The organism is Arthrobacter sp. 4R501 (assembly GCF_002929755.1).
GTDB lineage: Bacteria > Actinomycetota > Actinomycetes > Actinomycetales > Micrococcaceae > Arthrobacter.
In genome coordinates this window covers 114249-170194 of sequence record NZ_PJIW01000005.1, presented here as the reverse complement: position 1 = coordinate 170194, position 55946 = coordinate 114249, and the positions used below count along the sequence as shown (strand labels likewise).

At 66.2% G+C, this 55946-nt stretch carries 54 protein-coding genes and 1 pseudogene (1 of these 55 only partly in view); 16 read left to right on the top strand and 39 right to left on the bottom strand.

The window, feature by feature from the left end:
* On the bottom strand, nucleotides 1-786 hold the 5' portion of the coding sequence (locus CXR02_RS06360) for a hypothetical protein (RefSeq protein WP_258060833.1). Its footprint begins 30 nt before the window's first position; only the first 786 of its 816 coding nucleotides appear in the window; the start codon lies at nucleotides 784-786; the stop codon falls past the left edge of the window.
* A 94-nt stretch (nucleotides 787-880) separates the two neighbouring features.
* On the opposite strand from CXR02_RS06360, the gene CXR02_RS06355 reads away from it, so the two are divergent.
* Genes CXR02_RS06355 through CXR02_RS06345 form a run of 3 tightly spaced genes read left to right on the top strand, consistent with a single transcriptional unit; the run spans nucleotide 881 to nucleotide 2951 of the window.
* Complete coding sequence (locus CXR02_RS06355; RefSeq protein WP_104061212.1) at nucleotides 881-1543, top strand: DUF1684 domain-containing protein; 663 nt, start codon at nucleotides 881-883, stop codon at nucleotides 1541-1543.
* A gap of 48 nt (nucleotides 1544-1591) precedes the next feature.
* Nucleotides 1592-2440 carry a fumarylacetoacetate hydrolase family protein gene (locus CXR02_RS06350; protein ID WP_104061211.1) on the top strand — a complete coding sequence of 283 codons (849 nt, stop codon included), beginning with the start codon at nucleotides 1592-1594 and terminating at the stop codon, nucleotides 2438-2440.
* A gap of 19 nt (nucleotides 2441-2459) precedes the next feature.
* On the top strand, nucleotides 2460-2951 hold the full coding sequence (locus CXR02_RS06345) for a GtrA family protein (RefSeq protein WP_104061210.1): 492 nt from the start codon (nucleotides 2460-2462) through the stop codon (nucleotides 2949-2951).
* An 89-nt stretch (nucleotides 2952-3040) separates the two neighbouring features.
* Here CXR02_RS06345 and CXR02_RS06340 read toward each other — a convergent pair whose 3' ends face one another.
* From CXR02_RS06340 to CXR02_RS22810, 6 genes and pseudogenes are all read right to left on the bottom strand, one after another.
* Nucleotides 3041-4198, bottom strand: coding sequence for a cysteine desulfurase family protein (locus CXR02_RS06340; RefSeq protein WP_104061209.1), 1158 nt, complete (start codon nucleotides 4196-4198; stop codon nucleotides 3041-3043).
* A 7-nt stretch (nucleotides 4199-4205) separates the two neighbouring features.
* Nucleotides 4206-5078 carry a carboxylating nicotinate-nucleotide diphosphorylase gene (gene nadC / locus CXR02_RS06335; RefSeq protein WP_104061208.1) on the bottom strand — a complete coding sequence of 291 codons (873 nt, stop codon included), beginning with the start codon at nucleotides 5076-5078 and terminating at the stop codon, nucleotides 4206-4208.
* A complete protein-coding gene (locus CXR02_RS06330) occupies nucleotides 5071-6879 on the bottom strand; it encodes an L-aspartate oxidase (RefSeq protein ID WP_104061207.1) in 1809 nt (602 codons plus the stop codon). Before CXR02_RS06330 ends, nadC begins: the two co-directional genes overlap by 8 nt.
* A 53-nt stretch (nucleotides 6880-6932) precedes the next feature.
* Nucleotides 6933-8255, bottom strand: coding sequence for a quinolinate synthase NadA (nadA, locus tag CXR02_RS06325; RefSeq protein WP_104061206.1), 1323 nt, complete (start codon nucleotides 8253-8255; stop codon nucleotides 6933-6935).
* The gene (locus tag CXR02_RS06320; RefSeq protein WP_104061293.1) at nucleotides 8252-8962 is read right to left on the bottom strand and encodes an NUDIX domain-containing protein; all 711 of its coding nucleotides are present in this window, start codon (nucleotides 8960-8962) and stop codon (nucleotides 8252-8254) included. Before CXR02_RS06320 ends, nadA begins: the two co-directional genes overlap by 4 nt.
* A gap of 193 nt (nucleotides 8963-9155) precedes the next feature.
* Nucleotides 9156-9410, bottom strand: a pseudogene (locus CXR02_RS22810) (Lrp/AsnC ligand binding domain-containing protein); the annotation flags it as partial.
* A 66-nt stretch (nucleotides 9411-9476) separates the two neighbouring features.
* Here CXR02_RS22810 and CXR02_RS06310 point away from each other — a divergent pair.
* From CXR02_RS06310 to CXR02_RS06290, 5 genes are all read left to right on the top strand, one after another.
* Nucleotides 9477-10856 carry an amino acid permease gene (locus tag CXR02_RS06310; protein WP_104061205.1) on the top strand — a complete coding sequence of 460 codons (1380 nt, stop codon included), beginning with the start codon at nucleotides 9477-9479 and terminating at the stop codon, nucleotides 10854-10856.
* 69 nt (nucleotides 10857-10925) lie between these two features.
* Entirely contained in the window at nucleotides 10926-11198 is a 273-nt protein-coding gene (locus CXR02_RS06305) for a biotin/lipoyl-containing protein (RefSeq protein WP_104061204.1), read from the top strand.
* A gap of 4 nt (nucleotides 11199-11202) precedes the next feature.
* Nucleotides 11203-12030: an alpha/beta fold hydrolase gene (locus tag CXR02_RS06300; protein ID WP_104061203.1), complete on the top strand. Its 828-nt coding sequence runs from the start codon at nucleotides 11203-11205 to the stop codon at nucleotides 12028-12030.
* An 84-nt stretch (nucleotides 12031-12114) separates the two neighbouring features.
* Nucleotides 12115-12834: a serine hydrolase gene (locus CXR02_RS06295; RefSeq protein ID WP_104061202.1), complete on the top strand. Its 720-nt coding sequence runs from the start codon at nucleotides 12115-12117 to the stop codon at nucleotides 12832-12834.
* 147 nt (nucleotides 12835-12981) lie between these two features.
* Entirely contained in the window at nucleotides 12982-13629 is a 648-nt protein-coding gene (locus CXR02_RS06290; protein ID WP_104061201.1) for a phosphoribosyltransferase, read from the top strand.
* Between the two features lie 86 nt (nucleotides 13630-13715).
* Here the strand turns inward: CXR02_RS06290 and CXR02_RS06285 are convergent, their stop codons facing one another.
* Nucleotides 13716-15050 carry an MFS transporter gene (locus tag CXR02_RS06285; RefSeq protein WP_104061200.1) on the bottom strand — a complete coding sequence of 445 codons (1335 nt, stop codon included), beginning with the start codon at nucleotides 15048-15050 and terminating at the stop codon, nucleotides 13716-13718.
* Nucleotides 15051-15352: 302 nt separating this feature from the next.
* Between CXR02_RS06285 and CXR02_RS06280 the strand changes: the two genes are divergently transcribed.
* The gene (locus CXR02_RS06280) at nucleotides 15353-16078 is read left to right on the top strand and encodes an IclR family transcriptional regulator (protein ID WP_104061199.1); all 726 of its coding nucleotides are present in this window, start codon (nucleotides 15353-15355) and stop codon (nucleotides 16076-16078) included.
* Between the two features lie 44 nt (nucleotides 16079-16122).
* On the opposite strand, the gene CXR02_RS06275 is transcribed toward CXR02_RS06280, so the two are convergent.
* The 4 genes from CXR02_RS06275 to CXR02_RS06260 all read right to left on the bottom strand — a co-directional run bounded on the left by CXR02_RS06275 (nucleotide 16123) and on the right by CXR02_RS06260 (nucleotide 22909).
* Complete coding sequence (locus CXR02_RS06275; RefSeq protein ID WP_104061198.1) at nucleotides 16123-17442, bottom strand: MFS transporter; 1320 nt, start codon at nucleotides 17440-17442, stop codon at nucleotides 16123-16125.
* Between the two features lie 127 nt (nucleotides 17443-17569).
* On the bottom strand, nucleotides 17570-20647 hold the full coding sequence (locus CXR02_RS06270; RefSeq protein WP_104061197.1) for an AAA family ATPase: 3078 nt from the start codon (nucleotides 20645-20647) through the stop codon (nucleotides 17570-17572).
* Nucleotides 20644-21825 carry an exonuclease SbcCD subunit D gene (locus tag CXR02_RS06265; RefSeq protein ID WP_104061196.1) on the bottom strand — a complete coding sequence of 394 codons (1182 nt, stop codon included), beginning with the start codon at nucleotides 21823-21825 and terminating at the stop codon, nucleotides 20644-20646. Before CXR02_RS06265 ends, CXR02_RS06270 begins: the two co-directional genes overlap by 4 nt.
* Before the next feature lie 70 nt (nucleotides 21826-21895).
* Nucleotides 21896-22909 (bottom strand): MIP/aquaporin family protein, encoded by a 1014-nt coding sequence (locus CXR02_RS06260; protein WP_104061195.1) that lies wholly within the window; start codon nucleotides 22907-22909, stop codon nucleotides 21896-21898.
* A 141-nt stretch (nucleotides 22910-23050) separates the two neighbouring features.
* Between CXR02_RS06260 and CXR02_RS06255 the strand changes: the two genes are divergently transcribed.
* Nucleotides 23051-24133, top strand: coding sequence for an ADP-ribosylglycohydrolase family protein (locus tag CXR02_RS06255; protein ID WP_104061194.1), 1083 nt, complete (start codon nucleotides 23051-23053; stop codon nucleotides 24131-24133).
* Here CXR02_RS06255 and CXR02_RS06250 read toward each other — a convergent pair.
* From CXR02_RS06250 to CXR02_RS06230, 5 genes are all read right to left on the bottom strand, one after another.
* The gene (locus CXR02_RS06250; RefSeq protein WP_104061193.1) at nucleotides 24120-24638 is read right to left on the bottom strand and encodes a DUF4395 domain-containing protein; all 519 of its coding nucleotides are present in this window, start codon (nucleotides 24636-24638) and stop codon (nucleotides 24120-24122) included. The genes CXR02_RS06255 and CXR02_RS06250 overlap by 14 nt on opposite strands.
* A gap of 109 nt (nucleotides 24639-24747) precedes the next feature.
* Nucleotides 24748-25740 carry an exonuclease domain-containing protein gene (locus tag CXR02_RS06245; protein WP_104061192.1) on the bottom strand — a complete coding sequence of 331 codons (993 nt, stop codon included), beginning with the start codon at nucleotides 25738-25740 and terminating at the stop codon, nucleotides 24748-24750.
* Between the two features lie 101 nt (nucleotides 25741-25841).
* On the bottom strand, nucleotides 25842-26528 hold the full coding sequence (locus tag CXR02_RS06240) for a hypothetical protein (protein ID WP_104061191.1): 687 nt from the start codon (nucleotides 26526-26528) through the stop codon (nucleotides 25842-25844).
* 33 nt (nucleotides 26529-26561) lie between these two features.
* Nucleotides 26562-27464: an ABC transporter ATP-binding protein gene (locus tag CXR02_RS06235; protein WP_104061190.1), complete on the bottom strand. Its 903-nt coding sequence runs from the start codon at nucleotides 27462-27464 to the stop codon at nucleotides 26562-26564.
* Nucleotides 27461-27862 carry a GntR family transcriptional regulator gene (locus CXR02_RS06230; RefSeq protein ID WP_258060832.1) on the bottom strand — a complete coding sequence of 134 codons (402 nt, stop codon included), beginning with the start codon at nucleotides 27860-27862 and terminating at the stop codon, nucleotides 27461-27463. The genes CXR02_RS06235 and CXR02_RS06230 overlap by 4 nt, the downstream gene beginning before the upstream one ends.
* Nucleotides 27863-27986: 124 nt before the next feature.
* Between CXR02_RS06230 and CXR02_RS06225 the strand changes: the two genes are divergently transcribed.
* Nucleotides 27987-28760, top strand: coding sequence for a DedA family protein (locus tag CXR02_RS06225; protein ID WP_104061292.1), 774 nt, complete (start codon nucleotides 27987-27989; stop codon nucleotides 28758-28760).
* A gap of 105 nt (nucleotides 28761-28865) precedes the next feature.
* Here CXR02_RS06225 and rdgB read toward each other — a convergent pair whose 3' ends face one another.
* The 6 genes from rdgB to clpS all read right to left on the bottom strand — a co-directional run bounded on the left by rdgB (nucleotide 28866) and on the right by clpS (nucleotide 33251).
* Nucleotides 28866-29543 carry an RdgB/HAM1 family non-canonical purine NTP pyrophosphatase gene (gene rdgB / locus CXR02_RS06220; protein ID WP_258060831.1) on the bottom strand — a complete coding sequence of 226 codons (678 nt, stop codon included), beginning with the start codon at nucleotides 29541-29543 and terminating at the stop codon, nucleotides 28866-28868.
* Entirely contained in the window at nucleotides 29540-30298 is a 759-nt protein-coding gene (gene rph / locus CXR02_RS06215) for a ribonuclease PH (protein WP_058932038.1), read from the bottom strand. The genes rdgB and rph overlap by 4 nt, the downstream gene beginning before the upstream one ends.
* A 70-nt stretch (nucleotides 30299-30368) precedes the next feature.
* Complete coding sequence (locus CXR02_RS06210) at nucleotides 30369-31166, bottom strand: MBL fold metallo-hydrolase (protein WP_104061188.1); 798 nt, start codon at nucleotides 31164-31166, stop codon at nucleotides 30369-30371.
* Nucleotides 31163-32230 (bottom strand): glutamate racemase, encoded by a 1068-nt coding sequence (murI, locus tag CXR02_RS06205; protein WP_104061187.1) that lies wholly within the window; start codon nucleotides 32228-32230, stop codon nucleotides 31163-31165. Before murI ends, CXR02_RS06210 begins: the two co-directional genes overlap by 4 nt.
* A 69-nt stretch (nucleotides 32231-32299) precedes the next feature.
* Nucleotides 32300-32866, bottom strand: coding sequence for a DUF2017 domain-containing protein (locus tag CXR02_RS06200; RefSeq protein ID WP_104061186.1), 567 nt, complete (start codon nucleotides 32864-32866; stop codon nucleotides 32300-32302).
* Nucleotides 32859-33251 (bottom strand): ATP-dependent Clp protease adapter ClpS, encoded by a 393-nt coding sequence (gene clpS, locus CXR02_RS06195; RefSeq protein ID WP_104061185.1) that lies wholly within the window; start codon nucleotides 33249-33251, stop codon nucleotides 32859-32861. The genes CXR02_RS06200 and clpS overlap by 8 nt, the downstream gene beginning before the upstream one ends.
* Nucleotides 33252-33289: 38 nt before the next feature.
* On the opposite strand from clpS, the gene CXR02_RS06190 reads away from it, so the two are divergent.
* Nucleotides 33290-34618, top strand: coding sequence for a nicotinate phosphoribosyltransferase (locus CXR02_RS06190; protein WP_104061184.1), 1329 nt, complete (start codon nucleotides 33290-33292; stop codon nucleotides 34616-34618).
* Entirely contained in the window at nucleotides 34618-35250 is a 633-nt protein-coding gene (locus CXR02_RS06185) for an isochorismatase family protein (protein ID WP_104061183.1), read from the top strand. Before CXR02_RS06190 ends, CXR02_RS06185 begins: the two co-directional genes overlap by 1 nt.
* Before the next feature lie 3 nt (nucleotides 35251-35253).
* On the opposite strand, the gene CXR02_RS06180 is transcribed toward CXR02_RS06185, so the two are convergent.
* The 8 genes from CXR02_RS06180 to CXR02_RS06145 all read right to left on the bottom strand — a co-directional run bounded on the left by CXR02_RS06180 (nucleotide 35254) and on the right by CXR02_RS06145 (nucleotide 44623).
* A complete protein-coding gene (locus CXR02_RS06180) occupies nucleotides 35254-37038 on the bottom strand; it encodes a DEAD/DEAH box helicase (protein ID WP_104061182.1) in 1785 nt (594 codons plus the stop codon).
* Entirely contained in the window at nucleotides 37038-37379 is a 342-nt protein-coding gene (locus tag CXR02_RS06175) for a DUF3039 domain-containing protein (protein WP_056349372.1), read from the bottom strand. The genes CXR02_RS06180 and CXR02_RS06175 overlap by 1 nt, the downstream gene beginning before the upstream one ends.
* A gap of 120 nt (nucleotides 37380-37499) precedes the next feature.
* Nucleotides 37500-38282, bottom strand: coding sequence for a glucosamine-6-phosphate deaminase (nagB, locus tag CXR02_RS06170; protein WP_104061181.1), 783 nt, complete (start codon nucleotides 38280-38282; stop codon nucleotides 37500-37502).
* A 44-nt stretch (nucleotides 38283-38326) separates the two neighbouring features.
* Complete coding sequence (locus tag CXR02_RS06165) at nucleotides 38327-39898, bottom strand: transporter (protein WP_104061180.1); 1572 nt, start codon at nucleotides 39896-39898, stop codon at nucleotides 38327-38329.
* A complete protein-coding gene (locus CXR02_RS06160; protein WP_104061179.1) occupies nucleotides 39880-40686 on the bottom strand; it encodes an ABC transporter ATP-binding protein in 807 nt (268 codons plus the stop codon). The genes CXR02_RS06165 and CXR02_RS06160 overlap by 19 nt, the downstream gene beginning before the upstream one ends.
* Nucleotides 40687-40758: 72 nt before the next feature.
* Complete coding sequence (locus tag CXR02_RS06155) at nucleotides 40759-41856, bottom strand: NADH:flavin oxidoreductase/NADH oxidase (protein ID WP_104061178.1); 1098 nt, start codon at nucleotides 41854-41856, stop codon at nucleotides 40759-40761.
* Nucleotides 41856-42863 carry a tetratricopeptide repeat protein gene (locus CXR02_RS06150; RefSeq protein WP_104061177.1) on the bottom strand — a complete coding sequence of 336 codons (1008 nt, stop codon included), beginning with the start codon at nucleotides 42861-42863 and terminating at the stop codon, nucleotides 41856-41858. Before CXR02_RS06150 ends, CXR02_RS06155 begins: the two co-directional genes overlap by 1 nt.
* A 65-nt stretch (nucleotides 42864-42928) precedes the next feature.
* Nucleotides 42929-44623, bottom strand: a complete 1695-nt coding sequence (locus CXR02_RS06145; RefSeq protein ID WP_258060830.1) for a hypothetical protein — start codon at nucleotides 44621-44623, stop codon at nucleotides 42929-42931.
* Nucleotides 44624-44839: 216 nt separating this feature from the next.
* On the opposite strand from CXR02_RS06145, the gene CXR02_RS06140 reads away from it, so the two are divergent.
* On the top strand, nucleotides 44840-46159 hold the full coding sequence (locus CXR02_RS06140) for an AI-2E family transporter (protein WP_104061176.1): 1320 nt from the start codon (nucleotides 44840-44842) through the stop codon (nucleotides 46157-46159).
* A gap of 40 nt (nucleotides 46160-46199) precedes the next feature.
* On the opposite strand, the gene CXR02_RS06135 is transcribed toward CXR02_RS06140, so the two are convergent.
* Together CXR02_RS06135 and CXR02_RS06130 are read right to left on the bottom strand one after the other, a co-directional pair.
* Nucleotides 46200-47000: an alpha/beta hydrolase gene (locus CXR02_RS06135; RefSeq protein ID WP_104061175.1), complete on the bottom strand. Its 801-nt coding sequence runs from the start codon at nucleotides 46998-47000 to the stop codon at nucleotides 46200-46202.
* A 96-nt stretch (nucleotides 47001-47096) separates the two neighbouring features.
* Nucleotides 47097-47453: an ATP/GTP-binding protein gene (locus tag CXR02_RS06130; RefSeq protein WP_104061174.1), complete on the bottom strand. Its 357-nt coding sequence runs from the start codon at nucleotides 47451-47453 to the stop codon at nucleotides 47097-47099.
* A 37-nt stretch (nucleotides 47454-47490) separates the two neighbouring features.
* Between CXR02_RS06130 and nucS the strand changes: the two genes are divergently transcribed.
* Nucleotides 47491-48186 (top strand): endonuclease NucS, encoded by a 696-nt coding sequence (gene nucS / locus CXR02_RS06125; protein ID WP_104061289.1) that lies wholly within the window; start codon nucleotides 47491-47493, stop codon nucleotides 48184-48186.
* 337 nt (nucleotides 48187-48523) lie between these two features.
* The gene (locus CXR02_RS06120; protein ID WP_011692441.1) at nucleotides 48524-48727 is read left to right on the top strand and encodes a cold-shock protein; all 204 of its coding nucleotides are present in this window, start codon (nucleotides 48524-48526) and stop codon (nucleotides 48725-48727) included.
* 141 nt (nucleotides 48728-48868) lie between these two features.
* Here the strand turns inward: CXR02_RS06120 and CXR02_RS06115 are convergent, their stop codons facing one another.
* From CXR02_RS06115 to CXR02_RS06090, 6 genes are all read right to left on the bottom strand, one after another.
* On the bottom strand, nucleotides 48869-51418 hold the full coding sequence (locus tag CXR02_RS06115; RefSeq protein ID WP_104061288.1) for a bifunctional lysylphosphatidylglycerol flippase/synthetase MprF: 2550 nt from the start codon (nucleotides 51416-51418) through the stop codon (nucleotides 48869-48871).
* Nucleotides 51415-52722: an alpha/beta hydrolase family protein gene (locus CXR02_RS06110; RefSeq protein ID WP_104061173.1), complete on the bottom strand. Its 1308-nt coding sequence runs from the start codon at nucleotides 52720-52722 to the stop codon at nucleotides 51415-51417. The genes CXR02_RS06115 and CXR02_RS06110 overlap by 4 nt, the downstream gene beginning before the upstream one ends.
* 4 nt (nucleotides 52723-52726) lie before the next feature.
* Complete coding sequence (locus CXR02_RS06105) at nucleotides 52727-53158, bottom strand: DUF2550 domain-containing protein (protein ID WP_058932019.1); 432 nt, start codon at nucleotides 53156-53158, stop codon at nucleotides 52727-52729.
* 10 nt (nucleotides 53159-53168) lie between these two features.
* Nucleotides 53169-53453: a F0F1 ATP synthase subunit epsilon gene (locus CXR02_RS06100; protein WP_056349400.1), complete on the bottom strand. Its 285-nt coding sequence runs from the start codon at nucleotides 53451-53453 to the stop codon at nucleotides 53169-53171.
* A 1-nt stretch (nucleotide 53454) separates the two neighbouring features.
* Entirely contained in the window at nucleotides 53455-54909 is a 1455-nt protein-coding gene (gene atpD / locus CXR02_RS06095) for a F0F1 ATP synthase subunit beta (protein WP_056349403.1), read from the bottom strand.
* Between the two features lie 80 nt (nucleotides 54910-54989).
* The gene (locus CXR02_RS06090) at nucleotides 54990-55883 is read right to left on the bottom strand and encodes a F0F1 ATP synthase subunit gamma (RefSeq protein ID WP_104061172.1); all 894 of its coding nucleotides are present in this window, start codon (nucleotides 55881-55883) and stop codon (nucleotides 54990-54992) included.
* Nucleotides 55884-55946 lie beyond the last annotated feature (63 nt).

Below are 55946 nucleotides of genomic sequence, written 5' to 3'. Positions count from 1 at the left end.
CCGTTGGACGTTCGCGAATTCCGAGCTCTCGTCCACGTACTTTTCGGCCTGTCCCAGGGTGTCAAACGCCTTCGCGGGGGCCACCTTCTCATCCGGGGCGAAGGCCTTCAGGACTCCGAGGTCACCGAACGAGTAGTCCCCTTTTCCTGCCGGGCCACGGACAACATTCCGCAGTTCGCAGGCCTGGCCGTCAGCCCCGCCCACAATGTTGGTGATGCCGTAGGAACCGAAGTAGCGGTAGCCCTGGATGACGCGGAACACCACGTGCGGGGCGATGGTACCTTCCCCTGTGAGGCCTGGAAGCTCCACCGGCACGCTGCTGATCACAACGTAAGGTTTCCGGGCAGTCTCGGGGCACTCGGACGACGACGGCGGCAGTCCTGTCCGCAGCGTGGCCACCACCGTGCCGTCCGGCTTTTTCACCTCGATCTTCAGGGCACCCGGCAATGTCCCGTCCTCGGGCGTGACGGACTGGGCGATCCATTCCTCCGGCAAGTCGAAGCTGACGGTCTTCGCCGGATCGGTAAAGGTCTTCCAGGCAGCAGCTGTTGCGGCCGGGCCGGGTGCTGCGGACGTCGAGGCGCCCGCTGTGGCAGAAGGATCCGACGAAGGGGACCCGGTAGCGCCGGCGGTTGAGCCCGTGCTGGCGCCAGGGCTGGCCGATGCCTCCGGCTGCGCCGTCCACGCCGAATCGCTGTTACCAGGCGCGCTGCAGCCGGCCGCCAGGCAACCGGCTATCAGCAGCGCTACCGTCCGCACGCCCCACATTGCCGCATTGTGTGTCATGCAGCCAGCCTATCGGCGGGCGACGGTGGACAAGGGCCGGAGCCTCGTGTCGCCGTCGGACATTCCCCGCGCGCAAGGGACTAGGCTGGTGCCTATGGCGGATGAGCAGTACGGCGCGGACCTTGAGAGCCTGGCGGACATCTCCGCCATCGACATTGCGGACTGGCGGCTGCGGACGTTTGCCCTGTACGACACGGTACGGAAAGTTGCCGCTGAAGATCCGGCGGAGGCCCATTCCCTGTGGCGGCATGAACGCGACCGGATGTTCGCAACGCATCCGGCCTCGGCCCTCAGCGCCAGGGACAAAGCGCAGTTCTCCGGCCTGAAGACGGCCGATTACGATCCCATCTACCGCTTCTATGTGCCGCTGACCCTTGAGGGAGCCGGCCGGGAAATGACCGTGGAAACCGCCACCGACGGCGTGGTCCGGTTTGTCCGGTTGGGCACGTTCGATCTTCCCGAACTCGGACAGCTCGGCGTGTGGAAGCTGCACGGCTACGGCGGCGGGATCTTCGTTCCGTTCCGCGACGCCACGGCCGGCCAGCCGGGGGGAACCTACGGCGCCGGCCGGTACCTCCTGGACACCATCAAGGGCGCGTTCCACGGGGTCCATGGCTCGGGGGCGGGCGCGGAGTTTGTCCTGGACTTCAACTTTGCCTACAACCCGTCCTGCGCCTACAACGAGGCCTGGGCCTGCCCGCTGCCCGGCCCGTCCAACCGCCTGGCCGTGGAGATCCCGGTGGGCGAGCTGTACTGAGCCTGCCGGAGCCGGCCACCGGCCAGCCGGAGGACGTAGGATGTCATCATGACTGCCAGCGCTCCCCGCCGCCTTGCCCGTGTCCGCCCCCTGTCCCCGGCTGTTGCCGACGAGCACTTCTTCGTGGCCAATGACGCCCCGGACTTCGGCTCCGACGCCGGCCGGTCCTGGACAGTCGTTGAATCCCCTTTTGGGGCGTCCCGTCCCAACGCCAATTACCCGGCCCGGCCCGGCTGGGAAGCCGGCACAGCAGTAGACCAGGACTCGTTCACGTTCCTGGCGCCGTCGGTCCCCCTCAACGTCTTCGGCATGGCGCACAACACCGGCCAGGCCGGCCGGGACCTCCCGCCGCAGGCCTTCCACAAGGCGGCCTCAAGCGTGATCGGCCCGGGCGAGGCCATCGAGCTGAGCTCCACGGTGGGTTACGTTGACCCGGAAGCCGAACTGACCGTCGTCGTCGGCCGTTCTGTCCGCGGCCTTACGCTGGAGACCGCCCGCAGCGCCATCCTGGGCTTCACCATCGGCAACGACGTCTCGGCCCGCGATCTTCAGAAATCGGACGAACTGTGGATAAGCGCCAAAAGCCAGGACACCTTCACCCCCGTGGGGCCGTGGATTGTGACGGATCTCGACGACTCGGACCTGTCCATCAGCATCGTCCACAACGGCACCGAGCTGAAGGCCGCCAGCAGCATCGATCTCGGCTGGAAGGTGGACGAAATCCTCGTGTACCTCAGCTCCTTTATGACCCTGCACGCCGGTGATCTGGTCCTGACCGGCTTCCCGGCGGAGTGTGCCCGCATCCACCCCGGGGACACAGTGGTGTGCCGCGTGGAGGGCATTGGCGAGCTCAGCAACCCGGTCAAGGCGGCGTCCTGCGAGGAAACCCCCGCCTGACATGTGTCAGGCTTGACCCATGGAATCCCCTGCTGCGCCCGCCGCCCAGCTGACGCAGCAGCCCACGCGCGGTGCTCCGGCCACCAAACATTACCGCGGAATCTTCAGATTTCCGCTGGTGCGCCAGCTCCTCCGCTTCACCGGCGTCGGCATCATCTGCACCGCCACGTCCCTGGCGCTCTATGCGTTGCTGCGCCCCTGGCTGGGACCGCAGCTGGCCAACGCGGCTGCCCTGGTGCTGACGTCTTTGATGAACACGGCACTGAACCGCAGGCTGACGTTCAAGATCTCCGGGCAGCGCCGGATGGCCCGCGACCACCTCAACGGCATGATCGTCATCGCCGTGGCGCTGGTCATCACAGGCGGCAGCCTGGGCGTGCTGCACTGGCTGCACCCGGACGCCACCGTGTCCGATGAGCTGTGGACCACCACCCTGTCTGGCTTCGCGGCCACCGCCGTGCGGTTCACGATGCTGCGGCACTGGATCTTCCGCCGCGCCCGCCATATCTGAACCGCTCCCCCAAGTGACTGGCATTTAACGTCGTCATTCGCGCTTTTGGCGACGTTAACTGCGAGCCAGTTGGGTCGGTTGGGGAATGGTCAGCCGCGGCCGAGGGTCCTGACGCTCCCGACGGCGGTGCCCACGGCTGCCGCCGCCTGCTCCAGTTCGTCCGCAGTCACGGTCGAAGTGAAGCTGAACCGCACAGCTGTCTGCGCCACTTCGGCGTCGTAGCCCAGCGCGGTCAGCACCGGCGACGGCGCATCCGAGCCGGCGGCGCACGCCGATCCGCTCGAGCACACCACACCCTGCCGCTCCAGCTCCAAGAGTACGGATTCTCCGCTGGTGCCGGGGAAACAGAACGACGCTACTGACGGCAGCCGTTCCGTGCGGTGTCCGGTGAGCAGGGCTCCCGGGACGGTGTCCAGGATGGTGGCGATGAAGTCTTCGCGGAGCCCTGCCACGCGGGCGGCCAGCTCCGGCCGTTCAGCGTGGGCGAGCGTCAGGGCGGTAGCCAGCGCCACCGCACCTGCCACGTTTTCGGTTCCCGACCGCCGGCCGCGTTCCTGGCCGCCACCGTGCACCAGGGGCTCCACGCGGGTCCGGCCGCGGACGTACAGCACGCCGCACCCTTTGGGCGCGCCGAGCTTGTGGCCGGAAATGCTCAGGGCATCCACGCCCAGCGCCTTGACATCCAGGGGCAGCCAGCCGGCGGCCTGGACGGCGTCGGTATGGAACGGGATGCCCCTCGCGGTGGCCGCTGCAGCCAGTTCCGCAACCGGCTGGATGGTGCCCACCTCGTTGTTCGCGTACATGATGCTGACCAGGGCGGTCTCCGGCCGGAGCGCGGCCGCGAGCGCCTCAGGCGTCACCAGGCCGGCGCTGTCCACCGGAACCACATCCACGGTGAACCCGTGGAACCGCTCCAGGTAACGCGCCGACTCCTCCACGGCGGGGTGTTCGACGGCGCTGATCACCACGCGGTTGAGCCTCGGGTCCGCGGCCTGCCGGGCCAGGGCGATGCCCTTGAGCGCCAGGTTGTCCGCCTCCGTTCCGCCGGAGGTGAAGGTGACCTCGCCCGGGCGGCAGCCGAGCACCTTGGCCACGCCGCCGCGGGCACCTTCGAGCGCAGCCGCAGCGGCCTCACCCAGCGTGTGGTGGCTGGACGGGTTGCCGAACTCGCCGCTCAGATAGGGCCACATGGCCTCGAGGACTTCGCGGCGGACAGGCGTGGTGGCGGCGGCGTCGAGGAAGATCATGGCGGTGTCAGCCGGCCCTCAGTTCGACGTCCAGCCCCAGGTCCAGGGCAGCCACGCTGTGCGTGAGGCCGCCGATGGAGATGACGTCCACGCCCGCGGCCGCGATGTCCGCCACGGTGCCGAGGTTGACGTTGCCACTGGCTTCCACGATGGCGCGCTCGGCCACCTGCTTGACGCCTGCACGGAGCTCCTCAAGGGTGAAGTTGTCCAGCATGATGGTGTCCACGCCCGCGGCGAGAACAGGTTCGATCTGCTCGGCGCTGTCCACCTCCACTTCGAAGTGCGTGGTGTGCCCCAGCTGGGCCTTGGCCGCGACAAGCAGGGCGGTGAGCTTGGCGGGGTCGCCGCCGGTCATGACGGCCAGGTGGTTGTCCTTGGCCAGCACGGCGTCGGAGAGGCTGTAGCGGTGGTTGGCTCCCCCGCCGCAGCGGACGGCGTAGCGCTCCAGCACCCGCAGGCCGGGCGTGGTCTTGCGGGTGTCCGTGATGCGCGCCTTGGTGCCTTCGACGAGCCGGACGAATTCCGCGGTCTTGGTGGCGATGGCGCTCATGCGCTGAACCAGGTTCAGCCCGACCCGTTCGGCCAGCAGCACGGAGCGGGCGCTGCCCCTCACCCGCGCGAGGTGGGTTCCGGCGACGAACGCTTCACCGTCTGCAAGCAACAACTTCACGTCCGTCTCCGGATCAATAAGCTTCATGGCGTCGCGGAACACCGTTCCACCGCTGAAGATGCCGGGCACGCGGGCGTTGAGCACTGCCGTGGCGCGGGCGTCAGCCGGGATCAGCAGCTGGGATGTGATGTCGCCGCTGGGCGCGTCCTCGGCAAAGGCCCGCTCCAGGATGTCCCGGACGGGTGCTGCGGGGAGGGTCAGGCTAGTCATTAACGAGGCTCGCTTTCCGGCTCAGGGTGTAACGCTTGTCAAAATGTTCGACGGCGGCAGCTCCCGGCACGCTGTCGCTGCGGTAATGCGCCCCCAAGGATTCCCGCCGCTCCCGCGCGGCATGCACCAACAGCTGCGAAGCCAACAAAAGATTGGCATCCTCATGCTCCCGAGGGTCAAGGGAATCAGGCAGAGTAACCGGATCGTCAGCAGAGGCCCACGCCCCAAGCAAGCCCGAAGCCTCCCTAAGCAGCCCGCCATCACGCAGAACCCCAGCGTTCGCAGTCATCAAGCGCCGAAGCGCCACCCGGGAAAAAGGCCCGGCCTCAGCAAACGAAGTCTCGACAGGCCCAAGTGCCGGGACCGTTTCAAACTGCCAGGAAATGGTCGCGGGGACGTCGTCGAACATCACCGGCAGTTCCGGAGGTCCCGATAGCGCCGTTGTTGCGTGACGGTCCGCGTCGGCCGCCGAGCTTGCGAGGCGCCCGCCGGCGCGAGGCCGGAGCGCAGGCGCCGAGGGACTTGCGGAACTGCCAGCCAGGAAACCCTCGACAGCCCGCCGCCCAAAGACAAGCCCTTCGAGCAAAGAGTTGCTGGCAAGCCGGTTAGCCCCTTGAACGCCGGTGCAAGCAACCTCACCGGCGGCAAGCAACCCAGGCACCGAGGTCCGCCCGTAGAGGTCGGTAAGGACCCCACCCATCCAGTAGTGCGCGGCTGGTGCCACGGGGACGGGTTCGCGGGTCCAGTCGACGCCGGCTTCGCGGGTGCGTCGGGTGATGGTGGGGAAGCGCTTGGCCAGGTAGCCCTCGCCCCGCCGGGCCTCGACCACCATGGCGTCAAGGAATACGTGCCCGTTGGGATCCCCAAGGGTCGCGAGGTGCAGGGCGATGCTGCGGGCGACGACGTCGCGCGCGGCGAGCTCCGCGTCGACGTGATAGGCGGGCATAAAACGTTCGCCGTTAGCGTCCAGCAGGATGGCGCCTTCGCCGCGGACGGCTTCGGAAATCAGGAGCGGTTCGGTGCCGTTGCCGGCTGTCTCAAGGGCATCGACCGGCAGCACCATGCAGGTGGGGTGGAATTGGAAGAACTCCAGGTCCGCCACGTCGGCTCCGGCCCGCCAGGCGAGCGCCAGCCCGTCGGCAGTTGCCACGGCAGGGTTGGTGGTCTGAGCGAACAGCTGGCCCGCTCCCCCGGTGGCCAGGAGCACGGCATCGCCGTGGACGCCGAGTTCCCGCCCGTCGTGGAGGAAATTCACACCCGCCACGCGGCCTTCGCTCTGCGACAAGGACGTGACCTGGGCGTGCCCGATGACCTGGATCCGGCCAGCGGCCTGCGCATCCAGGACGGTCCTGATAAGTGCCCTGGCCACACCGGCACCGGTGGCATCGCCGCCGGCGTGCAGGATCCGCGGCGCGGAATGGGCGGCTTCGAGCCCGAGCGAGGGGTCGCCGTCGTCGTCCATGTCGAAACGCACGCCGAAGCGTTCCAAGCCGGCGATATCCAGGCGGGCCTCCGTACAGAGGACGCGGACAGCCTCCTCGTCGCAGTGCCCGGCCCCGGCCTTCATTGTGTCTGCGATGTGCGCGGCCACAGTGTCCCCGGGCGCGGGTTCGTCGAGGACGGCGGAGATGCCACCCTGGGCGTAGTACGTGTTGCTGTCCGCGAGCGCGCCCTTGGTCAGCAGCACCACTTCGGCGCCGGCATCGGCGGCCAGCAACGCGGAGTACAGTCCCGCGATGCCGCTCCCGACGACGATCAGCCGCCGGGGTGCCGGACCACCGGCTGGGCTCTCTGCGCTCATGTGGGGCTCGTTTCGGTTTCCGGGGTTACAGGAGGTGGACTACAGCGGACGGGCTACAGCGGACGCGAGGCGAGCATACGCTCGAGCGCGGTCTTGGCGTTGTCCTGAACGGAATCGTCCACGCTGATGCGGTTGACGATGCGGCCTTCGACGAGTTCCTCCAGGACCCAGGCGAGGTAGCCGGGGTGGATGCGGTACATCGTGGAGCAGGGGCAGATCACCGGGTCCAGGCAGAAGATGGTGTGCTGGGGGTATTCTGCGGCGAGCCGGTTCACCATGTTGACCTCCGTGCCGATCGCGAACGTGGTCGGTTCGGTGGCGGCTGCGATGGCCTTCTTGATGAAGTCGGTGGAGCCGGCGGAATCGGCGGCGTCCACCACCTCCATAGGGCACTCGGGGTGCACAATCACGTTGACGCCGGGGAACTCGGCGCGGGCCTTTTCGATCTGACCCACGTTGAAACGCTTGTGGACCGAGCAGAAGCCGTGCCAGAGGATCACGCGGGAATCGAGCAGGGCCTGTTCGTCGTTGCCGCCCAGTTCCTTGCGCGGGTTCCACATGGGCATCTGCTCCAGCGGCACGCCCATGGCTTTGGCGGTGTTACGGCCCAGGTGCTGGTCGGGGAAGAAGAGGACCCGCTGGCCGCGTTCGAAGGCCCATTCCAGGACCATTTTGGCGTTGGAGGAGGTGCAGACGATGCCGCCGTTCCGGCCGCAGAAAGCCTTCAGGGCGGCCGAGGAATTCATGTAGGTGACAGGAATGACCGGAACCCGCCCCTCGGCATCGGCCTCGGTACCGAAAATCCCTTCGAGCTGTTCCCAGCATTCCTCGACGGAGTCGGTGTCCGCCATGTCCGCCATGGAGCAGCCGGCGGCGAGGTTGGGCAGGATGACGGCCTGTTCCGGGGTGGAGAGGATGTCCGCGGTCTCGGCCATGAAGTGCACGCCGCAGAAGATGATGGCCTCAGCGTCGGGCCGGGTGAGGGCGGCGTTGGCCAGCTGGAAGGAGTCGCCCACAAAGTCGGCGTACTGGATGACTTCGTCCCGTTGGTAGAAGTGGCCCAGGATCACTGCCCGGTCCCCGAGCTTTTCCTTGGCCGCCCGGATGCGGACATCGAGCTCGGCATCGCTGGCGAGCTTGTATTCCTCCGGCAGCTGGCCCTGGCGCGGTGTGGCGGCCGGGGCAACGTCCGCGCTGGAGGCGCCGGGTCCGTAGGCAGGGGCACCCGCGAGGGCTTCGGCAAGGTCGTATTCCCACGGGCCCTTGGCGAGCGCCGGGCTGCAGGTGGATACTGTTTTGCCTGCTGCCGTGCTGCGGGTCGCGCTTTCAGCTTGTTCGCGCGTGATCAGCTGGATGGCTGTGTTGACGCTGCTCATGGTGTGCTCCTGTTATCGGGGTCAAGGCCGGGACGGCCGGTGAAGCGGTAAAGACGTGGCGGGCGGTGCTTGCCGCCCTGGAGGTATTCGCCGGTTTCTTCGATCTCCGGCGTGGATGTGAGCTGGCGGCGGAAGTTGGCCGGGTCCAGCCGGGTGTCCAGGACGGCTTCATAGACCTCCCGGACCTGGGCGAGCGTGAAGTACTCCCCCAGGAAGTGGTAGGCCACGGAACCGTAGGCCAGCTTGTTCCGCAGGCGCCGGAGCGCGTACTCAACAATGGCGTTGTGGTCGAAGGCCAGGTCCCCCACCTTGTCTGCCCTGAACCACTTCACGTTCTCCGATTCGTCGGCCAAAGCGGCCTCGGTGGGCTGGACCAGCGCCCAGTACACGATCGACACCACGCGCTGGGTGGGTGAGCGGTGCAGCCCGCCGAACGCGTACAGCTGCTCCAGGTAGCTCGGCGTGAGTCCGGTGGTTTCCCGGAGGTTCCGGGATGCTGCATCCTGCAGGGATTCAACATGCGTGAGCGGTCCGCCGGGAAGGGCCCAAAGATCCTTGTACGGTTCACGGATCCTGCGGACCAAGGGAAGCCAAAGGGTAGGCCGGCCCGAGGATTCGCTGGGCCGCAAGGCAAAGATGACGGTGGAGATGGCGAGCGAGGGGGCTGCGGTGGCCCGCTCGGAGACGTTCGCTGAGCTGCTGTACACGGTCACTCACCCGCTCCCTGCTTCTCGGCTTCATTGCCATCGCTTAGTTATAGTCATTTTGACTAGAACTGATTCTACGGCCCCGTTCCTCTGATTCAAAATGTTTCGCCGCCCCACGCGACTGGACGAGGGGTCCTTGGGCCGGCCCCGGCGACCTTACCCCGGCTGCCTGGCGGCCGCCTGGCGGCCGCCTGGCGGCCGCGGCTTCGAGCGGGTTCAGCGTCCTGCCCTGGAAATGGGTGTTGAGGACAATCACGGACGACGCGCGGAGCACGGTCCTGGTGGCGATCATCGCATCCAGAACACGCTGCGGGTCCGGATTGGACCGCGCGGCGATCCTCGCAATAAGGTCCGAACTGCCCGAAACGGTGTGGACCTCGATCAGTTCCGGGATCGCGGCCAGCGCCTCGGCCACCGCATCGTGGCCCAGGTCCTGGTTGATGGTCAACTTAGGCGGTAAATTCAAGTGGTCCCCGCGGGGGGCACCACCCCAACCCCAAGAAGGTTCACAGGCATGACATCGAAGTCCACGGCAGTGCGGCCGAAATCCCACCTCGGCCACTCCATGAAACCCCGGCAGCTCACCATGATGGGACTGGGCAGCGCCATCGGCGCCGGCCTGTTCCTGGGCTCGGGGGCCGGCATCCAGGCCGCGGGGCCCGCCGTGCTGATCTCGTACCTGGTCGCCGGAACGCTCATCATCCTGGTGATGTGGGCGCTGGGCGAGATGGCCGCTGCGAATCCCACGAGCGGCGCGTTCTCCGTCTACGCCGAGCGGGCCCTGGGAAAAACCGCCGGCGCCACCGTGGGCTGGCTGTGGTGGCTCCAGCTGGTGGTGGTCATCGCCGCGGAAGCCCTCGGCGCAGCGGGCCTGCTGTTCTCCGTCTGGCCGGTTACCCCCGTCTGGGTCCTGGCACTCATTTTTATGGTTGTGTTTACGGCCATCAACCTGACGGGCGTCAAGAACTTCGGCGAGTTCGAATTCTGGTTTGCCATCCTGAAGGTTGCCGCCATTGTCGCTTTCCTGGCCGTGGGGGCCGCCCTGCTGCTGGGTCTCGTGCCCGAGGTAGCCTCGCCCGGACTCGCTAACATCACCACTGATTTTGCCCCCGCCGGGCTTGGCGGCATCGCAACGGCATTGTTCGTGGTGATCTTTGCCTTCGGCGGAACCGAGATCGTGGCCGTGGCCGCCGCGGAAACGGAGGATCCGGAGCACAGTGTGGGTAGGGCGATCCGGACCGTGTTGTGGCGCATCCTGGTCTTCTACATCGGGTCGGTTTTTGTCATCGCAGCCGTCCTGCCGGTCTCCTCCGAAGGACTCGCCTCTCCCTTTGCCGGCGTGCTCGACGCGGCCCGGATCCCGGGCGCCGGAACGGCGATCACCCTGGTTGCCGTCGTCGCACTTCTCTCTGCACTGAATGCCAACCTCTACGGTGCGTCCCGCATGGTGTACTCGCTCGCCGAACGCGGCGAGGCTCCCCGGTTCCTGGCCAGGCTCAGCGGGGCCAGCGTGCCCATGGTGGCGGTGGGCGTGTCCGTGGCGTTCGGTTTCTTCGCCACGGTTCTGGAGCTGCTGTTCCCGGACCGGATCCTGCCGGCCCTGTTCCAGCTGGTCGGATCAACGTGCCTGGTGGTCTGGGGCACGGCCCTTGTTTCGCAGCTGATCCTCCGGCGCCGCGCGGACCGGGACAGTGCCGAACTTCCCCTGCGGATGAAGGGATTCCCGGGCCTGACTAACTTCGGACTGGTCCTCCTGGGCGTGATCTTCGCCGTCGGCTTCAGCGCGGAAAGCAGCCGCGGACAGCTGCTGAGCACGTTCGTTCTAGTTGCCTGCCTCGCGGCAGCCTGCTGGCTCGGCGCCCGGCTCACGAAGTCCCGCCACACACCAAAGTAGCTCACAGTTAACGTCGCCATTTCGGTTTATGGCGACGTTAACTGCCAGCCAGTTGGGTGAGGAGCGACCGTGCTTGACTGGCTGGTTTCGCCCGGCGATCAGGTAGAGCGTCACCAGCCGCTGGTGGAGATGGAAACCAGCAAATCCGCTGTTGAACTGCCCAGTCCGCAGGCAGGTAAAGTGGTCCGTATCTTCGGTGGGGCAGGCGACAGGATCAATGTCAGCGAACCCCTGATCGTGTTCGAGGTACCGGACAACACCGCCGGAATCGTGGGCACGGTCCCGAAGGACGAGGCACCGACGCGCCGGGTCCGCCTGAGCGCCGTACTTGATGAGGACTGACACCATGAGCGGCAGACACACCGGCGAGATGCATTCCCACACCGTTGAGGGCACTGACCCCCAACTCTTTGTGGAGGTGCACGACCCCCAGAACGACGCCGGACTGCGCCCTGTGCTGCTGCTGCACGGCTTCTCCTCCTCCAGCAAGCTCAACTGGCATGACACCGGCTGGGTGGCGGCCCTGCTGGAGGCCGGCCGCCGCGTCATCACCGTGGACCTGCCAGGACACGGCCGCAGCGGCGCCCCCGAGGACATGGACTCCTACTCCCCCAGCCGGATCCGCGCGGATCTGCTGCAGATAGCGTTCGACGCCGGCGTGCGGCCGTTGCATACCGGTGACCCCACCAGCGGGGTGGACGTTGTGGGCTATTCCTTGGGCGCCCGGCTCGCCTGGGAATTCGGCGCCACCCAGCCCGAGATCGTCCACCGCCTGGTCCTGGGCGGACCGAACATCGCCGATCCGCTGGCAGCCTTTGACCTCATCGCCGCCCAGAACTACCTCGCCGACGGAACCCCCATCGCGGACGAGTCCACGGCCGGCCTGCTCAAGATGGCCATGCTCCTGCCGAGCAACAACATCTTCGCGCTGCTGTCCCTGGTGGATGCCATCAAGGCCGAGCCCTTCGATCCCGCCGAAGCCGTACCCCACATGCCGATGCTCCTTGTGGCCGGCGACCAGGACGAACGTGCGGCCACCATGCCGCAGCTTGCCGCACTCGGAATCCGGGCAGGGTCCATGGCTGAACAGCTGACGTTGCCTGGCCGCAACCACACCAACGCCATCACCAGCCGCGCTTTCAAACAAGGCGCCATCGCTTTCCTGGGGGTCTGACCAGTGCGCGGCTGATCAGTGCGCGGCTGATCCCTGACAGGGATTTCGTAGCGCCCGCATAGGTTCCGCTGCTTGGATCGTCAGATGCACGATCCTCCCCAGCCGCTCGCCCGCCGCACGGACGCCGCCCTACGCCGCCGTTCCGCCCTGATGGCTGCCGCCGGTTTCCTCGCCGTGGTCCTGATCGCTGCCGCCTTCGTACTGGCCCCTGCCCGGCCCGGGCAGGGTGCGGCATCGCGCGCATCAATTGGCATCGACACGTTTGCAAGCTCCGCCCCGATTGACGCGGGCCTGGACGCAGCCATCGATGCCATCATCGGCACCAACAGCCAGTACCAGGTGGGTGTTGCGCTGATGGCCCCCGACGGTGGGGACGTGCACCAGTACGGCGTGGAGGAACCGTTCAAGGCAGCGAGCACGGCCAAGATCTTGACCGCTGCTGCCTATTACCACCTTGTGGAGGAGGGTTCAGCGTCCCTCGATGATCCACCGGGCGCGTTCACCTCGGAGTTCCAGATCCAGGCGATGGTCCAGGACAGCAACAACGAATCGTGGAGCCTGCTGATGGACGCCGTGGGCCTTTCCGAACTTTCGGAGTATGCCGCCTCCATCGACGTCACGCATGACCCCGAGGTGAATACGCTTTCGACCGCCGAGATGGCCCATATCCTGGCGGAACTGCTCGAGGGCCGGCTCCTGGACCAGGAGCATACGGAGCAGCTCCTGTCCTACATGCAGGACACCAACTACGAAAACCTCATTCCGGCCGCAGATCCGGACGGCCTCACCGTCTTCCACCCCTGAACGGACTGTTGTGATCCAGGAAATCACCAAGGCTGTTACCGCCGCCCCTCTCGTAACTGAGCAGCAGTGTGAGGAAGTATCCCCGGTTCCCGGCGCGGCAGCAGAAGGTAGGCTGGAAGCGTGGCGGAGACAGCCGGAGAGGGAACAATGAGCACGCGTTTTGAAGACCGCACCGATGCCGGTGAACGGCTGGCGGCGGTGCTCACGCAGTTCCGGGAACGCCCCGACACCATCGTCCTGGGGCTGGCCCGCGGCGGCATCCCTGTGGCCGCCGCGGCTGCCAAGGCCCTGTACCTGCCACTCGGCGCCGTTCTGGTCCGGAAACTCGGCATCCCCGGCCACGACGAAACAGCGTTCGGTGCGCTGGCCTGGTCGGGAGGCCGGATAGTGCGCCTGCTCAACCGTCCCTTGATCACCCGCATTCTGGACCACGGCGTCCGCCAGGAGTGGCTGGACGAAGTGGAGAAACGCGAGAGGGCCGAGCTGCTCCGCCGGGCCGCGACTTACCCGGGGATCAGCAACGACCTCACCGGTCAGACAGTTCTACTGCTCGACGACGGCCTGGCCACCGGAGCCACCATGCGCGCTGCCGCCGAGGCAGCCCGTTCCGGTGGTGCGGCACGCGTCGTCGCCGCAGCGCCGGTGGGTTCGGTGGAAGCCTACACGGCCGTGTCGCGGGTGTGCGACGCCGTGCTGTGCCTGCATCTGCCTGGCAAATTCCGCGCCGTTGGCAGCTTCTACCGGCACTTCGAACAATTGGCCGATGAGGACGCCATCAGCCTGCTGAACCAGTAGGCCCGACGGCAACACCGGGCCCGGAAAGCCAAACGGCGGGTCCAGGCCAGATGGCCCGAGCCCGCCGTTCTGCGATACGTACAACTTTAGTGGTGGCTGCTGACGCCGAGCGGGTTGCCCTTCGTCTCCTTGGCAAGCACAACCCCGACAGCCGAAATCACGCACAGGATCATGATGTAGATGCCGATGGATCCGGTCCATTTGGTGCTCTGCAGCAGAGTCTCGGCAATGGTTGCGGCGAAGGCACCACCGAGGATCGCGCCGAACGCGTATCCGATGGAGATGCCCGAGTAGCGGACATTGGCAGGGAACATCTCGGCGTACATCGCCGACATGGGGCCGTAGGAGAGGCCGAGGCCAATGGTCAGCACGAAGAGCGCCACACCGTAAAGCCAGATGTTCTTGGTGTCGATCAGGGCAAACATCGGGATCATCCAAACGAAGATGATCGCATAACCGATCAGGAACGTCTTGACCCGGCCGATCCGGTCCGAGAGCCAGCCGCCAGCGAGCGTGAAGATCAGCCAGCCGAAGGAAGCGAGCGTGGTGGCGAGCAGGATTTCCGGGACCGGCATCTTCAGCGTCCTGGTGGCGTAGGAGATGAAGAAGGCGATCAACAGGTAGCCAGCGGCGTTGTTGCCGATGAAGATCATGGTCGAGTAGAGCACGGGCCTCTTGTGGCTACGAATGAGCTCGCTGAGGGGCGCCCTGCTTTCGGCCTTTCGGGCCGCCATCTCCTGGAAGACAGGGCTCTCGGCCACGGCCCGCCGGATCAGGTATCCCACCACAATCAGCACGATGGACAGCAGGAACGGAACGCGCCAGCCCCACGAAGCAAAGTCTTCCTTGGACATGTTCGAGTTGAGTATGAAGAGCAGGCCGGTGGCCAGGATCATGCCGACCGGGACGCCGATCTGCGGGTACGCGCCGAACACGCCGCGCCGGCTCTTGGGGGCGTGCTCCACTGCCATCAGGGCAGCGCCGCCCCATTCACCGCCGGCGGAGAAGCCCTGGGCAATGCGGAGGATGATCAGCAGGATGGGGGCCCAGACGCCGATCTGCGCGTACGTCGGCAGCATGCCGATCAGAGAGGTGGCTGCGCCCATCATCAGGAGGGTGAAGACCAGCATGGCCTTGCGTCCGAGCCGGTCACCAAGGTGGCCGGCAACCACTGCACCCAGCGGGCGGAACAGGAAGCTGATGCCGATCAGCGCGAAGGACAGGATCTGGGCCAGGCCCGGATTGGATTCGTTCAGCGGAGCCAGGAACAGCGGGGACAGCAGGGTACCCGTTAGTTGGGCGAAGATGAAGAAGTCGTACCACTCGATGGTGGTGCCGACCAGCGTTGCTGCGAGGACCTTGCGTTCCTCGTGCTTGCTGCTCGGGCCCGCCTCGGAATCGACGCGTGAAGTTTCGGTCATTGGAACTCCGTGGCTTGGGGCAGCCTGGTTGGGGATAACGGCTGCCGACGGTGGATTTAGGCCGTCCGATTTACTGATCGAACGGTCAGTTAGTATGACGTTACGCGAAGATGTGATGAAACGCACTATTTTTCTTGATTCTCCGCGCGGATCAGTTCCATAGTTGATGCGAGTCAGTTCCATAGTTGAACTTCCTTTTCGGAATCAGCACCGGGCTTTTCGAAATACGCACGCAGTCCGAGTGAGGGAAGCACCGTCACGGCACCCGGGCAGCGCCCGTGCAGCCGCCTAGGATGGGACGCATGACGCCTACCGCAGTCCCCGCCGGAGCAGCTCAGGCTTCGCCGTCCCAGACCCTGTCGCGCGGAATCCGTGCGCTGGAAATCCTGGCGGCCGCGGAGACTCCCTTGACCATTGCGGAACTTGCCGACGCCATGGGCGTTCACCGTTCCGTGGCCTACCGGATCCTGCGGACACTGGAGGACCATTCCTTGCTGGTGCGCGATGACGCGGGCAGAGTCCAGCCGGGGCCCGGGCTGGCTGTCCTGGCACGGGGGGTTGCCCGCAACCTGCAGACGGCGGCACTGCCGGAACTCACGCAACTCGCGAATGCCCTGACCATGAGTGCCTTTGTGGCCGTCTGGGACCGCGATGACTGCGTCACGCTGGTCACCGTGGACCCGCGGCATACCGGGGCCGCCATCGTCCAGCACCCCGGCTCCCGGCATCCCATCAGCGCCGGTGCCCCTGGCATTGCGATCCAGTCCGCCTATTCAGAAGCTGAGTGGCATGCGGCAGCCCCGGGAATCCCCTACCGGCCCGAGGCGGGAACCGCGCGGCAACTGGGCTATGCCGCCAGCCACGATGAAGTCATCGCCGGAGTCTCCTCCGTGGCTGTTCCGGTCATGGTCCCGGCCGGCCGGCCGGCCGCGCTGGCCGTCGTCTATATCCGGGCAGCCCAGAATCCGGACGAAATCGCCGCTGCGCTGGTGGCGGGTGCCGCGCGCATAGAGGCCCAGCTGGGCTAGACCGTTGCACACGCCGCCTGGCGGCGACCAGCGCCCGGCGTCGATCAGTGGCGTTTGCGGAGAATGACGGCGGCCGCGGCACCAAGCACCAGCAGGCCTCCGGCGGCAATCACCGGCACAATGAAGGCGGCGTGATAGCCGTGGGCCTGCGCCAGCTGGCCACCAACGGCGGCCCCCAGTGCGGTGCCCGCCACGATCCCGCTTGCCAGAGCTGTCATGACGGTCCCCAGCCTTTCCACCGGCGCCACCAGGCCTCCGATCGCGAAGACTGTGACCATCACGGGGCCCACGGGCAATCCCAGGACCAGAAGCACCGCAATCATGCCGCCCAACGATCCGGGCACGAGCAGCAACAACGCGAGCACCGTCATGAGTGCCGCGCTGACCAGCCACCGGCCGGCGGGAGTGAAGCGCTGGGGCCAGTACGCCACGGACAGGGCTGCGGCGGCCGAACTCAGTCCCATGACCGCATACAGCAGTCCGGCGATTTCCGAGGTGGCGAAACTGGCGGAGAAGGAGCTCAAAGCCGTCTGGGCGGACCCGAAGAAAGTGCCCATGGCCACCATCGCCAGGACGGGCAGTGCGACGGCGGCGGGAATCCTCGCAGCCTTGCGCGAAGCTGCCGAGCCCCGGTTCAGGGGAACCGCCTTGTGCGTGGAGTGCACCGCAAAGGCGGGCACCAGCGTGATGGTCATGGCTGCGGCCAAGGCCAACGGCAGCCATGGGGCCACAAGGCTAGCCAGGATTCCCACCAAAGCCGGCCCCAGGACGAACGTCAGCTCATCAGCCGTGCCTTCGTACGACAGGGCCGTGTCCAGATCCCTGCCTGCCTTCGCTCCCGTGCCCCTCGAGGTGAGCGCCATCCAGCGCACCCTGGCCAGCGGCCCTACCTGCGGGCAGCTGGCCCCAGCAAGGAATGCGGCGGCGATCACTGCCGCGGGAAAAGACCCGGCTTCGGGCACAGCCCAAGCCGTCCCGATCAGGGCGAGGACAGCTAAAGTATGGAGCACCGCCGCCACCAGGAGTACGGGCCGCTGCCCCCTGCGGTCTGCGAGGGCACCAAAAACCGGGGCGCCGAGGGCCGAGCCGATCCCCACAGCACCAGCGGCAGTGCCACCGAGCGCGTAGGAGCCGGTCACGGACGTAACAAGCGTCAGGGCGCCGACAGTAAGCATGGCCAAGGGCAGCCGGGCGAACAGGCCCACGGGGATAAAGCTGCGGCCTGCGAGGTGCGGGAGCCTGGCGAACCGTCCCGTGGGCGGAGCCAGCGCAGCGGAGGCCGGCGCAGTGCCAGGATGGGCAGTGCCGGGAGAGACAGTGTCAGAAGAAAGCGGCGCTTCCAGGGAAGCGGGCAGGGAGGACATTGTTGAAGAGTTCAAGGTTCCGGGCTCGTTCAGTAATGCGCATCGTCCCTCCTCCCGATGCGCGCGACCCGGTAACTATCCGATTATAGAGGCCGGCTGGGGCCATTCCAGCCCGGCATGGCCGCCGTCACACCAGCGCTTCGGCGACGTCGGAAATGCGGAGCGTGGAACCGTTCCGGCCTTTGAGGACCTGGAGCTGGGTTCCGATACGCTGTTTCATTTCCCCAACATGACTGACGAGACCCACAACGCGCCCGCCGTCGCGAAGGCCTTCGAGGGCATCCATCACCTGTTCCAGGGATTGTTCGTCGAGGCTGCCGAAACCCTCGTCCACAAAGAGCGTCTCGATCTGGATGCCGCCGGACTCCTGCTGCACAACATCTGCCAACCCCAGGGCGAGTGAGAGGGACGCCATAAAGGACTCGCCGCCGGAAAGGGTGGAAGTATCCCGGCGGTGCCCAGTCCACTGGTCCACGACTTCTAGGCCCAACCCGGATTTCGCGCCCCGCGCGGCCTTGGCGTCTGAATGCTGGAGCAGGTAGCGGCCATCGCTCATGGCCACCAGGCGTTCGGAAGCAGCCAACGCCACCTGTTCAAGCCGTGCCGCGAGGACGTAGCTGTTCAGGCTCATGCGGTACGTGTTGTCTCCTCGGCCTGCGGCGGTATCAGCCAGGGCTGTCAGCAGCCGGGCGCGTTCCCGCGGAACCCGCCCGGAACCGGCAAGCCGTTCGTAGTCATTGCGGACAGCGTCCAGCGATTCCACACAGCGCACGGCCATACCGGCGGCGAGATCGGCGGCGCGTGCCTCCTGCCCGGCCTGCTCCGCGGCGGTTTGCAGCTCCGCAATGAGTGCTTCGTCCACCGCGGGATGGGCTGCGGCTTCCGTCCGTGCCAGCAGCAGATCCTCGGATGCGAACAGCTCGGCTATCCGCGCCTGTTCGTCGTGGCCGGCCCGGACCTCAGCCAGCAGGGCATCGGCGTCGGTGGCCGACAGCAGCTGAGCCCGGGCTTCAACGTCAGAACTGAAACCAGCCTCCGGCAACGCCAGGTCAAGCTGGATCCGCGCTTCCTCGGCCCTGGCCCTGGCCCTGCTGAGCAAGGCCTGGGCCTCCACGGCCTTCTCCAGTGTGGCAGCAGCGTCCTGCAGCGACCGCAGCCGGTGTGTGAGGCTGCGGTGGCCGCCACGCAGGGCGGAGAGCGCCTCGTCAAGCGACGCCAGCTGGTCCACCAGCCCCGACAATTCAACGGTGACCTGCGCGAGCTCGGATGCCGCTCTGTGCCTGGCGGAATCCGCTGCGGTAAATCTGGTTTCGGCTGCCTCAAGCTGCTGCCGGAGGTCAGCGAGGTTTTTCACCGCCAGCTGCGACTCTCCGGCGGCGGTGCGGGCAGACTCGAAGGCCGCAAGCGCTTCCTCTTCGGGGGTGTCCCCGCCCTGGCCTTCAAGAACGGCCATCAACTGGTTCGCGTCGCCCAACTCACGGGCCCGCGCTGCCAGGTCTTTCTCCGCAGACTCATGGTCGTGCTGGGCGGCTTCCTCGGCCTGGCTGAGGCCCAGCGCTGACGCCGAAGCCTCCGCGGGAGCCGGGTGGTCCGCACTGCCGCAAACCGGGCAGGCTTCCCCCTCGGCCAGCTGGGCGGCGAGTTCGGCGGCGGCGTTGGCGAGTCTTTCCTCGCGCAGGTCCAGCCAGCGGAGTTTCTTCTCGAGCTGGATCTCCCGGAACGCCGAGTGGCGCTCGGTGGCGAGCTCCTGCGCCGCGCGCGCAGCCGCGTAGCGCCGGACGACGTCAAGAAGTTCCTCAGCCGCAGCGGCTTCCTTGGCGTGCAGGATGGAGGTTGAGGCCAGGTCCGCCAGGGGCTCCAGGCGTGCCGTCAGGGTTTCCTGCTCCGTGCGGAGGGCCTGCAGCGAAACGCCCAGGTCAATGTCCTTTTGGGTGAGTTCCCTCTGCTTCGTGCTGAGTGCGGCACGCGTGGCAACGAGCGAATGGAGGCGTTCTTCGTCCGGCAGCCTGGCCTCCACCACGGCCAGCAGGGACCGGAGCCGGCTCAGCTCACCGGCGATGTCAAGGGCCCCCGCAGCGGAGAGCCCGCCATCGGAGTGGTCCGCATCCAAGGCGCCAAGGTCCAGCTGGTCCAGTTCGGGGTCTTCATCCGCCGCCATGCGCAGCAGTGTGATGGCGGATTCCATGGCTCCCGCCGCGTGCCGGACCTGGGTCTGGCTGGACTGGACTGCTTGCAGCTGGCCCGAGAGCACCTCGGCGCGGCGGTGCTGTTCGAGGCGGGCGGCATGGACCTCCAGTGACGGCAGGGTTGCCTCTGTGGCTGCTTTCCGGGCCTCGGCGGCTGCCAGTTTGCGGTGCCGTTCCCGCCGCGCGGACTCGCGCTCCAGCCGGCCGGAGGTGTGCCTGCTGACAGCTGCTGCGGCCTCCGCCGCGGCAGCCAGTTCCCCTGCGCGGTGGGCCACTGATTCCTGCAGCCATTCGATCCGGGCAGAAGATTCCTCCTGGGCAGGAGCTGCGGAATCGTCAATGGCCAGCGCAGCGGCCTCGGCTTCCGCCCGCGCCGCCAACAGCTCAAGCTCCGCGTTCAGCCGGGCAACATCGTTCCGCGCGGCCTGTGCCTGCGCCGCCAATTCCTGTTCCAGAGCCTCGAACCGCTGGGTGCCGAAGAGCTTCTGCAGCAGTTCCAGGCGATCGGCTGCCTTGGACCGCAGGAAGGCGGCAAAATCGCCCTGCGGCAGCATCACCACGCGCGTGAACTGTTCCCGGTCCATTCCCAGCAGGGCGGTGATTTCAGCGCCGGCTTCGTCATTGCGTCCGGATCTCTCCGTCCACGTCCCGCTGATGCGTTCCCGGAGGAGCGTTTTGGCCTGCTGTGTGGTGAAGCCGTTCTTCCCCCGGGCACTGGGTTTATCCCAGGCCGGCGACCTGGTGACTTCGAAGTGGCGGCCCTGAGCGGAAAACTCGCAGGTTACCGCCGGTTCGAGCGACGGCTCGGCATGATCGCTGCGCAGGCGCTTACCCTCTTGGCGCGCCCCGGGCACGGATCCGTACAGCGCAAAGCAGACGGCGTCCAGCACGCTGGTCTTCCCTGCCCCCGTAGGCCCGTTAAGGAGGAATAGTCCGTGGGCGCTCAACCTGTCGAAGTCGATTTCCTCGGTACCCGCAAAGGGCCCGAAAGCGGAGATGGCAAGGCGGTGGATCCTCATAGCGATGCCTCCGTCAGGCGTACGTTATCCAGCGCCGCGGCGATGGCCGACCGCTCGGCGTCGTCCGCGTCCCGCCCCCGCACGTGATCGAGGAATCCGCAGCAGAGCGAGAGATCATCATGGGCTTCGGCGAGCCGGCTGCTGTAGCTTTTGGACGCCTTAACAGCGCCGCCCTGCGGATCAAAGCCGAGGACCAGCGTGTCCGGAAACCGGGCCCGCAGCCGCTCCATGGCCTGCGCCGGCCGCTGCTTATCCGTCAGGGTGATCTGGCAGTACGCCCCTTCGGCCCAGGAATGTTCCGCGGACTCCAGGAGCTCCGAGATATCGCCGCGGAGCACGGCCAGCTTCCGCGGGGCTTCCCACGACAGTTCCGATACGCCGGTCACACCGTCCGGGCCGACGTCGATCAGCCAGCCTCCCTTGGTGTGCTTGGCTTCGGAGAACGAGTAGGCCAGGGGCGACCCCGAGTACCTGACCTGCGGCGACAGGGTCTGCCGGCCGTGCAGGTGCCCCAGCGCGGTGTAACTGAATCCGTCGAACAGGTCCAGGGGCACGGCTCCGACTCCCCCGATACTGAGGTCCCGCTCGCTGTCCGAGCTGATGCCTCCGCTGGCGAACGTGTGGGCGAGGACCACCGAATGGACCGTTCCCGCAGCGCTGCGCTCCGCGAGGTCCGCCCGGATGCGGCCAGTGGCGGCGCGGGTGACTTCGAAGTGGCTGGCTGTTTCTGCACCGAGTTGTTCGGCGACGAGGCGCGGTTCCAGCCAGGGGATTCCATAGATGGCCAGGACGGCACCGGGCGTCCCGCCGTCACCCGTCTCAAGGGGCAGGACGACGGGCTGGTCAAGGTCCGCCAGCCGGGTCCGCAAGTGGACGCCGCCACGTTCCAGCAGCCGGGAGGCGAAGCCCAGCCGGATGGCTGAGTCGTGGTTGCCGGATGTCAGCACCACTGTGGCGCCGGCCGCCGTGAGCCGCACCAGGGCATCGTCGAGCAGCCCCACGACGTCGACGCCGGGCAGGGCGCGGTCGTAGACATCACCGGCGATCAGGACGACGTCGACCGCATTTCCGGTGACAGCGCTGACGAGCTGATCAACGAATGACCGCTGGGCGTCCAGCATCCCGACGCCGTGGAAGGACCTGCCCAAGTGCCAGTCCGATGTGTGCAATAACCGCATATTCTTACGCTAGCGGCTGCCACCGACAGTTTAGGAAACCGCCGCAACAGCCGTTGCCCAGTAAGGCCAGCTAGCCGCGCTTTCCGTCGAAGAATTCCTGGGCCTCGTCGCGGCTGTCCGGCTTGTCCGCGGCGGTATGAGCCGGTGCGGGCTTGGCCGGAGCGGCTGCCTTGGCGGGCACCGCAGCGGACTCGTCGGCGACGTCGCCATCGACGTCGGCATCCTCCTCGTCGTCGAAATCCTCAACGTCGTTGGCCTCACTGCCGTCAAATACTGACCCGTCAGCAGCTGATCCAGCGGCCGAAGCAGTAACGGCAGCAACCGGCTCGGCGAACCCCCGGAAGACCAGCCCGGCGATGGCTGCGCCCGCCAAGGGAGCAACCCAGAAAAGCCACAGCTGCTCAAGGGACCAGCTGGAGCTGAAGACGGCCGAGGCCGTGGCGCGTGCGGGGTTGAACGGCGCGTTGCCCACGGACAGGCCCAGCTGCAGCAGAACGGCGAAGGCGAGGCCCACGGCTACGGCGGCTGCCGTTTTGTTGATGTTGTTGCGTGCGGTGGTGCCCAGGAAGACTGCAACCAGGATGGCGGCCCCGAGTACTTCCAGCAGGAGCACACCGGCGAGGGGCGCCTGGATGATGGAATGTTCGCCGAATCCGGCGGTCACAGTGTCGAACGCCGTGCGGCTGTCCTGGATGCCCGGCAGGGTCCGAAGGATGCCAAAGAGTGCGAGGGCGCCGAGAAGTGCACCCACCAGCTGCGCGCCGATGTAAGCGGCGGCGTCACCGAGCCGGATCCGGCCGGCGACGGCGTGGCCAACGGTCACTGCCGGGTTGAAGTGTCCGCCGGAAACGTAGCCGAAGGCAAGCATGGCCGCGGTCACCGCGAGACCTGCTGCCAGAGCGGCCGGCAGCGGGCTGGACTGCGGGATGGAGAACAGCGGCACGCCCAGCCCAGCCACCACGATGAAAAGGCTGCCAAAGGCTTCCGCAGACAGCCTGGACACCAGCCCGTGCCGGAGTTCGCCACCGCTTCCGGCAGTCAGCCCGGGGGCGGGATCACGGTGGACGGGCACAGGCGTGGTCATGGTGGGGCAATCCTTATCGTTGGGGTCTGGTGCCTTTGCATTCTGCCAAGGGATTCTGGGCGTTGGCTGAGTCCGAGCTTAGTGGACGGACGGTGTGGTGCCCGGCGCGTTCCACCTTCGCCCCACGGTAAATTTGCTGTCATGAGCATTGAACCGGACGCCGTTGCCGCGCCCCCGCTGAAGTCCCGCATCCACGGCTGCCTCCTGGGCGGCGCCCTAGGAGACTCGCTGGGGTACGCGGTGGCGTTCGACTCGATCGAGGCCATTCGCCAGCGCTTCGGCCCCGCGGGCCTGACGGACCTGGCAGCGCTCGACGGCGGCAGCCACTTTTCGGACGACACGCAGCTGACGCTGTATACCGTGGACGGGCTGGTGGAGGTGCTCGAATGGGCCAATGACGGCGTGGGCGCCGATGCGAACGCCTGCGTGTGGCTGGCCTACCTCCGCTGGCTGGACACCCAGGGTGAGTCTGTGCCGCCGCAGGCCCCGGCGCAGCCGCCGCGGTGGATCGACGGGAACGAGGTGCTGAGGCACCGCCGCGCCCCTGAAGAAACGTGCATCAGCGGACTGGCCACGGGTGAAATGGGAACCGTCTACCGGCCCGTGAACTCGGACTCGAAGGATCGCGGAACAGTGATGAGGTCGGCCCCGTTCGGCCTGATTCCCTTCATAGCGTCCGACGCCGTCTATAAGTTGAGTGCCGACGCCGCCTCCCTGACGCACGGCCATCCGTCCGCACGGCAAAGTGCCGGCAGCTTCAGCCTGCTGATCCACCGCCTGGTGGCCGGTGATAGCCTGGCGGACGCGGCGGCGGCGGTCCTGGCCGAAGTGCGTGGCCTGAAGGATCTGGCGGCGGAACTTCCGGAGCGGCTTGAAACGGCCATCCGCTGTGCGGGAACGGGCGTCCTGTCGCCGGAGGAACTGGTTCGGCAGCTCGGCGAGGGCTGGGTCGCGGAGGAGGCGTTCGCCGTCGGGCTTTACGCTGTCCTGGCCACAGCGCCGGGCGCGGACTCCACACTGTCGCCGCAAGACCATTTCCGGGAAGCCCTGGCGCTGGCCGTCAACCACAGCGGCGCCAGCGATTCCACGGGATCCATCGCCGGAAACATCCTGGGCGCCTACTACGGCGAAGAGTGCCTGCCCCCGGAATGGCTCGACGCCCTCGAAGGGCCGGACGTCATCCGCGGCATGGCCGATCTGCTGGCGGGCGTTACAACCGCCTGAGCGCGACGTTGTTGCAGGCCTCGCAGATGTCCTCCGGGATCAGGCCCCGGCGCTGCAGCACTCCGAAGATAACGCAGCCCAGGCAGAATCCGGCGAAGGCCTCCAGCGACGCAGCCGCAATGAGTACCGCGAGCGCAATCCAGGCTGCAGGGGCGGCACCGGCAAGGAACAGGATCAGCGCCGTCGTGGACACCGCCGCTCCCATGCCCTGGGCAAAACGCTTGGGCGGTCCGGGAACCAGGCGAACGCGGCCCAGACGGGGTGCCAGGACCTTGACGGAGAGCAGGGCCAGCGGCGAAATCCGTGGGCCGAAGAGCACCCGCAGCCAGAAGCCCGCGGCGATCAGCACGAGTCCCCAAACGGACCCGCTCAGCAGTGTGGCGCCCGCGAGGAGCACCACCAGGCCGGCGGTGATCCGGGCCGCGTATTCATTGACGGGGTTGGGAAAGGCGAACACGGCGGACCAGTTGATTCCGGTTGTTTGGCCGTCCGTTAGTTTGCTCATCCTGCAAGGCTAGGAGCCGGGCACGCCGCAGGGAAGATTTGTTGCGCCGGATGAACACCGGGCCGGATCCGTGCAGCCGGAATCACCGCATGCGGACAAAGCGTGCGGCTCAGCCGCCCACCATCTGCAGGAACTCGCCTTCGGAGAGTACTTCGATGGGCTGGCCGCGGTCGTGGAGCTCCAGGACTCGCCGGGCCTTGCCGGTCAGCCTGCCGGACCGCAGGTCCGCGGCCACAAAACCGTCACCCACCACCAGCACCGTGGTGCGGGCGGTTACGCGGCTTTCCGGCCGGGCACCCAGCTCGGCCGAACGCACCTTCGCTTCCGGCCGGGCCATGGAGAGCTCGCCGGTGAAGACAACGGTCTGGCCGTACAGCGGGTGGGAGGGTTCGGCGTCGGCATTGGGGACAGGGTTGTCGCCCTCCTCCGGCCACCCGGACAGGAACGGGCGCACCAGCGTGGCGCTGTTTCCGCCAGCGGCGCCGGCAAGGGCGGTAAGGCTGGCTTTGGACAGGACGTCGCGCGCAGGGTCAAACGCCTCCTGGTGCGGCAGGACCAGGCCCAGCGACAGGTAGAGCTCGGCAATGCTGTTGGCGTTGTTCCGGGCCGCGATGTCGATCAGGATGCCGGCGCAGGCGCGGGCGTCTTCTGCGGCGTCGTGGTGGTTGACCAGCGGCACGCCGGCTTCCTCCGCGGCGAACGGCAGGGAATTGGAGACCAGGGAGTAGCAGCGCCGGGCCAGCATCACGGTGCAGACGTAGTCGTAGGCAGGGCCGGGCAGGCCGGAGACCTCAAGCCCTGACCGGATCACTCCCAGGTCAAAGGCCGCGTTGTGCGCCGCCAGGATGTCGTCCCCGATGAAGGCGCCAATCTCCGGGAACAGTTCACCGAAGCGCGGGCGGCCGGCCACGTCCGTGGCCTTGATGCCGTGGACCCTGACGTTGTGGTACTCGAAGTGGTCGTGGTTGACCGGAGGCCGCATCAGCCACGACGCCTCATCCACCACCCGCCCGCCGCGCACTTTCGTCAGGCCAACCGCGCATGGTGAACCCCGGAAGCCATTGGCCGTCTCGAAGTCGATCGCCGTAAAGTCCAAACCCACGGCCCATACTTTACCGCCGGACAGGCCCGTTCCCGTGTCACCGAGGCGGCCCTGTCGTGGAAATCACCCGTCGTACTCCGAGTGAGGGGGCGCGTGGCGGGTTAGGGAATCGCCCGCCGCAGCGTGAGGTACGAGCCGCTGGCAAGCACCACACACAGGGCGGCAGCCCAGGCGCCCATGGTCAGCGGTGTCTGCTGGACGAACCAGTAGCCGATGCTCCCCCACCACTGGTTCAGCGTCGCCAGCGCCACAATACCGAGCGACAGCACGGCCGAGCCGATCAGGGAGATCAGCATCCCGATGGTCCCCCAGCGTTTGTAGATCGTGGCGAACCAGAAGCCGATGATGAACATAAACATCATGATGGTGAAGTAGAACACCGCCGTGCCGTACCAGGGCCCGTCCGCGACCCAGGGGAGGGCGAAGAAGAATCCATTGACGCCCCAGCCGTTGGTGGCCCGTTCAACGATGCCGCCCAGGAGGTAGATGGCCGTCATAGCCCCGGCCAGCACGGAAAACAGGCCCAGGGTGCCCAGGTAAAAGGCCCGGCGGCTCACGCTCAGCGCCTGCGAAAACGGGAAAGCCAGCGTCATGCTCTGGATGCCCAGCACCATGAAGTACCAGAGCGGAGCCTGGCTGCCGCCGCCGAACTTGGGCTCGTCCACCGGGATCAGGGCGAATATGGCGATCGAGAGGAGAAAGGCCGCCGCGAGAATGACCAGCGGGTTCCCCAGATATGTCCATTTGGTGACGAGTTGCATCCGCGCCACCGCCATTGCCTTGCTCATCGTGCTGCCTCCAATGCATCGCGTTCCGGTCCGTCACCTGGCGCCTGGCGCCTGGCGCCGGGCGTGGTTGTCCACAGTCTTCCTGATAACGAGCTGCTGCAGGGACACGGGAACCACCTCCAGTCCCACCCTGGCAGCTTCCGCCCGCCGCACGGGGCTGAGGGCTTCGTCAACAGTGACCGACGCCAGCGAGGCCATGGTCTCGCGGTGCAGGACCTTCCTGCCCGCGAGGAACGCGTCCACTTTGCCGGCCGGGCCCACCAGCGTCGTCGCGGACCCCCTCAGCGCATCCGCCTCGGCATCGATAAGGATCCTTCCTGCATCAATCACAATGACGTGGTCCAGAAGGTTGGCCACTTCGTCAATGAGGTGGGAGGAAAGGACGATCGTGCGCGGATAGTGCGTGAAGTCGGCCAGGAGCCGGTCGTAGAACAATTGCCGGGCAACCGCATCAAGCCCGAGGTAGGGTTCGTCAAAGAACGTCAGCTCCGCCCGTGACGCCAGGCCGATGATCACGCCCACGACGGACAACTGCCCCCGGGAGAGCTTCTTGATCCGCCGCTTGACCGGGAGTCCGAAGTCACTGATGAGCCGTTCGGCAAACGCCTGGTCCCAGTTGGGAAACAGCAGCCGCGCGGCCTTAAAGGCATGGAACGGCGTGAAGTCATCGGGGTATTTCTGCGATTCGCGGATAAAGCAGACCCGGGACAGGACCCTGTCATTTTCGTACGCCGGCTCGCCGAAGACCAGCGCCTCCCCCGAGGTGGCGAACGCCTGGGCCGTCAAGACGGACATCAGGGTGGTCTTGCCGGCACCGTTACGTCCCAGCAGGCCGTAAATCCGGCCTGCTGGGACGCTGATGCTCACGTCGTCGAGGGCCAGGACATCCCGGTACCGTTTTGTGAGATTCCTTGCTTCAACCACTGTTTCGTTCATAGTGCCGCGCTCCTTTCCTGGTTGCCGTCCGCCGCCGGCCCGGCCTCTGCGCCGCGGATGATCATGCGGCTGAGCTCGTCCGGTGGTATGCCCAGCTTGCGCGCCTCCGCTGCGAGCGGCCGCACGTACTGCTCAAAAAATTCCTGGGTCCGCCGCGCCACCAAAGCCGCCCGGGCACCTGTGCAGACAAACATGCCGATCCCCCGCCTTTTGTAGAGGATTCCCTCCTCCACCAGGAGGTTCACACCCTTTGCTGCCGTGGCCGGGTTGATCCGATGGAACGCCGCGAACTCGTTGGTGGACGGGACCTGGGATTCCTCCGGGAGGTTACCGTCCACGATGTCGTTTTCTATCAGTGCGGCAATCTGCAGGAAGATCGGCCTGCTGTCGTCTATCACTGGCGCCGCCTTGATCCTCATCCACGAGGCCGGAAAGCCTCACTGGTTAGTTACTTATGCAACTAACCAAACAACCAGGATGCCCTGGTGCGTCAAGTACCCTGAGGAGGTGAACTTTCTTGCGATCAGCGACCTTGCCGCGCCCATGCTGGGTGGTGCAGGACCGGTCCAGCCGCAGCTGGCCTCCTTCCTGCCCGACTGGCTGAACCCCCAGATTTTCCTGGCCGATCCCGCACTTGCGCCCTGGGTGGTGCTGCTGGTCTGCGGAATTGTCTTCGCCGAGACCGGCCTGCTGGTGGGATTCTTCCTTCCCGGCGATTCGATGCTGTTCACGGCAGGGCTGTTGGTGGCAACGGACACTATCCAGTTCAATGTCTGGCTCCTGGCGCTCCTGATCACCATTTCCGCCATCATCGGCAACCAGACCGGCTACCTGATCGGTTCCAAGGCCGGTCCCGCCATATTCAACAAGCCGAACTCCCGCCTCTTCAAGCGCGAAAACGTGGAGAACGCACACGCCTTCTTCGAAAAGCACGGCGGCAAGGCGCTGATCCTCGCCCGCTTTGTGCCGATCATCCGGACCTTCGTGCCCGTGATCGTTGGCGTGGCCCAGATGAACAAAAAGAAGTTCTTCCTGTTCAACGTGATCGGCGCGGTCCTGTGGGGCAGCGGCGTCACGCTGTTGGGCTACCTGCTCGGTGACAGGGTCCCGTGGGTCCGGGAGAACCTGGACATCATCTTCATCGTCATCGTGCTGGTCTCCGTGATTCCGATCGGCATCGAAGTACTCCGCGGAATTTCCGCCAAGCGCCAGGCGGCTAAGTTCGGCACCGACCCCGTTGACGAATTCATTGAGGAGCACGAACCCGAAGCCGAACGGAAGACCCACCGGGACTAGTAACTTAAAGCGCCGCCGGCCGGCGCTGGCTCCATAGACAAAACTAAGGGAGCCCCACCATGGTGGGGCTCCCTTAGCTGTCAGCTGGCGTTTCGGGTGTGTGCCCTACGGGCCGGCGAGTGCCTCGACAATGGCCGGCAGGAGTGCCCGGAAGGCCTTCGCCCGGTGGCTGATCGCGTTCTTTTCCGCCGCTGACAATTCAGCGCAGCTGCGGTCCTCGCCGGCCGGTTGCAGCACGGGGTCGTAGCCGAAGCCGCCATTGCCGCGGGGTTCGCGCAGGAGGGTCCCCTCAAGCTGGCCGTACTCCACCACTTCGCGGCTCTCAGCGCCCGGTCCCGGGACAGCCAGGGCCGCAGCGCAGACAAACGCGGCTCCACGGTGCCCGTCAGGGACATCGGAGAGCTGGTCCAGCAGAAGCTTCAGGTTGGCGGCATCGTCACCGTGCCGGCCGGACCAGCGCGCGGAAAAGATTCCAGGCGCCCCGCCCAGTACGTCCACGGCCAGCCCCGAATCGTCGGCGATGGCCACCAGCCCAGTGGCCTCCGCAACGGCCCGCGCCTTCAACAGCGAGTTTTCGGCGAACGTCACGCCGGTTTCGACGACGTCTGGCGCACCCACCGCCGCGGCGTCCACCACCTGCGTGTCGACGTCGAGGCCGGGGACCTGTCCGCGCAGCAGCTCCCGGAGCTCCCTGAGCTTGCCCTTGTTGTGCGTGGCCAGGACGAGGCGCGGTACGGGCGCGCCGTCAGGTTCAGCGTTCGGGTTCACAGCTTCCTGGTTCACAGTGCGTCGGCGAGGGTTTCGCGCTGGATCGCCGCCAGGGCGGTGGTGCCCAGGAGGGCCAGGTCCAGCAGCTGGTTCAGCTCGTCCCGGTCGAAGGGAGCACCCTCTGCGGTGCCCTGGACTTCCACGAACTTGCCGGATCCGGTGACCACCACGTTCATGTCGGTTTCGGCGCGGACGTCCTCAACGTAGGGCAGGTCCAGCATGGGCACGCCGTCGATGATGCCCACCGAAACCGCTGCGATCGTGTCGATCAGGGGCTGGGCGTTCTTGGCGATCAGCTTGTTGTCGCGGGCGAAACGGATGGCGTCCGCCAGTGCCACGTAGGCGCCGGTGATGGCCGCGGTGCGCGTTCCGCCGTCGGCCTGGAGGACGTCGCAGTCAAGGACTATCGTGTTTTCGCCCAGGGCCTTGGTGTCAATGATGGAACGCAGCGAGCGTCCGATCAGCCGGGAAATCTCGTGGGTCCGCCCGCCGATTTTCCCCTTGACAGATTCGCGGTCGGAACGGGTGTTGGTGGCCCGGGGAAGCATGGCGTACTCCGCCGTGACCCAGCCGCGGCCTTCGCCCTTGAGCCAGCGCGGCACGCCCGCCGTGAGCGACGCCGTGCACAGGACCCTGGTGTTGCCGAACTCGATGAGGGCCGATCCCTCGGCCTGCTTGGACCATCCGCGGGTGATGCTGATGGGGCGGAGCTGGTCGGGGGCGCGGCCATCGGCGCGCACTACGGGCACTGCGGTTGCTTCAGAAGTCATGCCTTTAGCTTATCGACTCACGGCGAGCCGTCCCGCCGCGGCGAGAGCAGCGGACCGGGAGCGCAGCCGATCAGACGGTGTAGTGCACACCGGCCACGGCAACGGCCACGTCGCCGCCGAACACGGGGCGCGCTTCGGCCATAACGGTGGTGGGCGATGTCCAGACGGGGATGTGCGTGAGCAACAGCCGGCGCGCGCCCGCGCTCTCCGCGGCCTCGCCGGCACGCTTTCCGGTCAGGTGGACATCCTTGATGTCGTCGTCGCGGCCTTCCTCAAAGGCGGCCTCACACAGGAACAGGTCAGCGTCCTTTGCCGCTTCCTCCAGTCCCGCGCAGGAATCGGTGTCCCCGGAATACGTCAGGATCCGGCTGACACCGTTGCCCTGCTTGTCCGGTTCGGTCACTTCCACCCGCAGGGCGTAGGCCTCCTCCACGGGATGGTTCACCGCGAACGGCGTCACCGTGAACGGCCCCACCGTGACGGATTCCCGTTCGGTCCAGTTGGTGAAGTCGAATTCCTCATGCATCCCCGGATCGAGCTCCAGGCCGTAGGCGGTGGCCATCCGGTCCGCCGTCGCGGCGGGGCCCCACACTGGAATCCTGCCGCGCCCCCAGCCGCCGGGCTTCCAGCGGACGGCCACGTGCAGGCCGCACAAGTCCATGCAGTGGTCCGGGTGCAGGTGGGTCAGGAAGATCGCATCGATGTCCTCAAGGTCCGTGTAGCGCTGGATGGCGCCCAGGGCTCCGCTGCCAAGGTCCATCACGATCTTCCACGTCCGCTCGCCGTCGCTGGCGGTCAGGAGGTAGCAGGACGCCGGGGAGCTCGGGCCGGGAAACGAGCCGGTGCAGCCGACGATGGTGAGCTTCACAGGGCAGGTCCTCCGGCCCGGTGGGCGCCCACAAAGTTCGAAATCCGAGGTCCCGACGACGACTGCCGGGCGCTGGCGGTCTGCGCAGCCGCGATCATCTCGGGCGTGATCCGCGCCAGGCTGCCGGTGGGGTACTGGGCCGCCACATGGTCCACGTGCCGGACGGACAGGACCTCCGGCCCCAGGAAACGGCGGGCCAGCGTTTCGAACTGGCCGGCGTCACCGGTGGCGATGAAATGGTGTTCCGGCGGTGTTGCAGCAGTGCGCTGAAGGTCGTGGGTGGCGAGGGCCCGGTACACGTCCTTCGCCGTTTCCTCCGCGCTGGACACGAGCGTCACGGCGTCGCCCATCACGAACGAGATGACGCCGGTCAGCAGCGGGTAGTGCGTGCAGCCCAGCACCACGGTGTCCACGCCTGCCGCCTTCAGCGGCGCCAGGTACTCTTCGGCAATAGCCAGCAGGGCGGGTCCGGTGGTGATCCCGGCCTCCACGTAGCTCACGAACTCGGGGCAGGCCACGGACGTGATCGCCAGGTCCGGCGCGGCGGCGAACGTGTCTTCGTAAGCCCGTGAACCAACGGTGGCGGAGGTTCCGATGACGCCGATACGCCCGCTGCGGGTGGCAGCGACAGCCCGCCGGACGGCCGGCTGGATCACCTCGATGACGGGGATGCCGTATTTCGCCGTGTACCGCTCACGGGCGTCCCTCAGGACAGCGGCCGACGCCGAGTTGCAGGCAATGGTCAGCAGCTTGACGCCGGAGTCCACCAGTTCGTCCATCACGCCCAGGGCGTTGGCGCGGACTTCGGCAATAGGCAATGGCCCGTAGGGCCCGTTGGCGGTGTCCCCCACATAGAGGATGGACTCGTTGGGGAGCTGGTCGATGATGGACCGCGCCACGGTCAGTCCGCCGACACCGGAATCAAAGATGCCGATGGGGCGGGACCCCACCTGGGCCGTGGTGCTGCTGGCTGCGGAGTCCGATGCGGCTGCGCCTGACGGATCCATGCTCGAGGCTGTAGTCATGATTATTCGAGGATAGGTCTTCCCCGGGGCCGCAGCCATCACATTGTGGCGCCCGACTCATGTCAAATTTGTCACATTGCCGGTCGAATCCCGGAACAGGACAGCAGTTCAGGCCCGTGCGTCCAGGGACTGGAGCATCGCCTGGACCAGTGATTCCTGCAGCCACGTGGTGAAGTTGTACACCAGGGCGAGGTAACTTTCCACGTCCTCGGCCTGGGACCAGTCCTGCATCAGGTGCACGTGTTCGGCGTCCTCTTCATCCCGGATATCCAGGCGTTCCGCCAGCACCAGGCGCACATCGTTCAGGGCCATGGACCAAAACCCTGCCCCTTCGGCGGTGAGGACCACTTCGTCCCTGTCCAGGTCCAGCGCGGCGGCGCGCAGCGCGCCGATCTTGGTTTCCCGCAGCGAGCGCTCGGTGAGCTGGCGGAACTCCAGGGACGCGCCGTCGTCGTTCTTCATCACGTTGGGCAGCAACCGCTTAACGGCACGGTCTGTCGGTTCCTGGACGTCCATATCCAGTCCGATCAGGGCGGCCAGCGGATCCTGGCTGGTATGTTCGGCCGGCTGGAGCATGGAGATGACGTCATCGATCAGGCTGCGGAGCAGTTCCCGTTCGGCGGGTTCCAGGAACCCGGTGATGCCCTTGAGCCCGTATTTGAATGCCTTAGCCACGTTTCCCCTTGCCCTGCCCGGACCCGCCGGATTTTCCTGAGTTTTTGGAGTTTCCACCATTCCCGCCGGAGGCCCTCTCCACGGTGGCCCAGAGGCCGAAGCCGTGCATGGCCACGGCATGCCGCTCAACCTGTTCCTTGCTGCCGTGGGCAACAATGGACCGGCCCTTTTTGTGGACTTCCATCATCAGCTTGTTGGCTTTGGACTCGGAGTAGCCGAAGTAGCTTTGGAAGACATAGCTGACGTAACTCATCAGGTTGACGGGATCGTTCCAGATCACCAGGTTCCAAGGGATGTCCGGGGCGGTCAGGGAGTCCGTGGACGCCTCTGTCCCGGTCCGGGTGCCCTCCTGTGTATCAGGGCCGAGCGCAACGCTTAAGGTCATCTGTCCATTCTATGGGGATGCACACTAGAGTGAATTTTGTGAGTACCTCCGCCAGCTGGGACCATCCCCGCACGTCCTTTTACACAGACCACTACGAGCTGACCATGCTGCAGGCGTCCCTGCACTCGGGCGCCGCACACCGCAGGTCGGTCTTCGAGGCTTTTGCCCGGCGCCTGCCGGACGGCCGGCGGTACGGGATTGTGGCGGGAACGGGCCGCCTGTTGGAGGGCATCGCCGACTTCCGGTTCGGCGAAGCCGAGCTGGACTTCCTGGGGCGGACCGGCGTGGTCAACCAGGACACCCTGGACTACCTGGCGAGCTACCGCTTTTCCGGTGACATCTGGGGCTACCCCGAGGGCGAGGCGTACTTCCCCAACTCCCCCATCCTGATTGTCGAATCAACGTTTGCCGAAGCCTGCATGCTGGAGACCTACCTGCTCTCGGTCCTGAACCATGACAGTGCCATCGCCTCCGCCGCGTCCCGCATGGTCACCGCGGCCGGCAACCGGCCCTGCATCGAAATGGGATCCCGGCGCACGCACGAGGAATCGGCAGTCGCGGCAGCCCGCGCCGCCGTCATTGCCGGGTTCGCCAGCACCTCCAACCTCGAGGCCGGCTTCCGGTACGGCATCAAAACGGTAGGGACCGCCGCGCACTCCTTCACGCTCCTCCACGACACCGAGCGGGAAGCCTTTGAGGCGCAGATCGCCTCCCTCGGACCCGGCACCTCGCTGCTCGTGGACACGTACGACGTCGAAGCAGCGGTGCGTGCCGCCGTCGAGTTGGCGGGGCCCAAACTGGGGGGCGTCCGGCTGGACTCCGGCGACCTCGTGGCCCAGGCCCAATGGGTCCGGCGCCTCCTGGACGAGCTCGGCAACGTGAACACCAAGATCGTGGTCACCTCGGACCTGGACGAGTTCGCCATCGCCGCGCTGCAGTCCGCCCCGGTGGATTCCTACGGTGTGGGCACCTCGCTGGTCACCGGTTCCGGTGCACCGACAGCGAGCATGGTCTACAAGCTCGTAAGCCGCACCGACGACGCCGGCAATTTCGTCTCCGTGGCGAAAACCGCCAAGAACAAAACCAGCATGGGCGGCCGGAAGTACGCGCTGCGCAAGCTCAACGAACGGGGGTTGGCCACCCAGGAGATTGTGGGCATCGGCCACCGCCCCGAAGACGACGGCAACGACCGGCCGCTGCTCCAGCAGTTTATGAAGAACGGCGAGCTGCTGCCGGGCTGGACCGGACACGAGGGTGTGGTCCGCGCCCGCCAACGGCACGCGGACACCATGGCCGAACTGCCCGGCGTCGTCAACCGCCTGCAGCGCGGCGAGCCTGCCATCCCCACCATCTACGAGGAGAACTGATGTCCCGCGCCCTGATCATCGTCGACGTCCAGAACGACTTCTGCGAGGGCGGTTCCCTTGCCGTGGCCGGCGGCGCGGACGTAGCAGCAGCCATCAGCGAATACATTGATGCCCACCACCTCGAGTTTGACCACATCGTTGCCACCCAGGACTGGCACATCGATCCCGGCGCGCATTTTTCCGACACGCCCGATCACAAGGACAGCTGGCCGCGGCACTGCGTGGCCGGCACTCGCGGCGCGGAACTCCATCCGGACCTGGACAGCGAATACATCCAGGCCTACTTCCAGAAGGGCCAGTTCGCCGCGGCGTACTCCGGCTTTGAGGGCCTGCTGGCACCTGAGGATGCCGTCCCCACCGGGGAACGCCAGCCGGGCGCCATGCCCGCTGACGCAGAAGCCTACGCACCCGCGGACAACGCCATCGGACTGGACGACTGGCTGCAAAGCCACGACGTGGAGGACGTTGTAGTGGTGGGGATCGCCACCGACTTCTGCGTGATGGCCACCTCGCTGGACGCGGTCCAGGCCGGCTACTCCGTCACAGTCATCCGTTCACTCACCGCAGGCATTGCCGAGGACCTGGAGGATGCCGTCGCCGAAATGGAGCTGGGCGGCGTCGAAGTCGCGTAAGTACTACTTCCGGCCGATGAACCAGTCCTGGAGCTTCCGCAGCCTGGACTGAAGCTGTTCCTCGTTCGCCTGGGCCACTGGAGGGCCGCCGCAGACGGTCCGCAGCTTCGTGTGCACCACGCCGTGCGGGGTTCCGGTCCGCGCCGACCAGGCCGCCACGTTCTTGGCCAGTTCGTTGCGCAGGTCCATCAGCATCCGGTGGTCTGGTATGGCCGGCCCCGCGGCGGCCGGCTCGGCTGCCGGTGCGCGCCGGTTCTTGCGGTTGAGCTGTTCGTGCTGGCGCTGCCGCAGCAGCGTCCCCACCTGCTCGGCATCCAGCAGTCCGGGGATGCCCAGAAAGTCCAGTTCGTCCTCCGAGCCCACTTCTCCCCCGGTGCCGAACTCGCCGCCGTCGAACAATACCCGGTCGAAGGACGCCTGCGAGTCGAGGGCCTCGAACTTGCCCTTGGTCAGGCTGTCGGACGCCTTGTCCTCCCGGTTGGCCTCTTCCATCAGCGAGTCCTCGGGATTGAACAGGCCGTCGCTGTCCTCTTTCTCGGGGCGGTCCAGCGCGTGGTCGCGTTCGGCCTCCATCGAGTTGGCCAGGGCCATCAGCATCGGCACGGACGGCAGGAAGACCGAGGCCGTTTCGCCGCGTTTCCGGGCGCGCACAAAGCGGCCCACAGCCTGGGCGAAGAACAGCGGCGTCGAGGTGGACGTCGCATAGACGCCGACGGAGAGCCGGGGCACGTCCACGCCTTCTGACACCATGCGGACGGCCACCATCCACCGTTTCTCGCTCACGGTGAATTCTTCGATCTTGCTGGAGGCCTTGGCATCGTCGGAAAGGATCACCGTGGGCGATTCGCCGGTGATCCTTTTCAGCTGCCCGGCATAGGCACGGGCATCCTCGTGGTCCGTGGCGATGACCAGCCCGCCGGCATCCGGAACCGTGCGGCGCACTTCGCTGAGGCGTTTGTCCGCCCCCGCCAGGACAGCGGGAATCCACTCCCCGGCCGGGTTCAGCGCCGTCCGCCACGCCTGCGACGTGATGTCCTTGGTGACCGCGGACTCGCCCAGGGAGGCCGCCATTTCCTCGCCGGCGCTGGTGCGCCACCGCATCTGGCCCGAGTAGGCCATGAACATGACCGGGCGCACCACGTGGTCACGCAGGGCATTGCCGTAGCCGTAGGTGTAGTCCGCTTTCGAGCGCCGGATGCCGTCTTTGTCCTGCGCGTATTCAACGAACGGGATGGGCGAGGTGTCGGAGCGGAACGGCGTACCGGTCAGGGAGAGCCGCCGTGCCGCAGGGTCAAACGCTTCGCGGAGACCGTCGCCCCAGGACAGGGCTTCGCCGCCGTGGTGGATCTCGTCAAGGATCACCAGGGTGCGGGCTGCCTCGGTTTTGGCGCGGTGCAGCATGGGTTTGCTGGCCACCTGCGCGTAGGTGACAGCGACGCCAACGAAACCGCGGCCGTGCTGGCCGTCGGAGTTCTTGAAGTTGGGGTCGATGGCGATGCCCACCTTGGCAGCGGCGTCCGCCCACTGTCGTTTCAGGTGGTCCGTGGGTGCCACGATGGTGACGCGGTTGACCGCCCCTGATTCGATGAGCATGGAGGCCACGCGCAGAGCGAAGGTGGTCTTGCCGGCGCCGGGAGTTGCTACGGCCAGGAAGTCGCGGGGATCGGTCCTGAAGTAGAGGTCAAGTGCTTGCTGCTGCCAGGCACGGAGTTTTTGGGCGGTTCCCCAGGCTGCGCGTTCCGGATAAGCCGGTGGCAGGGTGGGGCCGCCAAAGAGCGTCTCCGTCACTACTTGTTGTTGCCCGAGTCCCCTCCGGGACCCTTGCCGCCGTCGTTGCCCGGGCGGAGGCCGTCATAAACCTCTTTGCACATGGGGCACACCGGGAACTTCTGCGGATCCCGGCCCGGCGTCCACACTTTGCCGCAGAGGGCAATGACAGGATCACCCGTCAGCGCGGATTCCATGATTTTTTCCTTGCGCACGTAGTGCGAGAAGCGTTCCCGGTCACCGGGCTCCACTTCCTGGCGCAGCTCTTCGCGCTCGATGGTTGCCGTGGACGTTCCAGCCCCGGAAAGCTCGCGCATCGGGTCGTTTTCGAGAGGGTCCGTCATGCTAGTCATGGCATCCATCTTAGCGTCCCGGGACGGAGGACGTTCGACGGCGGGAGGACCGTTTTGCACACACCGCACCCGCCGCCGTCGGCCGTTCCGCGCAACGCCGCTACGCACCCGCGTGGTGTGTGGCCGGAATTACAGCGCCTGCCAGGCAGGCTTGTGATCGTACGTGTGCCGGTAGAAGTCGGCGAGCTTCAGCGACGATGCCGCGGCCTCATCCACCAGGATGGTGGCGTGCGGGTGGAACTGGAGGACCGAGGCCGGGCAGATGGCGGCGACGGGCCCTTCCACGAAGTCGCGGACGGCCGGTGCCTTCTGTGCCCCGGTAGCGATGAGGACAACGTGCCGTGCCTCGAGTATGGTGCCCAGCCCCTGGGTCACCACATGATGCGGCACCTCTGCCAGGCTGCCAAAGAATCTGGCGTTGTCCCGGCGCGTCTGCTCGATCAGCGTTTTGATGCGCGTCCGGGATGCGAGCGAGGAACCGGGCTCGTTGAAGCCGATGTGGCCATCCGTACCCACGCCCAGGAGCTGCAGGTCCACGCCGCCCGCTGCCCGCATGGCCTCCTCGTAGGCGGAACAGGCCGCAGGCAGGTCCGCGGCCGCCCCGTCAGGCGTATGGACGTTGCCTTCGGCGATATTGACCCGGCTGGTGAATTCCCGCCGGATGACTTCCCGGTAGGACTCCGGATGACCATGGTCCAGCCCCACGTATTCGTCCAGGGCAAAGGCATGGGCCTTGCTGAAGTCCAGCCCATCACGCTGGTGACGCGCTGCCAGCTCGTCGTACACCGGCAGCGGCGATGACCCGGTGGCAAGACCCAGTACAGCGGTGGGCTTGCGCCGGAGCAGGGCCTCGATGGCATCGGCGACGAGCTGTCCGATCAGCTTGCTGCCCTGGAGGATGACCACTTCCATGTCCGGCCGCCTTTCTGGTGCATTACGTCTGGTCCTTTACGGAGTCAGCGGTTGACGGTCAGTTGGGCCAGCAGTTCGGGTCCGCGGGCATCAAGCCACTTTCCACCCAGCCGAATGCCCGCACCGAACAGCGCCAGTCCCAGCATCAGGCCGACGGCCAGGTTGGCCCACCCGAACATGGCATTCCCCGTGACCAGCTGCGCGATGAACAGGCCCACCTCGGGCAGGACCAGCAGGCTCAGGACGCCCATGCCGACAAACTGCAGTGCCATGGTCTGCCCTACGTTGCCCGGGGGCTTCTTAAACGGGCTGTCGCCGGGCAACGGGACTGCCACGGTGTAGCGTGCCGATACCACGGACGACAGGCCCAGCCCGGTGAAGAGGATGCCCAGGCTCAAGCCCAACTGGCCTGGCAGGTCCGACCAGCTGCCGGTAAAGAAGTACTGGCCCACCGCAAAGATCAGCACCACGGGCAGGGCAAAGGCCAGGCAGGCCAACGCCCTGCCCAGCCGGTCGTCCACACCGCGGACGCCCGTGGCCACATGCAGCGCGAATGCCGTGTTGTCATAGGAGACGTCCGCTGAGATGGACCAAGCCAGCAGGAAGGCAGCCAGCGGTGCAGCCACCGCCAGTACCCCGTAGTCACCGGACTGGCTGCCCTGGAACACCAGCAGGATGGGGAGCAGCGGGACCACCACCAGGGAACCGGAATAGCGGGGATCGCGCAGCCAGTAGGTCAGCGCGCGCGCTGTTACTGCACCGGCCGGTGTGGCCGGCAGAAGATCAAACAGCCCCAGTTTGCCACCCTTGCGGCTCCCGCTGCCGGCGTAGGGCGGGTTGACCAGGGCCCGTTCAAGGAGCAGTTTCCAGCACCAGGACAGGACTGCGAGGGATGCAGCGGCGATTACGAGTTTCAGTGCGGCCGCTCCCGGGCGGCCAGCCGCAACATCACCACCGAGGGACCACGCGGCACCAAGCGGTGTCCAGGACAAGGTGGCAGCCAGCTCCGGAAGGAAACCCGTCGAGGCGGTGATGCCCCTGCCCACGCCAGCGACGATCGGGCCCATCAGGACCAGCGGGACCATAAATGCGATGGCGCTGACATCCTTGAACCGGCGCGACGACGCCAGGCTGGCGGTGGCGGTGGTGACCACTTTCGACAGGACAATACATGTCAGAACGCCGACGGCGGCACCCACCAGTGCGGCAACCGCAGGAAGGGGGCCACGGGCCCAGGTCCACACGGTGGCGAGCGCGGCGAGCGCGGTTGCCAGGCCGGGGATGCCGATCAGCCCACCGAGGGCCAGTCCCGTGAGCAGTTGGCGCATGGGGATGGCGGAGGTGGTAAAGCGGGCAGGGTCCAGTGTCAGGTCCGCGGCGGACGCGACCACCGGAATGAGGCCCCAACCCAGGAATGCCGCTGAACCACCAAGCACCACAACCGTCTGGGCCAATTCGGGGTCTTCAGTGCGCAGCAGGACCAGTGCCGCGACCACTATGCCCACCAGCCCCAAGGCATAGAGACCGCCGAACGCCAGGCCGACGAGCTGCCACGGGCTGCGGCGAAGGCCGTTCCGCAGCAGGGTCAGTTTGAGCCTTAGGAGGTGCGCAACCATTCCAGGCCTTCCGTGTGGTTGCGTCCGCCGACCAGCTGGACAAACCTTTCTTCCAGCGTTGCGCCCGCCCGGACTTCGTCCACGGTCCCGGTGGCGAGGAGCCTGCCGGCCGCCACCACGGCGACGTGGTCACACATGCGCTGGACCAGGTCCATAACGTGGCTCGAGACGATCACCGTCCCGCCGGAGGCTACATAACTGTCCAGGATGGACCGGATGTTGGCCGCCGAGACGGGATCCACGGACTCGAAGGGTTCATCGAGCACCAGCAGCCGCGGGGCGTGGATCAGGGCGGAGGCGAGGGCGATCTTTTTTGTCATGCCGGCCGAATAGTCCACCACGAGGGTCCCGGCGTCCTCGTAGAGGTCCAGGGCAGACAACAGCTCCCCCACGCGGGAGGCCACCACGTCTTTGTCCATGCCACGCAGCAGCCCCGCGTACGTGACCAGCTGTTCACCGGTGAGCCGGTCAAAGAGGCGGACACCGTCAGGGAGGATGCCCATCAGCTTCTTGGCCTCCAGCGGCCGGGCCCAGACGTCCACCCCATGGACAACGGCTGTGCCGAAGTCGGGCCGCAGCAGGCCGGTGGCCATGGACAGCGTGGTGGTCTTGCCGGCGCCGTTGGGCCCAACGATGCCAAAGAACGAACCTGCCGGGACGTCGAGGCTGATGCCGTCCACGGCGATTTTTCCGCCGAAACGCTTGGCGAGGCCGCGGATGGAGAGGGCAGGAACGGACCCGGCGTGCACCACCGGATCGGGGTGGGGATCAGGATGCGCAGCAGTCATGATGCCAGCCTAGACCCAGGGCCCTGCCGAGGGGGTCCTCCCGCGGGAGTAGTGCCAAAGGCGTAGGGAACCCTAGAACGAATGCCGCGGCATGGCCCGTTCGTACTGCGGTGCCCAGGGGAGGTCGTGCCCCAATTCAAATGCCGCCCGGAGCCACCAGTGCGGATCCCGGAGCGCGGCCCGGGCAATAAACACGCCGTCGGCCTGCCCGGTGGCCACGGCATGCTCGGCCTGGCCTGCGGAAGTCAGCAGACCCACGGTGCCTGTGGGGACACCGGCTTCCCGGCGGATGCGTGCGGAGAACTCCGTCTGGTAGCCCGGACCCGGCCTGATGTCCTGATGGGCCACGGCCCCGCCGCTGGAGACGTCGATGAGGTCCACTCCGTGCTCCGCCGCCTGGGCGGCCAGCCGGACCGAAGCCTGGACATCGACGCCGCCGGGCGCCCAGTCGGTGGCTGAAATCCGCAGCAGCAGGGGCATGGATTCGGGGATGACGTTGCGGACGGCATCAACGACGGCGAGCATCAGCCGGTGCCGTCCCGCCACATCCCCGCCCCAGGAATCGGTCCGGGTATTGATCAGCGGGCTTTGGAACTGGTGCAGGAGGTAGCCGTGCGCGCCATGGATCTCCACGGTGTCGAAGCCGGCGTCCACGGCACGCATTGCGGCGGCCGCGAAATCGGAAATGACGTCCTGGATCTGCGCCTCGGTCATCGCGGCGGGTTCGGCAAAACCGTCGAAGGCAAGCCGTGACGGCCCCACCGTGGGCCAGCCGCCGTCGGACTCCGGGACGCTCCCCCGCTGCCCGGCGAACGGCCAGTAGGTGGACGCTTTCCGGCCGGCGTGGGCAAGCTGGGCGCCGATCTTCGCTTCCGCGGCACCGTGCCGGTGCACAAAGGACGTGATCCGCTGCCAGGCCTCGGCCTGTTCGTCGTTGTACAGCCCGGCGTCGCGGGGGCTGATCCTGCCGGCCGCATTCACGGCAGCCGCCTCGGTGAGGATCAACGCCGCGCCGCCCGCGGCGAAGGAGCCCAGGTGCATCAGGTGCCAGTCGTTCGGAACCCCCGGTGCGCCGTCGGGACCGCAGCTGTACTGGCACATGGGTGATACCCAGCCGCGGTGCGTGAGCTCCAGGGAGCGGAGCTTGAGCGGCTGGAACAGGGCCGGCACTAGAACAGGACCCTGGCGAGTCCTTGGCGTGCCTTGGCAACACGGGGGTCGGACGTGCCCACCACGTCAAAGAGCTCCAGGAGGCGTACGCGGGCGGTCTCGCGTTCCGGGCCGAAGTTCCGGCCGATGAAGCTGACCACGCGGTTCAGCGCGTCCTCCACGTGGCCGCCGGACACGTCCAGGTCCGCCACGCCCAGCTGGGCGGCCAGATTGTCAGGTTCGTTGGCGGCGACGGTACGCAGGGCTTCCGAGTCCTCGGCGGAGAGCGGCTGGAGCCGGGCCATCAGCTCCACCTGGGCCAGGCCGGCCTTGGCCTCGGCGTCGGCGGGCATTTCCAGCAGGGCCTGCCGGTAGGCCACGGCGGCGGCCTCATAGTCGCCCGCCTCTATGGCGTCGAACGCGGCCTGGTACAGCGGCGGAAGAGGTGCTGGTTCAGTCTCCATGGGCGCGCTGCCCCGGCCGAGGCTGCCCGTAACCCCATTGGCGGCTGCGACTTTCAGCAGTTCATCCAGGAGGGGCCGGATCTGGGATTCGTCGGCGCCGCCTTGGAAGAGCGGTACCGGCTGGCCCTTGAGGACGGCGACGGCCGTGGGGACGGCCTGGACCTGGAAGGCCTCTGCCAGCTGCGGGAAGGCTTCGATGTCCGCCGCCCCCAAGACCAGGCGGCCGCCGTAGCTGTTGATGACACGCTCCAGCGAGTCGAGCATCGCGGCGGATTCCGGCGAGTACGCGGCCCATAGCGCGAAGACCACCGGAACCTGGGCGGAAAGCTCCACGAGTTCCTGGAAATTGCCTTCGGTGACAGTGACCCGCAGCGGTGCCGCGCCGTCGTCGGGCATTACCGCACCGGCTTCTGCGCTGGCACCCGCATCCCCGGAAACAGGGGGATTGCCGGGAGCCGCAGGCGGCGCCTGGCGCTGTTTCAGGGATGAAAGGTCGACGGCGCCACGCAGGTTAAGCAGGCTGGCAGCGGCTGGAGGGACTGGGCGGGAAGCTGGCGAACTCATGCTTTCCACTCTAGCCACTCCGGCCGCTGCCGGGGGTACTGCATCTGGGACTGGACCCTGCGGGCCTATTTGAAGCTTGCGCCTACCAGCCCGCGCGTTGCGGCCACCAGCTTGATGGGGTCCGTAGAACCTGCCGGCGGAACGTAGACCGCCATTGATTCAGCAAAGTCCAGGACCATGCCGGTGGTGGTTTCCTTGCCGCCGGCGAGCGCCGCGGCGTCGTCGCCGATGGTGAGCTTGTCACCGGAGGCCTTGGGCGTGCCATCAAAGCCGAAGTTGATCCGGCCCAGCACCAGCGCCCCGCCGTCGGCCGTCCGGAACACCACAGTGCTTTCCGGTACTACCTTGTGGGTGAAGGAGAAGTTGCCGTTTTCGCCGGACTTGACTACCTCGGCCTGGTAGGAGAGCGTATCGGCGATGTACGGCGAGGATGCGCCTTCCACCAGCTTGTCCTTGAAGCTCGACTCTGAATTCGTCAGGCGGTCGGCCAGCCCGGCCAGGGCTTCTTCGCCGCTGTACAGCAGGCCGGATTTGTCGTTGGCGGCCAGCGTGTCGGTGCCGTTCCGGCCGATGGCGGGGAACGTGGTTCCCGGCTGCAGCGGGGTGGTCTCGGTCAGCTTGTAGTTCTCCCGCGGGGAGGGCTGGACCAGGGTGAGCAGCTGCGGGACGACGTTGCCGTCACCCTGCGTAACGGCGAGGACTGAACGCGGCCAGCTGCGGTCGCTGGTGACCACCGTGGTGAGGAGCTTGGTGGACCGGACGGGCATCCGGGCTTCATAAGTGCCCACCTGGGAACGGATCTTGTAGTTCTGCGTACGGACCTCAAGCTCCGTTCCGGCTACGCGCTCTGCGAGCTTGGCTGCGTCCTTTGCGGCGTCACCGGCGTCGGCGGTGCTGGAGACCTGCTCCAGGATCCTGCGGAACTGGGCGTCCAGGAGGACCGGCGCGGCCGCCTGGGCGGCCTCCGGCGATGCTGATCCGGGAGCCGGCGCGGGCGTGGTGGCAGCGTTCGCAGCAACACCCGTTCCGGCCACAATGAGGGCGGTCACTGCGGCGGTGACCATGCCGCCGGACACCATGCCGAGCCGTGAGGCGGACCTTGCCTCGGCCTTGGCCCGGGCGCGCCGGGCGAACAGGCTTCCTGTGCCGTTGCCTTCGCCGTCCCGCTTGCGTGCGGACAGGACCACCAGGGCGATGCCGGCGAAGATCAGCAGACCGCCAATCACCATGAGCGGTATGGCCCACGGGGTGGAGGTGTCATTCGGGAACGTCATGGAGATCGACGACGGGGCGGGCTTGGTGCCATCGGACGCCAGCAGCAGTGACCATTCGCCGTCAGCGGGCGGCGTCCACGAGTACTCCAGCTCACCGCTCGCGTTCTCAGTGGAAACCCAGAGGTCGGATCCGGACGGATCCGGCGCCGTGGCGTCGCCGTCGGCGTGCTCAACCTGCAGGGATTTGTTGTCCTCGGAAACCCCGGTGATGGTGTTGTGGGCCGTCGGGCCCACCCAGGCGTCCACGTCGTCAGGACGGCCGGCCGCGAGCATGAAGTTGCCGTCGCCTTCGATCTTGATCTTCACCGTTCCGCCCTGCGCGGTGCGCAGGTTCTGGTCGATGACGGTCAGTGGCGCCTCCGCGGCATCTGCCGGGGCGGAAGCCGTAAAGGTCTCGGAGGGAGCCCAGATTGTCTTCTGGCCAATACCGGCCAGAAGTGTCAGGAGGCCGAGCAGCACGAGTGCAACTGCAGTCTTGAAGCGCAAAGGAAACACCTATCATTCGCGGGGGTTTACTTTCAATAGTAACCGTTTTGTTACCAGAACCCCCGTTTGGCCGCCAGCGGGGTCCGGAATCGGCGGCGCCCGGGAGGCCCGGCGGGCGCCCTCGCTCCTGTTGGCAAGGCTGCTGATAGTGTTTGCGATGATCATCACACCGGCCCGCAAATGCGGCGCCACGCACGGAACAGGCCCCAGAATCCAGTGACTGACAAGACGGAAGAGTCCTCCACCGGACACGAAAATCAACCGGCCGCTGGCGCTTTGGAATCCTCGCCGGACACGCCTGCGACGGCGAAGCGACGGGGCTCCGCAGCTTCGGCCCTTGGCCAGCTTGTTCGGCGCCTGCGCCAGCCGCTGCCGGGCGCCCAGCCCAGGCTCCGGTTTGAGATCCCGCCGGAATACAACCACACCGAAGTTCCTGCCTCCACCGAAGACGGCGAGACTGGCGGGAAAGCCGCGCAGTTTGGCCGCCCGGGTCCCCGGATGTCGATGCAACATCCCCTTTATATGGGCTTCATGGGCACTGTTGGAGTGGGCCTTGCCCTGCTGGTCTACTGGATCGGCTCCAACACCACACAGCTGCTGCTGTGGATTGTGGCTGCCCTGTTTATAGCCCTTGGCTTGGAACCCGTGGTCGGCTGGCTGGAGAACCGCCGGATTCCCCGCCCGGTCGGCATTCTCCTGGCCGTCCTGGTCCTGGTGGTGGCTGTGGGAGGGTTCTTCGCTACCCTCATCCCCACCATCGTGGAACAGGTCACCCAAATTGTGGTGCAGGCACCCACCTGGGTACGGGACTTTATCGACTCTGAGTTCTTCCGCAACGTGGATGACCAGTTTGGCGTGCGCGACCGCATCAACGAGGAACTCGACAAGTTCGTCAATGATCCGGCGGCGATGGGCGGGATCTTCGGTGGCGTGGTTGGCTTCGGTTCCACCCTGGCCAACGGTCTCTTCGGCACATTGATCGTCCTGGTCCTGAGCCTCTACTTCCTGGCAGCCCTCCCGGCCATGAAGAAGTGGGGCTACCGGCTGGCGCCGCGGTCCCGCCGGGCCCGGGTTGAAGCACTCTCCGAGGAGATCACCCGATCCGTCGGCAACTACGTGATCGGGCAGGCCTGCGTGGCATTGCTCAATGCCACGTTCGCGTTCATCGTGATGTCCATTGTGGGTGTCCCGTTCGCCCTCTTGCTGGCCTTCGTGGTGGCACTGCTGGCGTTCATCCCCTTGGTGGGCGGCATGATCGCCGGCATCGTGGTCCTGCTGATCGCCTTGACGGTCGGGTGGCAGACTGCCGCCGTCTACGGCATCTGCTACTTCGCCTACCTCCAGTTCGAGGCCTACTTCATCTCGCCGCGCATCATGCAGAAAGCCGTGGCCGTGCCGGGCGCCGTCGCCGTGATCTCCGTGATTGCCGGCGGCAGCCTGCTGGGAGTCCTGGGGGCGCTGATCGCCATCCCGACGGCGGCCGCCATCCTGTTGCTAGTCAAGGAGATCTACATCGTCCGCCAGGACAAGCACTAACGGTCAGGCACCAGCGGACAGGCACCAGTAGCGTCAGCCGCTAGGCGGCCGCGGTGGCCACCGGGCCGTTCCACACCTGCGGCAGGCCTTCGGGTCCGGAGCCTGCCTCCGTCACCTCATCCACAATTTCGTTGAGCACGCGGGAAGCGTATTTCTCCCCCACCCAAAGGTGCTTGGCGCCGTCGACACCCACCACCCGGGCCTGCGGCACCAAGCTGAAACGTTCAGCGGCGGCGGCGGGCTGGAGGTAGTCGTCATGCTCTGGCACGAGGACGGTGAGCGGCTTGGCTGAGTCCGCCCAGAGACGCAGGTGGGCGTCGGTGGCGCGGTGCAGCGGAGGCGACAGCAGGACGGCACCTTCAATCTGGCTCGCCACCGGCTCAACGGCACCGTACATCAGCGCCAGTTCGGTGCCGAAGGACCAGCCCACCAGCCATCGGTTGGGCAGTTGGCGTTCGACGGCGAAACGTACCGCCGCCTCAACGTCCTGCCGCTCGCCGATCCCCTCTTCGAAGGAACCTGCGCTGGTTCCCCGCGGCGACTCCGTCCCGCGCGTGTTGAAACGAAGCACAGCCACGCCGGCCAGGGCCGGAAGCCGGTAGGACGCCTTGCGGTACACGTGCGAGTCCATAAAACCGCCGTGCGTCGGAAGCGGATGCAGGGTGATCAACGTCGCTGTGACCTGGCCGGACTCGGGCAGCGCCAGTTCCCCCACCAGCGTGTGGCCATCCTCCGTGCGGAGCTCAATGTTCTCGCGCCGGGCCGGCAGCACCGTTGACGCGCGGATGGGTGCGGGCCTTGTTGGCTGGCTGAATTCGTACGACGCGGGATCAAAAGTCATGCCTGCCAGCTTAGCGACTCCCGGCGTCCGCAGGCGCAGTGCGCTGGCTCCTAACGCGGTTTCTCCGGGGCGGAGCCTTCGCCGGGCTATTCCGAGTCAGCGGTAACGGTACGTCCGGGACAGCCAGCAGTTGGTGTGCCAGTGGCGGCGCTCAGCCAGGCCTGCGGCCGCACCAAATATGTGATCGTCCTTCCAGACCACCAGGTGGGCGACGCCGGGGACCACAGCGGTGGAACAGCCGGGGCAAATGTAGGTCTTTTCCGCGTTCCTGGCGGTCATGGTCCTGACCGTCCACTCGCCGTCGGGCGCGCTTTCCCGGCGGGCGATTCCAGCCCGGGCACGCTCCAAATCCAACTCCGGAACGTCGCCGTTGCCCTTCTTGCCTACCGGCTTTCCGCCAGCTACGCCCGGCTTTCCGGAGGCAGGGCGGCGGGGACGGTTGGAACGCGGCATGCCTCCATTCTGCCCCAACCCCGGTAGTGTGTACGGCGTGCGACTTGTCATAGCCCGATGTTCAGTTGATTATGTTGGCCGGCTCAAAGCCCATCTCCCCCTTGCCACCAGGCTCCTGCTGGTCAAGGCCGACGGCTCGGTGCTGGTTCATTCCGACGGCGGCTCCTATAAGCCGCTGAACTGGATGAGCCCGCCCGCCACCCTGCGGGTGTCCTCGCCGGAGGACATTGACCTGGAGCTTGGCGTCACGGAACAGTGGACCGTCCAGTCCGCCAAGACCGATGACCGCCTGATCATCAACATCCACGAGCAGCTGCACGAGTCCGCCCACGACCTTGGAGTGGACCCCGGTCTCATCAAGGACGGCGTCGAAGCTGACCTCCAGCGCCTGCTTGCCGATCAGATCGAGACTCTGGGTTCAGGCTTTTCGCTCATTCGCCGCGAGTACTTCACCGCCATCGGCCCGGTGGACATCCTGGCCCGTGACGCCAGCGGGGCCACCGTGGCCATCGAACTGAAGCGGCGGGGCGACATTGACGGCGTGGAGCAGCTCACGCGCTACCTTGAACTCCTGAACCGCGATCCGCTGCTGGCCCCGGTCCGTGGCATCTTCGCTGCCCAGCAGATCAAGCCGCAGGCCAAGGTGCTGGCCAACGACCGCGGCATCGACTGCATCACGCTGGACTACGACGCCATGCGCGGCGTGGACGACAGCGACTCCCGGCTTTTCTGAGGCCCGCTATCCGCCTTTTATGACGCCGAGTTCCGCTTTTCTGACGCCGGATATCTGCACCGGTGACGCCTTCGGCCCCCTGACAGGGGGATTCATCCTTCTTATACGCAAAATTTGCCGTATTGGCCGTTCAGACCGTTGACCTGACGGAATCGGCGTGAAATTCTTAGACCAGTCTTTGTGTAGGTGTTTTTCATGCTCGCAAGACATGTTGCGAGCGCGAAGCTCCTGCAGCGCAGGTTCCCAGGAACGGCATTGAAGGATTCTTCTCGCGGAGTGACCGAGTCCGGCACGAGGTGTGCCGAACTTAGACAAGTTCCATAATGAGGAGAAATAAATGGCACAGGGAACCGTCAAGTGGTTCAACGCTGAAAAGGGCTTCGGCTTCATCACCCCGGATGACTCCGATGGCGATGTCTTCGTTCACTACTCGGAAATCCAGACCGGTGGCTTCAAGACCCTCGACGAGAACCAGCGCGTTCAGTTCGAAATCGGTCAGGGTGCCAAGGGCCCCCAGGCTACCGGCGTAACGCTGGTCTAGTCCCCCGCCCGGCGGCCGCCATCTGCGTGGCCTCCAGCGAAGAAAAGATCCCCGGCATCCGTGCCGGGGATCTTTTCCTTGTCCGCGATGTCATCGTCCACCGTGACTTCCAGTCGCAAATCGTTCGCGCCGCTGTGAGGATCAGCTTCCCTGGCCCACCAGGCCCCGGACCAGCCGTGCCCCCTGCCGCAGCGAAAGGCCGGGCAAATAGGCCCGAGTGAGCGCCCGTCCGATCGCCGGCAACTGCAGCGGATCCTGGTAATACAGGTAAAGGGTTCGGTACTCGGGTTTGAAGCGTGATTTAAAAGCCGCCAGGGACCGGAATCCGTAGACCGGTTCGAGCGCGTGGCCCACCACATCGAGGATGCGGACGAGGTTCTCTGCCGGCACCGGCTTGCCCGGCGTTTCGTCGCCGGGCCGGCTGGCGAGCGGGGACCCGGAGAGCGAGATCACCTCCACGGATTCGCGCAACTCCAAGACCGCCGAAGCAATGAGGAACTCCATCACCCCGGGGAATCCGTCAGCACCCCGGCGCATAACGTCCAGTGTGCGGCTGACCAGCGTCCCGCCGTCGTAAACGGGCAACCAGCTGGTGACCCCGTGCACGTGGCCGTCGCCATCCACGGCCAGGCAGCACAGCACTTCGTCGTCCATCAGCTCATCCATGCCGCCCAGCGTGAATCCCATTTCCGGAACTGATTTTCCTGCCGCCCATTCCTCCGACACTTCGCTGAGCCGGGCACGCAGGGCGGACGGAAGCCCGTGGTACGTACCCCAGACGGCTTTGACGCCCATCTTGGCGGCGCGGTTGCGGGCAGTCCTGACGTTCTGCCATTCCTTGCCCGTGAATTCAAGTTGCCGGACGGACAGCCTGGTCTCCTGCGCCACCGACACGCGCTGGAAGCCCCGGTCCTGCAGCAGGGGCCACAGCGTGTCATCGCACGAGTAGAAGGCCGGGACGAGCGCGCGGTTGCCGCAGTAGGAAAGAAACCCTTCGGCAGTCCGCTGACGGGAGTCGGCCGCACCGAAGGGGCCGGCCAGCGTCAGGGCAACACTGCCGTGCAGCTGGTAGGCGACCGCGCCGCGTGCATCCGGGCTGAACCAGTACCGGTTGGGCTCCCAGAGGGCCATCCACGACAGTGAATCTCCGCCCTCATGCAACAGCTTCCGGGCCGCGGCCCTGTCGTCGTGGCCCGAATCGCTGCCATGATGCCGGCCCAGGAGCACGGACCAGACGCCGGCCAACGCAACGAGCCAGAAGACCGGTCCGGAATAACCAAAAATCAGGGACTCGAGGCCGTCCCGTTCGGCAAAGACCCGGTGGTAGAGATTCGGCAGTGGAACCGGCAGATACTGCCTGGACAGTTCAGCCAGCAAGCCCAGCAGGCCGCCGTCGCGCGTCATTCCCCCAGCGGCAAACCAGGCCAGGGCGTAGCTCCCGGCCAGGAGGAGCCAGACGCCACCTACCACCGTCAGGAGCCGACGACGGGCGGCTGGAATCGTCTCGACGCGGAACTGGCGGCGGTTAACCCAGAGCAGGACCGCCAGCAGCAGCGGGACGATCACCAAAGGCAGGATGTGGGCAAAACCCGAACCCATGGCGGCCGTATGCGGCCGCGCGGGATAGTGCGGGATCAGCGCGAACAGGGCCAGGTAGACGGCGGCCATCGCCGTGACCGCCAACTGAAGGGCCAACGTGATGCGCAGTGCCATGCGGCGGCCGCGGCGCATTCCGTCAGCACAGATGAGGAGCAGAACCACCGGCACTACTGCCAGGGCGAGGCCAAAGGGTCCCGCGAAGCCCGTCCGCCCCACCTCCAGGCAGGATGCCTCCACTGTTGCTCCGCAGTTTGCTTCAAGCTGGCCCAGTGTGGGCATGGGATTCAGCACCACGTCCCGGAGCAGCGCCAGCGGGCCGGTGGGCGTCCGGGCAACGGCGGTAAGGATAGGGCCCACGGCGAACACGGCAACCGTCAGGGCCAGCAGGTTCCTGGTTTCCCTGCCACTCGAACGGGGCGGGTGAAGCTGGCCGTGGTCGTTCTGGTTCCACCAGCTGGCCGCGAGTCCTACCGCTGCACCAACCAGGCCGATGACGGTCTCGGCATGCCCCACATACAGGACCAGCAGGAGCGACACCGAGAGCAGCCCCGTCCGCAACCGGCGCCGCCACAGGACCGGAATCCTGCCGCTCGCTGCCAGCGAAGCCGCCAGGACGGCGGCGTAGGGTCCGATCAGGCTGTAGTCCGCCATCAGTCCCAGCCAGCCGTCTCCCGCAAACCTCGCCAACTGGGTCAGGAGCAGAAAGACTGTAACGGCAGCAAACTGGCCACCGAGGAAAAACGCTGCGGCCTGAAGTGGCCCAAGATGCCTCTCGGCCAGGCCCAGCAGCAATAGGATCATAAGGGACGCCACCAGATAGGCCAGCGGGTTGGTGGCAAAGAACAGTGACGTCACCAGGGACCACCAGTTGCCGGCCTTCAGACCAGGGGCGCTGACGCCTGCGACAGATAGAAGGTCCTCCGGCGGCCCGCTGAGGAAGCTGCCGGTTGCCGCCCCGACCAACAGGAAAATACCGAGGATACTGAGGGTCAGTGGCACCGACCGCAGGTAGCCCCACATTCTTCGGACAGCCGGAAGCAGGACGGCTGACCAGAGCAGGGCCGGCGCACGGGTTTCGCCAGCTTCCCTCATCTGGCCCACCCCCAGTGTGCGGCCAGCAGCTCAAGCCCATTGTCCATGCCGGGAGTCAGCACGTCCCACGAATGGCCGGTGTGTGCCACCACGTCCGAGCCCACGGTGAAACCTGCCCCGCGGGCCGCCTCCTCAAGGGTCCGCAAATTTGCCACGAACTCCGGATCTGTGGCCCCGGCCGCGAAATACGCCACGCTGCCAGGATATTTGCGCTCCTTCAACAGCGTCAGCGGTATCTGGGCATCAAAGGCAGCGGTGTCGCCGTGGAAGGCCGCATCAACAGTTTTCTGGCGTTCCTTGGCCAGCGCAGGCTCGCTCTCGCTGGAAAAGGCGAGAACACCCGTGTACAGCTCCGGGTGGCGGGTGGCCATCTGAACTCCGCAGGTGGCACCAAAACTGAAACCGCCGATGGCCCATTTCCGGTGGTCGGGGTCCACGTCCAACGTTCCCGAGATCCATGCCGGCACGTCCACTGCGAGGTAAGTGTCTGCCTGGGCGATGGCGCTGTCCATGCAGAGATTGTTCGCTGACTGGTTGCCGTTGGGATCAACCACCACCACAACTGGCGCCACTCCCCCGTGCCGGGCGGCGAAAGTGTCCATGCGTGCCGGGAGCGACCCGCCGGTCAACCAGTCGGCAGGGCCGCCGGGCTGGCCGGGCACCAGAAGCAGCACCGGAAGGCTGGGACGGTTCGAAGCAAAGTAGGCCGGTGGCAGGTAGATGTACGAGTCGCGTGCCTGGAGGCCCGAGGACGTTCCTGGGATGGACGCGGTGCGAACAACGCCGTCGGCAGGGATCTCATTGGCAGGTTTCCATCCGTCCAGGGGCGTGGCAGGGTTGTCCGGCTGGCGCATCAGCTTCTGTTCCAGGGCCGGGATGCGGCTCAGCGCCGTTCCTGTCATGTCCGCAATTGTCCGGTTGAGGCCGAAATACGCGTTGATCTGCACAGCGGCCAGGAGCACCACGGCCAGGAGGGCGAGCACATCCAGCGCTCGGCGACGCCACGACGCCGTGGGGAGCCGGAGCAACACCAGCAGGAGGGCGGCAACGGCCGCAAACACCCAGGCCAAGACGTCGAACGGCAGTTCTTCGGGAAAGGTTGAGGCCCAGTAGATGAGGACCCAATGGACCAGGAGCACCACGACGGCGGCGGCGGCCGATGCGGCGGCAACGCTCAGGAACCAGCGGCGGCGGCCAAGGGCGCGCGGGGGCCAGACCAGGGACAGTGCGGCGGCGGCACCAAGGACCCAGGCGGCCCAGTACACCGGTCCGTCGGTCAACCGGATATCAGCAATCCAGTCCACGTGGCTAGCGCCAGGTACCCACACCGATGACCGGCCCGGCTTCCAGCCAGGAGGACAGTCCCGTGTAGGCATCGAATTTCATGGCCAGCCGCAGATCCTGGCCTTCGTAGCGCAGCTCGACAATCACGACGTCGGGCTGGACCTTCACGGCCTCGGCCTCGGTGGGTTTGCGGCGGCCCAGCAGCTCCAGGGAGCTGCGTTTGAACTTGTGTTTGGGGCGCACGCTCAGGGATAGCAGGCGGAACCATTCAAGGTCGTTGTCCTGGTAACGACAAACCCCCATCTGCCAGCTGTTTCCAGCAATGCAAATGGAGGCGTCCACCGTGCCCAGGGCGCGCCGCAGATTGAAGCGGCGCACCCCAGAAAGGCACAGTGCGAAAACCAGCAATCCGAAAACGATTGCCAAGGCGATGAACGTAAGAGTCGGAGCGTCCATCAGGGTCGTGCTAGCGGATCCCAGCAGTCGCCGCGTCACCCAGTTGGGCGTTGTCAGCAACAATCACCACGCGGTTGTTGTCGACGGAGAAGAATCCGCCGTCAACAGCCACGGCAATGCGGTTCCCGGAAACCGGCTCAATGGCCAGTTCACCTTCGGCCAGGATCGCCAGCAGGGGCGAGTGGCCGGGCAGGATTCCGATCTCACCATCGCTGGTGCGGGCCTTGACCATCTTGGCCGCTCCGGACCACACGAAGTGATCCGCTGCGACAATCTCAACCTCAAGCTCAGCCATATTACTTGGTCTGTTCCTGGATCTTGGCCCACTGGCGCTCGACATCGTCCAGGCCGCCGACGTTGAAGAACGCCTGCTCTGCAACGTGGTCAAGTTCGCCGTCGCAGATAGCGGTGAAGCCTTCAACCGTGTCCTTGATGGTCACGGTGGAGCCCTCGACGCCGGTGAACTGCTTGGCGGTGTAGGTGTTCTGGGAGAGGAACTGCTGGATACGGCGTGCACGCGACACGACGATCTTGTCCTCTTCCGACAGTTCGTCAACACCAAGGATGGCGATGATGTCCTGGAGTTCCTTGTTCTTCTGCAGGATCTGCTTCACACGGACAGCCGTGTTGTAGTGGTCCTGACCGATGTACTGCGGGTCCAGGATGCGGGACGTCGACGTCAGCGGGTCAACGGCCGGGTACAGACCACGGGAAGCAATTTCACGGGAAAGTTCCGTGGTTGCGTCGAGGTGTGCGAAGGTCGTGGCCGGGGCCGGGTCGGTGTAGTCATCTGCGGGAACGTAGATGGCCTGCATCGAGGTGATCGAGTGGCCCTTGGTGGAAGTGATGCGCTCCTGGAGGAGACCCATCTCGTCAGCCAGGTTGGGCTGGTAGCCCACGGCCGACGGCATGCGGCCAAGGAGGGTGGAAACCTCGGAGCCTGCCTGGGTGAAGCGGAAGATGTTGTCGATGAAGAGCAGCACGTCCTGGTTCTGCACATCGCGGAAGTACTCCGCCATGGTTAGGGCGGACAGCGCAACACGCAGACGCGTTCCCGGCGGCTCATCCATCTGGCCGAATACAAGGGCGGTGTCCTTGAGGACGCCTGCCTCTTCCATTTCAACCCAGAGGTCGTTGCCTTCACGGGTACGCTCGCCAACACCGGCGAATACCGAGGTACCACCGAAGTTACGGGCCACACGGGTGATCATTTCCTGGATCAGAACCGTCTTGCCCACGCCGGCGCCGCCGAACAGGCCGATCTTTCCACCCTTGATATACGGGGTGAGAAGGTCGATGACCTTGATGCCGGTTTCCAGCATCTCGGTGGAGCCTTCAAGCGTTGCGAAAGCCGGCGCCTTGCGGTGGATCGGCCAGTAGTCCGCAGCCTGGATCTCGGACTCGTCAACGTCCAGCGGCTTGCCGAGGACGTTGAAGATGTGGCCCTTGACGCCGTCGCCCACAGGCACGGTGATCGGAGAACCGCTGTCCACTACGTTGGTGCCGCGGACGAGTCCGTCGGTAGCCTGCAGTGCGATGGCGCGGATGAGGTTGTCGCCCAGGTGCAGGGCAACCTCGAACGTGATGGTCTTGGTCTCACCGTTGAGGGTTATCTCCGTGGTGAGGGCGTTGTAAATCGAGGGGATTGCGTCAGCCGGGAATTCGACGTCGACAACCGGGCCAATAACACGTGCAATACGGCCGGTGGCACCGGACGTTGCGGCTACGTGTTCGGTAGCAGTGGCAGTCATCTCTCTCACTTCACTCAGTAGATGGCGTGGGGTTTAAATTTGTTCTTTAGTGCAGGTACAGCTGGACCGGACCGTGCAGGCTAGGACGCGTTCAAGGCGTCGGCACCGGCAACGATTTCGGAAAGCTCCTGCGTAATTTCAGCCTGACGGGCAGTGTTGCGCAGACGCGTGTACTTCTTGATGAGGTCCGTGGCATTGTCACCAGCGGACTTCATCGCCCGCTGGCGGGCTGCGAGCTCGGAAGCTGCGGCCTGCAACATGGCGGCGAAAATGCGTGACTCGATGTAGCGCGGGAGCAGGGCATCAAGAACCTGCTCCGCTTCCGGCTCGAATTCGTAGAGCGGCAGGAGGTCCGACTCGGACGCAGCCTGCTCTTCGACAACCTCAAGCGGAAGCAAACGGATAACCGTCGGCTCCTGCGTCACCATGGACTTGAAGCGGGTGTAAACAACATGGATCTCGTCGACGCCGCCCTCTTCATAGTCTGTCGCGAAGGCTTCGAGCAATGCCGCGCCGACTTCACGTGCGGTTCCAAACTCCGGCGCATCGGTGTTGCCGGTCCACACGCGCTCGTAAGAAAGGTTGCGGAAGTCGAAGTACGCCTGAGCCTTGCGGCCCATTACGTACGTCTGGACTTCTTTGCCCTCCTCGTGGAGCAGCTCGGTGAGACCAACCGCCTGCTTCAGCACTGTCGCCGAGTAGGATCCTGCAAGGCCGCGGTCCGCGCTGATGACCAGGACGGCTGCCCGTCGGATTTGTGCCGGCTCGGTGACCAACGGGTGGTCGATTTCGCTCTGGCTTGCGACAGCAGAAACGGCACGCGTAATGGCGTTTGCGTAAGGCAGTGAAGCCGCTACGCGTGCGCGGGCCTTGCCAATGCGCGAGGTAGCGATCAGTTCCATCGCTTTGAAGATCTTGCGCATCGACGTGGTCGAGCTGATCTTCTGGCGGTAGACCCGAATCTGGGCTCCCATACTTTTCCTTTCCTAAGATCCCGATGGCCGGGACTGCCGGAACCTCTGGGTTCCGGCAGTCCC

What these genes read in the sequence shown, in the direction of transcription:
- CXR02_RS06275 (WP_104061198.1), bottom strand. Translation starts at nt 17,442, where the DNA reads ATGTCCTCCCTGCCCGCTTCCCTGGAAGCGCCGCTTTCTTCTGACACT.
- CXR02_RS06350 (WP_104061211.1), top strand. Translation starts at nt 1,592, where the DNA reads ATGACTGCCAGCGCTCCCCGCCGCCTTGCCCGTGTCCGCCCCCTGTCC.
- CXR02_RS06255 (WP_104061194.1), top strand. Translation starts at nt 23,051, where the DNA reads ATGAGCATTGAACCGGACGCCGTTGCCGCGCCCCCGCTGAAGTCCCGC.
- CXR02_RS06285 (WP_104061200.1), bottom strand. Translation starts at nt 15,050, where the DNA reads ATGACCGAAACTTCACGCGTCGATTCCGAGGCGGGCCCGAGCAGCAAG.
- CXR02_RS06250 (WP_104061193.1), bottom strand. Translation starts at nt 24,638, where the DNA reads ATGAGCAAACTAACGGACGGCCAAACAACCGGAATCAACTGGTCCGCC.
- CXR02_RS06160 (WP_104061179.1), bottom strand. Translation starts at nt 40,686, where the DNA reads ATGACTGCTGCGCATCCTGATCCCCACCCCGATCCGGTGGTGCACGCC.
- CXR02_RS06120 (WP_011692441.1), top strand. Translation starts at nt 48,524, where the DNA reads ATGGCACAGGGAACCGTCAAGTGGTTCAACGCTGAAAAGGGCTTCGGC.
- CXR02_RS06100 (WP_056349400.1), bottom strand. Translation starts at nt 53,453, where the DNA reads ATGGCTGAGCTTGAGGTTGAGATTGTCGCAGCGGATCACTTCGTGTGG.
- murI (WP_104061187.1), bottom strand. Translation starts at nt 32,230, where the DNA reads ATGGCTGCGGCCCCGGGGAAGACCTATCCTCGAATAATCATGACTACA.
- CXR02_RS06165 (WP_104061180.1), bottom strand. Translation starts at nt 39,898, where the DNA reads ATGGTTGCGCACCTCCTAAGGCTCAAACTGACCCTGCTGCGGAACGGC.
- CXR02_RS06130 (WP_104061174.1), bottom strand. Translation starts at nt 47,453, where the DNA reads ATGCCGCGTTCCAACCGTCCCCGCCGCCCTGCCTCCGGAAAGCCGGGC.
- CXR02_RS06105 (WP_058932019.1), bottom strand. Translation starts at nt 53,158, where the DNA reads ATGGACGCTCCGACTCTTACGTTCATCGCCTTGGCAATCGTTTTCGGA.
- nadC (WP_104061208.1), bottom strand. Translation starts at nt 5,078, where the DNA reads ATGACTAGCCTGACCCTCCCCGCAGCACCCGTCCGGGACATCCTGGAG.
- nagB (WP_104061181.1), bottom strand. Translation starts at nt 38,282, where the DNA reads ATGGAAGTGGTCATCCTCCAGGGCAGCAAGCTGATCGGACAGCTCGTC.
- CXR02_RS06270 (WP_104061197.1), bottom strand. Translation starts at nt 20,647, where the DNA reads ATGAGGATCCACCGCCTTGCCATCTCCGCTTTCGGGCCCTTTGCGGGT.
- CXR02_RS06175 (WP_056349372.1), bottom strand. Translation starts at nt 37,379, where the DNA reads ATGGATGCCATGACTAGCATGACGGACCCTCTCGAAAACGACCCGATG.
- CXR02_RS06115 (WP_104061288.1), bottom strand. Translation starts at nt 51,418, where the DNA reads ATGAGGGAAGCTGGCGAAACCCGTGCGCCGGCCCTGCTCTGGTCAGCC.
- CXR02_RS06240 (WP_104061191.1), bottom strand. Translation starts at nt 26,528, where the DNA reads ATGAGCAAGGCAATGGCGGTGGCGCGGATGCAACTCGTCACCAAATGG.
- CXR02_RS06310 (WP_104061205.1), top strand. Translation starts at nt 9,477, where the DNA reads ATGACATCGAAGTCCACGGCAGTGCGGCCGAAATCCCACCTCGGCCAC.
- CXR02_RS06345 (WP_104061210.1), top strand. Translation starts at nt 2,460, where the DNA reads ATGGAATCCCCTGCTGCGCCCGCCGCCCAGCTGACGCAGCAGCCCACG.
- CXR02_RS06330 (WP_104061207.1), bottom strand. Translation starts at nt 6,879, where the DNA reads ATGAGCGCAGAGAGCCCAGCCGGTGGTCCGGCACCCCGGCGGCTGATC.
- rph (WP_058932038.1), bottom strand. Translation starts at nt 30,298, where the DNA reads ATGACTTCTGAAGCAACCGCAGTGCCCGTAGTGCGCGCCGATGGCCGC.
- clpS (WP_104061185.1), bottom strand. Translation starts at nt 33,251, where the DNA reads ATGACCTTAAGCGTTGCGCTCGGCCCTGATACACAGGAGGGCACCCGG.
- CXR02_RS06150 (WP_104061177.1), bottom strand. Translation starts at nt 42,863, where the DNA reads ATGAGTTCGCCAGCTTCCCGCCCAGTCCCTCCAGCCGCTGCCAGCCTG.
- CXR02_RS06290 (WP_104061201.1), top strand. Translation starts at nt 12,982, where the DNA reads ATGAGCACGCGTTTTGAAGACCGCACCGATGCCGGTGAACGGCTGGCG.
- CXR02_RS06300 (WP_104061203.1), top strand. Translation starts at nt 11,203, where the DNA reads ATGAGCGGCAGACACACCGGCGAGATGCATTCCCACACCGTTGAGGGC.
- CXR02_RS06135 (WP_104061175.1), bottom strand. Translation starts at nt 47,000, where the DNA reads ATGACTTTTGATCCCGCGTCGTACGAATTCAGCCAGCCAACAAGGCCC.
- CXR02_RS06185 (WP_104061183.1), top strand. Translation starts at nt 34,618, where the DNA reads ATGTCCCGCGCCCTGATCATCGTCGACGTCCAGAACGACTTCTGCGAG.
- CXR02_RS06280 (WP_104061199.1), top strand. Translation starts at nt 15,353, where the DNA reads ATGACGCCTACCGCAGTCCCCGCCGGAGCAGCTCAGGCTTCGCCGTCC.
- CXR02_RS06355 (WP_104061212.1), top strand. Translation starts at nt 881, where the DNA reads ATGGCGGATGAGCAGTACGGCGCGGACCTTGAGAGCCTGGCGGACATC.
- nadA (WP_104061206.1), bottom strand. Translation starts at nt 8,255, where the DNA reads ATGAGCAGCGTCAACACAGCCATCCAGCTGATCACGCGCGAACAAGCT.
- CXR02_RS06265 (WP_104061196.1), bottom strand. Translation starts at nt 21,825, where the DNA reads ATGCGGTTATTGCACACATCGGACTGGCACTTGGGCAGGTCCTTCCAC.
- CXR02_RS06260 (WP_104061195.1), bottom strand. Translation starts at nt 22,909, where the DNA reads ATGACCACGCCTGTGCCCGTCCACCGTGATCCCGCCCCCGGGCTGACT.
- atpD (WP_056349403.1), bottom strand. Translation starts at nt 54,909, where the DNA reads ATGACTGCCACTGCTACCGAACACGTAGCCGCAACGTCCGGTGCCACC.
- CXR02_RS06295 (WP_104061202.1), top strand. Translation starts at nt 12,115, where the DNA reads ATGCACGATCCTCCCCAGCCGCTCGCCCGCCGCACGGACGCCGCCCTA.
- CXR02_RS06340 (WP_104061209.1), bottom strand. Translation starts at nt 4,198, where the DNA reads ATGATCTTCCTCGACGCCGCCGCCACCACGCCTGTCCGCCGCGAAGTC.
- CXR02_RS06235 (WP_104061190.1), bottom strand. Translation starts at nt 27,464, where the DNA reads ATGAACGAAACAGTGGTTGAAGCAAGGAATCTCACAAAACGGTACCGG.
- CXR02_RS06090 (WP_104061172.1), bottom strand. Translation starts at nt 55,883, where the DNA reads ATGGGAGCCCAGATTCGGGTCTACCGCCAGAAGATCAGCTCGACCACG.